The sequence below is a fragment of the Achromobacter sp. 18P8.1.1 genome (genome assembly GCF_057799415.1).
The window spans coordinates 1-44,230 of the sequence record NZ_JBYOKH010000057.1 but is presented as its reverse complement, the minus strand read 5'-3'; the positions used below and the strand labels follow the sequence as shown (position 1 = coordinate 44,230).

Below are 44,230 nucleotides of genomic sequence, written 5' to 3'. Positions count from 1 at the left end.
GCACAGTGTATCTGCAAGTCGGCGCGTTCAGCCAGCCGGCCAACGCGCAGTCGCTCGTCGCCCGCATCAATTCACAGTTGGGCGCAGCGGGCGCACCGCCCGCCCAGGTAGAGCAGTCCAACAACCTGTACCGGGTCAGGATCGGGCCCTACCCCGATCGGCAAAGCGCCATGAACGCCGTGCAGCTGGTCTCGGACCGCATCGGCATCCTGCCGAGCATCGCCACGCAATAAGCGACGGGCCCGCCCGCGTCAGCCGCTATGCCTACCAGGGTAATTCGGCCTGTCCGTCGCAGACGCGGCGCGCCCGCGCGTTGCGGCTGACGTACCGATTGCCTTCGTGCGCCAGCAGCGCCTGCTTGCGCGGCAACCCGCCGCCGAATCCCGTCAGCGAGGTATCGGCCCCGATCACGCGGTGACAGGGGATGATGATGATGATCGGATTGCGGCCGACCGCGCCACCGACCGCCTGGGCGCCCTTGGGCCGCCCCACGGTGCGCGCCAGGTCGCCATAGCTGGCGAGCTTGCCGAAATCCAGAGCACACAACGCATGCCAGACCTTGTGCTGGAACGTCGTGCCGACCGGGTCCAGCGCCACGTCGAAACCCTGGCGCTTGCCCGCGAACCACTCTTCCAGCTCGCGCCGCGCCTGTTCCAGGATGGGATCGGTTTCCGTATGCGTCCAGCCTTCGGCCGAGGGCAGCAATTCCTGATCGGTGAACCACGCGCCGCGCAGGCCCTTGGGGCTGGCCACCAGGCGCAGTTCGCCCAGCGGCGTGGCCATGTCGCGGTAAGCGATCGGTTCGAGGGGGTCGGCGGGTTTGTTCGACACGACCGTTGAATACACCATGCCTTACTCCGACGACTTCTTGCGGGCCAGCGCCCGGTTGTACAACACGTCGCGGGCCACGCCCGTGACCTTGGCGGCCACGCGGGCGGCGTCGCGCACGGACATCGATTCCAGCAGCGCGTCCAGCAGCACGTCGGTGCGCGGGTCGGCTTCCTCGTCGACGTTCTGTCCGGCCTGGGCGTGCGCGATCAGCACGAATTCGCCTTGTTCGCGATGCGAGTCGGCCGCCAGCCAGGCCGCGGCTTCGCCCAGCGTAATGGTGGCGATTTCTTCGAACCGTTTGGTGAGTTCGCGCGCCACGGTCAGTTGGCGGTCGGGGCCGCAGACTTCCAGCAGGTCGGCCAGCGTGGCGGCCAACCGGTGCGGCGATTCGAACATGACGACAGGCGCAGGCAAGGCGCACCACGAGCGCAGCCAGCGCTGGCGGGCCACGGCCTTGGGCGGCGGGAAGCCGGCGAAGGCATAGGCCGGGTTTTCGTCGGTGGTGACGCCGCTGCCCATCAAGGCTGCGATCACCGCACTGGGACCCGGCACCGGCACGACGGTGAAACCAGCCTCGCGCACGGCGCGCACTACGCGGGCGCCCGGATCGCTGACGGCGGGCGCGCCCGCATCGGACACCAGTGCCACGCGCTGGCCCTGGGCCAGGCGTTCACAAATGGCTTGGGCGGCGGCGGCCTCGTTGTGACGGTGGGCCGCCATCAGCGGCGTGCTGACGCCCCAGGCGTCCAGCAAGGTACGGCTGGCGCGCGTGTCTTCGGCCGCGATGACATCGGCGCGTTGCAGGGCATGCCAGGCGCGCAGCCCCAAGTCGCCCAGATTGCCGATCGGCGTGGCCACCACGTACAAGGTCGACGCGGGCCAATGCTGCCCGGCTACGCGTTCGGCAACGCGGCTCCAGGCATCGCCGGCAGGCGGGGGTGAGACATTTTGATTCATTGCAGCCTACTGACACGGAAAACCATGTCAGTGTAGCCGCCAATGCCCGCCTATTTCGGAAGCCCCCCATGACGGACGACACGCTGCGCCTGGCCTGTGAACTGGCGCTGGCGGCCCGCCGCCGGGCCGACAAGCGCCGCCGCCGCGTCCGGCAGCGCGCAGCCCCCGAGGACACGCCCCCGCGCCGATCGCCCATGCAACGCCGCGGCGACCAGCACGAAGACGCCGCACTGCGCCTGCTGCAGGCCCAAGGCCTGGTGCTGCTGGCCCGCAACCTGTGGACGCGGGCGGGCGAGATCGACCTGGCCATGCGGGACGGCGACACGCTGGTCTTCGTTGAAGTCCGGGCACGGGGACGCACGCGCTTTGGCGGTGCGGCGGCCAGCATCGGCCGCGACAAGCAGGCCCGGCTGGCCCGCGCCGCGGCGCAATGGCTGCCGGAACTGGCCCGGCGCCACTGGCAGGGAAGGCAGCCGGCGGCGCGCTTTGATGCCGTGGTGTTCGACGCCGGCCAGCCGCAATGGCTGCGCGGCGCGTTCCTGCTGCCCTGATTGCGCTTGCCGCCTGGCGCGTCCCGCCACCGGCCTGGCGCCCCCGTAACGCCCTGCCGCAACGTCGTTACGCATCGACAGAACAGCGCGACCGCCCCGTGAGATAATCGCGCCCATGGATATGACCTCTCGTATGACGTCGCACTTTCGCGACGCCATGGCTGCGTGCGAACAAAGTATGAACGTCCTGGCCGAACCGCTGGCAGTGGCGGTGGACGTGCTATTCGGCGCCCTGGCGAACAACGGCAAGATTCTGGCTTGCGGCAACGGCGGATCCGCCGCGGACGCGCAGCATTTCATCGCCGAACTGGTAGGCCGCTTCGAACGCGAACGCCTGCCGCTGGCGGGCATCGCGCTCAATACGGACACCGCGATCCTCACCGCCGTCGGCAACGACTACGGCTTCGACGAAATCTACGAGCGCCAGGTCAACGCCTTCGGCCAGGCCGGCGACGTCCTGGTGGCGATCTCCACCAGCGGCAATTCCCCCAACGTGGTCCGCGCCATGGAAGCCGCCAGTGCGCGCGAAATGCATGTTCTTGCCCTGACGGGCAAGGGCGGCGGCGTCATGGGGGAACTCATTACGCCGATGGACGTCCATCTATGTGTTCCCAGCGATCGCACGATGCGGATCCAGGAAGTCCATATTCTGCTGCTGCACGCACTGTGCGACGGCATCGACGCTCTTCTGCTTGGAGACACCGAATGATTTCTGACGTCAGAACCGCAGTCCGCCCCCTGATGCTCGCGGCCGCACTGTCCACCGCGGCGCTCTCGCTGACGGCCTGCGCACCGCTGATCGTAGGCGGCGCCGCCGCCACCACGGCGGTCGTGGTCACGGACCGCCGCACGTCAGGCATCCAGCTTGAAGACCAGAACATGGCCTTCAAGGCGCAAAGCCAGATCTCGCAGAAATTGGGCGATACCGCGCGCGTCAACGCCATGGCTTACGGCGGCCACCTGCTGCTGACGGGCGACGTCCCCACCGAGGAAGCCAAATCCCAGGCGACCGCCATCGCGCAAGGCGTCGAGAACGTCAAACAGGTCATCAACCAGCTGAATGTGGGCCCCATCGCTTCGTTCGGCACCCGTTCGAACGACACCTGGCTCACCTCCAAGGTGAAGACCGCGCTGATCAACACCAAGTACGTGCCGTCCGGCACCATCGCGCTGACGACCGACCACAGCGTCGTCTACCTGATGGGCAAGGTCACCCAGGCCGAGGGCGAGTACGCCGCCAACGCCACCGCCGATGTCGGCGGCGTCGCCAAGGTGGTTAAACTGTTCGAAACCATCAGCCGCGAGGAAGCGATCCGGCTGTCCAACAGCAGCACCCGAGACGCCTCCACCGAAACCAAAGCGCCCATTCAAAGCGGCACCGGCGCAGCACCCAGCGATAACAACGCGGCCGGCACGAGCAATGGCGTTGAAGCGATGCCCATCAAATGAAAAAAGCCATCGTAGCCCTGGCCGTGCTGGTCGCGGTCGGCATCGGCGCCTGGTTCGTCTGGCGCCCCGCCCAGACGGCGCCCGACGTCACGTTCACCACGCTGGAAGGCAAGACCTTCTCGATGCAGGACTTGCGCGGCAAGGTCGTGCTGGTCAAGTTCTGGGCAACCAGCTGTGTGACCTGCGTGAAGCAGATGCCGGAAACCATTGCCGCCTATAAAGAGTACGCCGCCAAGGGCTACGAGGCCGTGGCGGTCGCCATGGATTACGATCCGCCCAACTTCGTGCTGAACTTCGCCGAACAGCGCAAGCTGCCCTTCCCCGTGGCGCTGGACACCAAAGGCGACATCGCGCGCGCCTTCGGCGACATCCGGCTGACGCCCACGGCGTTCCTGATCGACAAGCAGGGACACATCATCAAGCGCTATCTGGGCGAATACGATGTGGCCGAATTCCACGCCACCGTGGAAAAGGCGCTGGCGGCAGGCTGATGCCCGCCGCATCGCCCGTTTAAGAAGACCGCCCTTTGGGCGGTTTTTTTTCGCCAGGCCGAGGGCAGTTACTCTGCCGCCCGGCGGCCGCTGTCCAAAGAAAAACCGCCCGGCAAGCGGGCGGTTCCTGCGGTAGACAGCGGAGAACGGGCTTAGAAAGCCGGAACCACGGCGCCCTTGTACTTTTCCTGGATGAATTTCTTCACTTCGGGGGTGTGCAGCGCATCGACCAGCTTCTTGATGCCGGGCGCATCCTTGTTGTCCGTGCGGGTCACCAGGATGTTGGCGTAGGGCGAATCGGCGCCTTCGATGAACAGCGCGTCCTTGGTCGGCACCAGCCCGGCTTCCAGCGCGTAGTTGGTGTTGATCAGCGCCAGGTCCACGTCATCCAGCGAACGCGGCAGCATCGCGGCTTCGAGCTCGCGGAACTTCAGCTTCTTGGGGTTCTCGACCACATCGGCGGCGGTCGCCAGGATGTTGGACGGGTCCTTCAGCTTGATCACGCCCTGCTTTTGCAGCAGCACCAGCGCGCGCCCGCCGTTGGACGGGTCGTTCGGGATGGCGACGGTGGCGCCGTCCTTGAGTTCGGCCAAGCTCTTGATCTTCTTGGAGTAGCCGCCAAAGGGCTCGACGTGGACCAGCGCCACCGGCACCAGCGTGGCCTTGCGGTCCTTGTTGAACGAATCCAGGTAGGGCTTGTGCTGGAAGAAGTTGGCGTCCAGCTGCTTGTCGACCAATTGCAGGTTGGGCTGCACATAGTCGCTGAACACCTTGATGTCGAGCTCGACGCCCTGCTTGGCCAGCTGCGGTTTCACCACTTCCAGGATCTCGGCATGCGGCACCTGGGTCGCGCCCACCACCACTTTTTCAGCATGGGCGGCATTGGCTGCCACCAGGAAGGCCGATGCCACGAGGGCAGCGCGGACGAAGTTCAAACGCATGTGTTGCCTCTTATAAGGATAAAAATGGGGGCCGATGTCCACCCGGATGCGGATTCGCCCCCTTTTGCGGGGCGCCACGTTCTCGAAAACGCCCCCAATTTACCTGAATGCCGGTTATTTGTCGGGCATATGGACATAGGTTTTAGGCATATGAAACGCGTGGGTACTACAATCCGTCGTATGCTTGCGCTACCGCGTTCCGAACGCGATTTTGTGCAGGCATTTTTTCTAACCTCTCATACTTATTTTGCCGACTTAGCTGCCATGACCGACACCCCCGACCCTGCTGCCGTTTCGTCCCCCGCTGTCAAAGCCGCTGTGCTGTCTGAAGCACTGCCGTATATCCGACGATTCCACGGCAAGACCATCGTGGTCAAGTACGGCGGCAACGCCATGACGGAAGAGCGCTTGCAGCGCAGCTTCGCGCACGATGTCGTGCTGCTGAAGCTGGTGGGTCTGAACCCGGTGGTCGTCCACGGCGGCGGTCCGCAGATTGACGACGCGTTGCGCCGCATCGGCAAGCAAGGCACCTTCATCCAGGGCATGCGCGTGACCGATGCCGAGACCATGGAAGTGGTCGAATGGGTGCTGGGCGGCCAGGTGCAGCAAGACATCGTCATGATGATCAACGAAGTCGGCGGCAAGGCCGTGGGCCTGACCGGCAAGGACGGCGGCCTGATCCAGGCCCAGAAGAAGCTGATGGCCAACAAGGACAACCCCAACGAACCGATCGACATCGGCTTCGTGGGCGACATCACGCTGGTCGAGCCGGCCGTCGTGAAGGCATTGCAGGACGACCAGTTCATCCCCGTGATCTCGCCGATCGGCTATGGCGAAGACGGCACGGCCTACAACATCAACGCCGACGTCGTCGCCGGCAAGATGGCCGAAGTGCTGGGCGCTGAAAAGCTGCTGATGCTGACCAACACCCCGGGCGTGCTGGACAAGGCCGGCAAGCTGCTGCGCAGCCTGTCCGCCCAGACCATCGACGAACTCTTCGCGGACGGCACGATCTCGGGCGGCATGCTGCCCAAAATCTCGTCGGCGCTGGACGCCGCCAAGAACGGCGTGAACTCCGTGCACATCGTCGACGGCCGCGTGCCGCACTGCCTGCTGCTGGAAATCCTGACCGACCAGGGCGTCGGCACGATGATCAGCTCGCACTGATGTCCTCCCCGCAGCGCTACGCGCTTCCCGCCAGGGGGCGCCGCTGCGGACCGGCGGAGCCGGCTCCGCGCGGTCCGGATCGGGTCGGCTTTGCCATGTCTCTCCGGTGGCGTCTTTGATGCTGGCGCGCCGACAATTGCTACGGCCGGCGGTGCGCGTGCGCCGCTCGCGCCGAACGGCCACGGGCGTTTCCGAACGCCTGTGGCTGTTCGATCTGGACAATACGCTCCACGACACCTCGCACGCCATCTTCCCCAAGATCGACCACGGCATGACGATGGCCGTGGCCGAGGCCTTGAATGTGGACATCGACACGGCCAACGACGTGCGACGGCTGTACTGGAAGCGCTACGGCGCCACGATGATCGGCATGGTTCGGCATCACGGCGTGAACCCGCATGACTTCCTGCACCGTAGCCACGACTTCGACGTCAACCCGCTGGTGCGCGCCGAAAAGGCGCTGGCCTACAAGCTGCGGCAACTGCCCGGCCGCAAGGTGCTGCTGACCAACGCGCCGCTGCATTACGCCCGCGCGGTGCTGTCCCGCCTGGGCATCCTGCACCAGTTCGACAGCCTGTGGGCCATCGAGCACATGCGCCTGCACGGCGAATTCCGCCCCAAGCCGTCGCCCGCCCTGCTGCGCTACGTGCTGGCCCGCGAAGGCGTGCCGGCCCACCGCGCGGTCCTGGTGGAAGACACGCTGGCCAACCTGCGCGGCGCGCGCCAGGCGGGTGTACGTACCGTGCACGTCTATCACCCCGGCACGCCCTTTTCCCGCGGCCGCTCGCATCGTCCGGCCTACGTCGACTTGCGGGTAAACTCCGTCAGTGATTTGTTGTTACGCCGACGTCCCCTGCGGGGATAGCGGCGCGCTCCTCCCTCCCCTTCACCGTCAAGCCTGCGCGAGAGCAGTCCCTTCCATGGCGAGCAAACCCGGCGAGCGCAAGACCCAGATTCTGCAGACACTGGCCGAGATGCTGGAGCAGCCGCATGCGGCCCGCATTACCACAGCCGCCCTGGCCGCGCGCCTGGAAGTGTCGGAAGCCGCGCTCTACCGGCACTTCGCCAGCAAGGCGCAGATGTTCGAAGGGCTGATCGAATTCATCGAAACCAGCATCTTCACGCTGGTGAACCAGATTGCCGTCGCCGAACCCTATGGGGTGCCGCAAGCGCACAAGACCGTCTCCATGCTGCTGACCTTCTCGGAACGCAACAAGGGCATGACGCGGGTGCTGACCGGCGACGCGCTGGTCACGGAAGACAATCGGCTGCAAGAGCGCATCAACCACATCAATGACCGCATCGAAACGTCGCTGAAGCAGTCGCTGCGCATCGCCATCACGGACGGCGGCCTGCCGCCGGACGCCAATGTGGCCGCGCATGCCAGCCTGCTGACGCACTTGGTGCTGGGACGGTGGCTGCGGTATGCGCAGAGCGGCTGGCGCGTGGCGCCCACGCTGCACCTGGACGAGCAGCTGCGCCTGGCGCTGGGTTGAATAGCGCATTTGCGCCATAACACGAACGAATTAACGTAAGAATGTCGTGGCCATCGCCGCGGCCTCGGCACAATTGGCGTGCATTTATGCAACATTCCTAGACTTGCGACCAGCGAGGGCGGACGAGCATAATGCCCCACGTGGGTTTTCCACAAGCGCAAATCTTCTTCGGTTTGACCCACATCAATACGGGTTTTCCTCAATGCCGTCACGATCATCCTGTAGCACCGACACATCGAATTGAATCACCCGTGCTCGCGGGGAGTGTGTCGGTAGTTTGACCTTAACCGGAGATGGATATGACCGCGCCAGCCGCTGTCCCTGCCTCGCAAGCCCCAAAGAAAGCAAAAATCCCAATCGGACTCGTCGCCGGCATCCTGGTGATGATCGGGGTGTTGATGATGCCCCTGCCCGCCGACCTGCCGGTCGCGGGACACCGCATGCTGGCGATCCTGGCGTTTGCCGTGGTGGTCTGGATTACCGAAGCCGTGTCTTACGAAGCCAGCGCGATCATGATCACGACGCTGATGGCTTTCCTGTTGGGCACGGCTCCGACAATCAAAGACCCGAACGTGCTGTACGGCACGTCGGCCGCCATCAGCATGGCGCTGACCGGCTTTGCGAATTCGGCGCTGGCGCTGGTCACCGGCGCCTTGTTCATTGCCGCCGCCATGACCTTCACCGGGCTGGACCGGCGCATCGCGCTGGTCACCCTGTCCAAGGTCGGCACCAGCACGCGCCGCATCCTGATCGGATGTATCGCCGTGACGATCGTGCTGAGCCTGGTCGTGCCCAGCGCCACCGCCCGCAGCGCCGCCGTGGTGCCCATCATGATGGGTGTCATCGCCGCTTTCGGCGTGGACAAGCGCTCGAACATCGCCGCCGGCATCATGATCATCGTGGCGCAAGCAACCAGCATCTGGAACGTCGGCATCCAGACGGCCGCCGCCCAGAACCTGCTGACGGTCGGCTTCATGGAAAAGATGCTGGGCGAACGCGTGGCGTGGTCGGACTGGCTGATCGCCGGCGCCCCCTGGTCGCTGATCATGTCGGCCGTGCTGATCATCGTGGTGCTGAAGATGCTGCCGCCGGAAAGCGATAGCATCGCCGGAGGCAAGGAAGCGGTCGAAAAGTCGCTGCTTGAGCTGGGCCCCATGACGGGTGCGCAAAAGCGCCTGATGGCGGTGTCGGTCATGCTGCTGCTGTTCTGGTCGACTGAAGGCAAGCTGCACAAGTTCGACACCACGTCGACCACCTACTTCGGCCTGGTCCTGCTGATGCTGCCGCGCTTTGGCGTGATGACGTGGAAAGACGTGCAATCGCGCATCCCATGGGGCACGGTGATCGTGTTCGGCGTGGGTATCAGCCTGGGCACCGCCCTGCTGACGACGCAAGCGGGCCAATGGCTGGGCAACCAGGTCGTGGCGCACACCGGGCTGGATCACCTCGGACCGCTGGCCATCTTCGCCATCCTTGCCGCGTTCCTGATCGTCATCCACCTGGGTTTCGCCAGCGCCACCGCGCTGACTTCGGCCATGCTGCCCATCCTGATCTCGGTGCTGGCCACGCTGCCGGGCGACTTCAGCCGCCTGGGCATGACGATGCTGCTGGGCTTCGTCGTCAGCTACGGCTTCATCCTGCCCATCAACGCGCCGCAGAACATGGTGTGCCTGGGCACGGAAACCTTCAACGCCAAGCAGTTCGCCAAAGTCGGCATCATCGTCACCATCGTGGGCTACCTGCTGATGCTGGTGATGGGCGCGACGTACTGGCGCTGGCTCGGCTGGCTCTAAGGAGTACGCATCATGAAACTCTCCATTGCCCAAGCCAATGAATACGGCCGCCGCGTGCTGATGGCGCAAGGCGTGCCCGAAGACATCGCCCGCGACGTGGCCGAACACCTGGTCGAGTCCGACCGGGTGGGCTACACCAGCCATGGCCTGTCTATCCTGACGAACTACCGGCGCGTGCTGTCCGAAGAGCTGGCCAAGCCGGACGGCCGGCCCGAACTGGTCAACGACCGCGGCGCCATGCTGGCCTACGACGGCCACCACGGCCTGGGCCAGTACGTCGGCAAAGTCGTCATCGAAAAGGCCATCGAGCGCACGCAGGAACACGGCCAATGCATCGTGACCCTGCGCCACAGCCATCACCTGGGCCGCATGGGCCACTTCGGCGAAATGGTGGCGGCCAAGGGCCTGATCCTGCTGGCCTTCACCAACGTGATCAACCGCTCGCCCACCGTGGCGCCGTTCGGCGGCGCGCAGGCGTGCCTGACCACGAACCCGCTGTGCTTCGCCGGCCCGCTGCCGGGCGGCCGTCCGCCCTTCATCGTGGACATGGCCACCAGTTCCATCGCCGTGAACAAGGCGCGCGTGCTGGCGGCCAAGGGGGAACAAGCGCCCCCGGGATCTCTCATCGACGCCGACGGCAACCCGACGACGGACCCGGGCGCCCTTTTCACCGACCCGCCCGGCGCCCTGCTTCCTTTCGGCGGCCACAAGGGCTACGCGCTGGGGCTGGTGGCCGAACTGCTGGCAGGCGTCCTGTCCGGCGGCGGCACGATCCAGCCCGAACACCCGCGCATCGGCGTGGCGACGAACAACATGTTCGCGCTGCTGCTGGATCCCCAGGTGGACTTCAACACCGACTGGCGAACGATGGAAGTCGGCGCGTTCATCGACTACCTGCACGCATGCAAGCCGCAACCCGGCGTGGAATCCGTGCAGTATCCGGGCGAATACGAAGCCCGGAACCGGGCGGTGAATGCCGATTCGGTGGAATTCGATAGCCGGATCTGGGATGGCTTGAAGAAGCTGGCAGCCGACCTGGGTGTGCCGGAGGCGTTACCGGGTTGACGCTATGTACGTAGTGACGGGTGCTGGTTCTTAGAACGCCCGTCACGACGGAGGCCTGCCGTACGCGGGTCAACGATTGCGGTCCGGAGCCTTCGCTCCGGACTTCCCCTTTGTCATCTTCGTTGTTGCCTGCGGCAACTGCCTTCAGATTCCCTCGGGCTTATCGACGCCCCGCGCACGGCAGGCCTCCGCCGCGACGGGCTCGCGCAGTTGCAACCTGACGTCCACTGGGGGGAGCCGTGTGCTTAGGGTTCTTGCACGCGGTATTGGGGTGAGAGATATCTTGCGGGGCCCGCCCCCGGCCGGCCGCCCGGGCGGCCTTTGGGGGCTTACGCGGTGTCTTGCGTCGGAAGCAAGCCGCTACGCGTGTAGGCCGGGGAGTTGTTCGCCGTTCGTAGGATGGGTGGAGTGCGTGCAGACACCGTCAAGAACACGAGCGTTCAGCGCACGTAACCCATCATCAAGCATGCCCAGATGGGTTACGCGCGATCGAGGCAATCGTTCTTCCAAAAGCCCAGCCGCGCTTCACCCATCCTACAAGCTTCGTCAGTTGAACCCTGCTGCCGGATGGGCGGCTTGCCGCCCATCTCTACCCCACCCCACGTGATTGCGGACCCATCAGCACGCCCCCCACGCAAGCGCGCAAGCGATCACCTCCCCGACGACGCACAGCACGTAAGCCGATTACGGCCGCCCGCGCGGCCGCAATCGGCGGGCCACGCAAACCTCGAAACTGAACACAGGTCCAGCACCGCACCAAACCAAGACGGCGCGAGCCCGTCGGTGTGGGCGACATGGACGCGAGCAACCTCGATGCGCCCGAGGGAATCTGAAGGCAGTTGCCGTAGGCAACAACGAAGATGACGAAGGGGACGTCCGGCGCCCGGGCGCCGGACCGCAATCGTGGGCGCGAGTGGCCATGACGCTCACACCGACGGGCAACCTACGAAGCACGATCCTCAGCAAGACGAATCACGACCCGCAGTACCAAAAGCCCCTCAAGAAATCACCAGCCCGCCCGAAACAGCAATCAAGCCTTAACCGACCGATGTCGGCTAATACTCATCATGATCCCGAATGCGATCCCCATCGTAAACAACGCCGTCCCCCCGTAACTCATGAACGGCAACGGCACGCCGACGACGGGCAGGATCCCTGTCACCATCCCCACGTTCACGAACACATAGATGAACAGCATCATCGTCAGCGCCCCCGCCAGCAAGCGGCCGAACTGCGACGATGCGCGCGATGCGATCGTCAGGCCGCGCGCCATCATCAGGCCGTACAGCACCAGGATTGCGATACCGCCGTACAGGCCGAATTCCTCGGCGTACACCGCGAAGATGAAGTCGGTCGTGCGTTCGGGGATGAAGTCCAGGTGCGTCTGCGTGCCCTTCATGTAGCCCTTGCCGTAGACGCCGCCCGAGCCCACCGCGATCATCGACTGGATCGTATGGAAGCCCTTGCCCAAGGGATCGGAGCTGGGGTTCAACAGCGTGCAAACCCGGTGCTTCTGGTAGTCGTGCAGCACCACCCAGTCCACATCTGGCTCGCATAGCTGGTCTTCGTAATACACCAGCGTGCCGATCGCGATGATGCCGGCCAGCATCACCGGCACCAGCAACTTGAACGACAGGCCCGCGAAATAGATCACGAAGAAACCCGCGCCGAACACCAGCAGCGCCGTGCCCAGGTCGGGCTGCAGCACGATCAGGCCGAACGGCGCCGCCAGCATCGCGGCAGCCGCCAGGAAGTCTCGGATGCGCACCGCGCCTTCGTGGCGCTGGAAGTACCAGGCCAGCATCATCGGCACGGCGATCTTCATCATCTCGGACGGCTGGATACGCGTCACACCCAGGTTCAGCCAGCGGGTCGCCCCCTTGCTGGTTTCACCGAAGAACTCCACGCCCAGCAGCAGCACCACGCCCACCACATAGAACGGCAGGGCCAGCTTCATCAGCCACTTGGGCGGGATCAGCGACATCGTCCACATCGCGAAGAACGCGATGATGAAATTGCGTGACTGCTCCGCGAAGCGCCAGTCCGTGCCGCCCACCGCCGAATGCATGACGGTCAGGCCCAGCGCGGCGAACATCATCAGGATCGCCAGCAGCGGCCAATCGAACGCCGTGAACACGCGTAGCAGGATAAGGCCCAGGCGCTTCATTGTTGGCGCACCACGTCGGAAGTAATGGATTCAACAGAGGCCAGCGGATCGGCCCGTTCCGGCCGCACGATCTTGTCCTGCCGGTCTTTGGCCAACCAGTAGTCGAACACCTTGCGCGCCACGGGCGCGGCCACGCTGGCGCCCCAGCCTGCGTTCTCGACGATCAGCGACACGGCGATGCGGGGATGCTCCAGCGGCGCAAATCCCATGAACAGCGCGTGGTCGCGCAGGCGTTCGTCGATGGCGCTGGCGCGGTAGTGGCCGCCGCGCAGGCTGAACACCTGCGCCGTGCCGGTCTTACCCGCGGCCTGGTACGGGGCGTTGGCGAAGGCGCGCCGCGCCGTGCCGGCCCGCACCACATCCCCCATCGCGTTCTTGATGACATCCACGTTGGCCTGCTTCAACGGAATCCGGTAATCGGGTGCGGACTCGGTGGGCTTGGCCACGCCCGTGCGCGGGTCGCGCACCGCGTGCACCAGATGCGGCCGACGATACAGGCCATTGTTGGCCAGCGTCGACGTGCCCTGCGCCAGCTGCAGCAAGGTAAACGCGTTGTAGCCCTGGCCCACGGCGACCGAAATGGTTTCGCCGGCATACCAGCGCTGGCGGTCCTTGTCCTTGTAGGCAGAACGCTTCCAGTCGGTGGACGGCAGCACGCCGCGCTTTTCGCCTTCCAGGTCGATGCCGGTGATCTGGCCAAAACCGAACTGCTTGGTGAAATCGTGCAGCGCGTTCACGCCGATCTCGGGGCCCAGCGAATAGAAATACGTGTCCGACGACACCACGATCGCCTTGTGCATGTCGGTCATGCCGTAGGCCGCGCCGCCCGCGTTGCGGAATTTCTGTCCGCCGAATTCGTAATAGCCGGGGTCGGAGATGCGGTCAGTCGCGCGGCGCTTGCCCAGTTCCAGCGCGGCCAGGCCCACGAAGGGCTTATACGTCGAACCGATCGGGTAGGTGCCGTACAGCGGGCGGTTGATCAGCGGGTGGTCCGGCGACTCGTTCAGCATCCGCCAGTTGTCCACGTCGATGCCGTCCACGAACAGGTTGGGGTCGAAGGACGGTTGCGACACGAAGGCCAGGACTTCACCCGTGTCGGGGTCAATCGCGACGAGCGCGCCGCGCTGGCCCTCGAAGGCCTCTTCGGCCACCTTCTGCAAGCCCAGGTCGATGGACAGCATGATGTCCGATCCCGGCACCGGGTCGATCCGCCGCAGCGTGCGCATGGGACGCCCGCCGGCAGTGACTTCGACCTCTTCCAGGCCGGTACGGCCGTGCAGTTGCTCTTCCCAGGTCTTCTCGATGCCCTTCTTGCCGATGACATCGGTGCCGCGGTAGTTGCCCAACTGCCCGGCGCGTTCCAGTTCCTCGTTGTCGCCTTCGGCGATGCGGCCGATGTAGCCCACCACGTGCGCGGCCGACAGGCCCTGCGGGTACTCGCGCACCCAGCGCGCACGCAGCTCGACGCCTGGGAACTGGAACGAGTGCGCGGCGAACCACGCGGCCTCGGTCTCATTCAGGTTGTTGCGCAGTTGCAAGCTGGCGTAGCGGCTGGACTCCGCCGCGCGCCGCTTGAAGCGCCGCTGGTCGGTAGGGCTGATGTAGACGACTTCGGTCAGCCGCTCGAAGAGCTCGTTCATATTGCCGGCGTGGGCGGGCACCACTTCCAGCGTGTAGGTACGGTAGTTGCGCGCCAGGATTTCGCCGTTGCGGTCCAGGATCTCACCGCGACGCGGCGGGATCGGCACGACCGCGATGCGGTTGCGGTCGGCGCGTTCGGACAGGCCTTCGTAGCGGTCGACCTGCAAATACCAGAACCGGCCCACCAGCACGCCGAAGCACGCCAGGGCGAACACGCCGCCGACCCAGGCGCGCAGGCGGAAGCGCTGCTTCTGCTGCTGGCCGGTTTTCTTGAATTCAAACATGAGGCGACGCCGCCATCAGGCGGAGGAGGATTCGGCGTCGTCGGCACCGCGCTGCGGCAAGTGCAGGACCCAGCCCGCCAACGGCCACAGGGCAGCCGTGATGGCCACGCTGATGCACCAATCCCAGCCCGGCCATTTGCCGGCCAGCCACGCGTGGATGATCTGGGTCAGGAAGCGGGCGATGAAGAAGACAGGCAGCATATGCATCGCCTGGCTCCAAAGGTCGAACCGTTGCAGGCGGCGATGCAGCACCACGGCGCCGTAGGCGACCAGCGTGTACGACAAGGCGTGCTCGCCCAGCGGACCCGCGTCGTGCACGTCCATCAGCAAGCCGAAGAAGAACGCGGTGAAGAGCCCCACTCGGCGCGGCTCGTGCACGCACCAGAAGGCGATGATCAGCAGCAGCACGTCGGGTGCGCCCTGCCACAAGCGCCACGGCAGCAGCGAAACCAGCCACACCAGCAGCACCGTAGCCCAGACGAAAACGCCGTGGGCCGGACCGGACAGGCGGTCGGGATGCACGTTGCTGGGGGTACCCAGGCGGCGCCTGGGTTGCGATTGATTAGTCCGATCCACCGGAATCGACCTCCTGACGGTTGGACTCGGCGCGGGCCACATCCACCTGCAAGACCAGGAAGTGGCGATAGCGTTCGGGGTGGGCCAGCGGTTCACACACGGCGCGCGCGAAACCGGAGGCGGTGTCGCGTTCGACCGAGGTCACTTTGGCCACGGGCAGGCCGGCAGGGAACAAACCGCCGACGCCGCTGGTAACGATAGTATCGCCTTCCTTGATGTCGGCATTGGCGGCAAGGTAACGGACTTCCATCTTGCCCGGCGAATTGCCGCCGAACGCGATCAGACGCAGCCCGTTGCGCAGCAACTGGACGGGGATGGAGACCTGCTCGTCCGTCACCAGGGCGGCTTCGGCCGTCATCGGCGTCACGCGCACGATCTGGCCGACCACGCCGCCTTCGTCGATGACGGGCATGCCCGGCGCCAGGCCGGCCTTGCTGCCTTTGTTGAACACCAGCCGCTGGGTGAACGCGTTGGTGGGTTCGTACATGACTTCGACCACCACGGCCGATTGCGCCACGGTGTCGGTCACTCCCAGCAGGCGGCGCAGTTGCGCATTTTCGGCGGCCAGTTGCGCCGCATGGCTGGCCACCTGGGCCAGTTCGATGCGCTGGCGCTGCAAGGCTTCGTTTTCGCTGCGGATGAGGTTGGCCGCGTTGACCCACTCATTGACTTGCTGGACGAGGTCGCGCGGCGCCATGACGGCACGCTGGAAGGGGTAAAGCGCCACGGACATCGCGCGGCGCGCCGGTTCCAGCATGCGCCATTGCGAATCCATGATGATCAGGGCCAAAGCAAGGACGACCAGAACGACCAGCCGCACCTCCGCAGGTGGGCCGCGCCTGAATAGGGGGGGGGTCCCTTGTCGTTGCATGAATCTCAGCCCGGGCACCCGCGTCCGTCGCTCCCGCAGCGGCCGGAGCCGTGAAAAGGCGGGGCTCCGGGCTGGCGGGCGGTATTAGTCGTTGATGAAGATGGCGCCCAGTTTCTCAAGGTGTTCCAGCGCTTCGCCGCAACCGCGCACGACGCAGGTCAGGGGATCGTCGGCCACCACGACGGGCAGGCCGGTCTCTTCCTGGAGCAGGCGATCCAGATCGCGCAGCAGCGCGCCACCGCCGGTCAGGGCGATACCCTTGTCGGTGATGTCGGCGCCCAGTTCGGGCGGGGTCTGCTCAAGGGCGATCTTCACCGCGGACACGATCTGGTTCAGCGGGTCGGTCAGCGATTCCAGGATCTCGTTGGACGAGACCGTGAAGCTGCGCGGCACGCCTTCGGCCAGATTGCGACCCTTGACTTCGATTTCGCGGACTTCGGAACCCGGGAATGCGGACCCGATTTCCTTCTTGATCAGTTCGGCGGTGGGCTCGCCGATCAGCATGCCGTAGTTGCGGCGGATATAGTTGACGATGGCTTCGTCGAACTTGTCGCCGCCGACGCGCACGGAACCCTTGTAGACCATGCCGCCCAGCGAGATGACCGCCACCTCGGTGGTGCCGCCGCCGATGTCGACGACCATGGAGCCGCTGGCGTCGGAGACGGCAAGGCCGGCGCCGATGGCCGCGGCCATGGGTTCTTCGATCAGGAAGACGTGGGACGCGCCCGCGCCCAACGCCGATTCGCGGATGGCGCGACGTTCAACCTGGGTGGAGCCGCAGGGCACGCAGACGATAATGCGCGGACTGGGCGCCAGCATGTTGCGGGGGTGCACCATGCGGATGAATTGCTTGAGCATCTGTTCGGTGACCGTGAAGTCGGCGATAACGCCATCCTTCATGGGCCGAATGGCCTCGATATTGCCGGGAACTCGGCCAAGCATCTGCTTGGCTTCGTGGCCGACGGCCTGGATGATCTTTTTGCCGTGAGGCCCGCCTTCATGACGGATTGCGACCACGGAGGGCTCATCGAGCACGATGCCCTTGCCGCGGACGTAAATCAGCGTATTGGCGGTACCGAGGTCGATCGCCATATCGCTGGAAAAATAACTGCGCAGGAATCCGAACATGGGAGCTCAGCTAAATTCTGGGGGGAATTGGGTTCATGCCGTGGGGCGTTTGGCCCGAAAAACGTCGGGTCCGCCTGTCATCACGGCGATTAAACCGTGAATCATAACTTATAATTTCACCGGAAATAGCGCATAAATGCAGGCTATTCAAGCTTTGTAACGGGTTTGGCGCATGCATACTGCCCAGTCCCGCCCTTCGGCCTTCGCTTATCGATTTTGCAATCCCTATGGCGCTTAATGACACAGATGTGGCCCGCATTGCCCGGCTGGCCAGAATCGAACTGACCCCCGACCAGCGCACCGTCGCGCAGGCCGAGTTGAACGGCATCCTCCACCTGATCGAACGGCTCCAGGCCGTCGACACCCAAGGCGTCGAACCCCTGGCCCACCCCCTGTCCGCCCATGAGGACATCGTGCTGCGCCTGCGTGAAGACGCCGTGACCGAGGCCAGCTCGGAAGCCCGCCGCCAGGCGCTGCTGGCCAACGCCCCCGACGCCCAGGAAGGCTTGTTCCTGGTCCCTAAAGTCCTGGACTGAGCCATGACGAAACCCGCCTTGCACACCCAATTCGAGGGGATCGCCGCTTTGCGCGCGGCCCTCGCCCAACGCCAGGTCAGCGCCGTGGAACTGGCGCAAAGCGCCCTGGCGGCCGCCGATGCGGCCAGCGGACTGAATTGCTTTTTACATATTGACGCTGAATTGACGCTGGCGCAGGCCCGCGCCGCCGACGCCGCTCTGGCCGATGGTACGGCAGGCCCGCTGGCCGGCGTGCCCATCGCCCACAAGGACGCGTTCGTGACCCGCGGCTGGCGCACTACCGCCGGCAGCAAGATGCTGGAAGGTTATGTCAGCCCGTTCGACGCCACCGTCGTCGAACGCCTGGGCGCGGCCGGCGCCGTGTCCATCGGCAAGCTGAACTGCGACGAATTCGCCATGGGTTCCGGCAACGAGAACTCGGCCTACGGCGCCGTGAAGAACCCCTGGGACCACGCCGCCGTACCGGGTGGCTCCTCGGGCGGTTCGGCCGCCGCCGTCGCCGCCCGACTGGTGTCCGCCGCCACCGGCACCGACACCGGCGGTTCGGTGCGCCAGCCCGCTGCCCTGTGCGGCGTGAGCGGCATCAAGCCGACCTACGGCACTGTCTCGCGCTATGGCATGGTGGCCTTCGGCTCCAGCCTGGACCAGGCAGGCCCGCTGGCCGCCAGCAGCCGCGACCTGCTTGAACTGCTGGATGTCGTCAGCGGCTTCGATCCGCGCGACGCCACCAGCCTGGAAAAGTGCGACGCCGCCGTCAACGAACCGGGCCGCGTCCGCCGCGACTTCGATTCGGCCCAGGCCGCATTTGACGCCGCCGGCAGCCAGCCCCTGAAGGGCCTGCGCATCGGCGTGCCGCAAGAGTATTTCGGCGCCGGCCTGGCCGCCGACGTGGCCGCGGCGGTGGAAGCCGCCCTGGCCCAGTTCGAAGCGCTGGGCGCCGTGCGCGTGCCGGTGTCGCTGCCGCGCACCGAGCTGGCCATTCCCGCTTACTACGTCATCGCCCCCGCGGAAGCGTCCAGCAACCTGGCCCGCTACGACGGCGTGCGCTACGGCCACCGCACCGAGCAGTACGGCGATCTCACCGAGATGATCAGCCGCTCGCGCGCCGAAGGCTTCGGCAGCGAGGTCAAGCGCCGCATCCTGATCGGCACCTACGTGCTGTCGCACGGCTATTACGACGCCTACTACCTTCAAGCGCAGCGCCTGCGCCGCCTGATCGCGCAGGATTTCCAGCGCGCCTACGCCGGCCAATGCGACGTGATCATGGGTCCGGTCACCCCGACGGTCGCCAAGAACATCGGCGACAACCGCGACGACCCGACGGCCGACTGGCTGGCCGACGTCTACACGCTGGGCGTCAGCCTGGCCGGCCTGCCCGCAATGTCGATCCCGTGCGGCTTCGGCTCGGGCCGCCCGGTCGGCCTGCAGATCATCGGCAACTACTTCGACGAAGGCCGCCTGTTGGCCATCGCCGACCGCTACCAACAAGTCACCAACTGGCATACGCGGTCCCCGCTCTGATGAGGCCCCCACGCTCACTCCGTTCGCTGCCCCCCACGGGGGCTGCCAGCGCCTTGGGGCGGCCCGGCGCAAGTCGCGTGCCCCCACGCTCACTCCGTTCGCTGCCCCCCACGGGGGCTGCCAGCGCCTTGGGGCGGCCCGGCGCCGCTGGCGCGCTCCGCCGCGGCACTATTGATTGGAACTACAGATAATGAACTGGGAAATCGTAATCGGCCTGGAAACGCACACCCAGCTTTCCACCGGCTCCAAGATTTTTTCGGGCAGCAGCACTGAATTCGGCGCCGCGCCCAACACGCATGCCAACGAAGTGGACCTGGCGTTGCCGGGCAGCCTGCCGGTCATGAACCGCGGCGCGGCCGAGCGCGCCATCCGATTCGGCCTGGCCGTGGGCGCCACGATCGCGCCGCGTTCTGTCTTTGCGCGCAAGAACTACTTCTACCCCGACCTGCCCAAGGGCTACCAGATCAGCCAGTACGAGCTGCCGGTGGTCGTGGGTGGTTCGCTGTCGTTCTTCGTGGGTGAAGAAGAAAAAACCGTCAACCTGACGCGTGCCCACCTGGAAGAAGACGCCGGGAAATCGCTGCACGACGACTTCACGCTGGCCAACGGCTCGCCTGCCAGCGGCATCGACCTGAACCGCGCCGGCACCCCGCTGCTGGAAATCGTGACCGAGCCCGAAATGCGCTCGGCCGCCGAAGCCGTGTCCTATGCCCGCGCCCTGCACAGCCTGGTAGTCTGGCTGGGCATCTGCGACGGCAACATGCAGGAAGGGTCGTTCCGCTGCGACGCCAACGTGTCGGTGCGCCCGGTCGGCCAGAAGGAATTCGGCACCCGCACCGAGATCAAGAACGTCAACTCGTTCCGCTTCCTGGAACGCGCCATCGTCTATGAAGCGCGCCGCCAGATCGAGCTGATCGAAGACGGCGGCACGGTCGTGCAGGAAACGCGCCTGTACGACGCCGACCGCGACGAAACGCGCAGCATGCGCAGCAAGGAAGATGCGCACGACTACCGCTACTTCCCCGACCCCGACCTGCCCACGCTCGTGATCTCCAGCGCCTGGGTCGACGAAGTGCGCGCCGCCATGCCCGAGCTGCCGGCCGCCCAGCGCGCCCGCTTCGAATCGGAATTCGGCCTGCCTGCCTACGACGCCGCCCAACTGACCGTCAGCCGCGATCTGGCCGCCTACTTCGAAGCCGTGGCGCGCGCGCTGCCGGCGGGTCAAGCCAAGCTGGCCGCCAACTGGGTCATGGGCGAAGTCGCTGCCGCCTTGAACAAGGACGAAAAGAGCATCGCCGATTCGCCCGTGCAGGCGCCGGCGCTGGCCGCGCTGATCGGCCGCATCATCGACGGCACGATCTCCAACAAGATTGCCCGCGAAGTCTTCGGCGCCATGTGGGCAGGCGAGAACGGCGGCGACGCCGACGCCATCATCGACGCGCGTGGCTTGAAGCAGATCAGCGACACAGGCGCCATCGGCGCCATGATCGACGAGGTGCTGGCCGCCAACCCGGCCATCGTGGAAGAGTACCGGGCCGGCAAGCAAAAGGCGTTCAACTCGCTGGTGGGCCAGATCATGAAGGCCGCCCGCGGCAAGGCCAATCCGCAGCAAGTGAACGACCTGCTCAAGCAGAAGCTCGACAGCTGATAGTTCCTTCGGGAATCAGACGGATAAAAGGCCGCGGCACATTGCCGCGGCCTTTTCTTTTGCGAAGAATGGGGAGGGTCAACGGTTGAGCGGGCTGGCACGCACCCGCCAGCCCTTTGCCTCACCCCTGTTTACTTCACCCCGTACTTCGTCCGGTACGCCTGCACGGCGTCGCGGTTTTCAGCGAACGATGCGTCATCTTGCAACAAAGCCATGATGTCCGACAGCGACGCGATCGCCACGACCGGGATGCCGTAGGTCTTGGCCACGTCCTGCACCGCCGAATGCGCCGACAGCGCATCGTCCGGGCCGGCGCGTTCCATGCGGTCCATGGCGATCAGCACGGCGGCCGGTTCGGCGCCCGCGCTGCGGATGATCTCCACCGATTCGCGCACCGACGTGCCTGCCGTGATGACGTCGTCAATGATGACGACCTTGCCCTTTAGCGGTGCGCCGACCAGGGTGCCGCCTTCGCCGTGGTCCTTGGCTTCCTTGCGGTTGTAGGCAAACGGCACGTCGCCGCGGCCTTGCATGGCCGGGTGGCCGGCTAGCGCCACGGCCGTTGCGGTCGCCAACGGAATCCCCTTGTATGCCGGGCCGAACAGCATGTCGAATTCCACGCCCGAATCCAGCAGCGCCTGCGCGTAGAACTGCGCCAGCTTGCCGACCGAACCGCCGCTGTTGAACAGGCCGGCATTGAAGAAATAGGGGCTGATCCGGCCCGATTTAACCTTGAAACTGCCAAAGCGCAGCACGCCTTCGTTCAGGGCAAAGCGGACAAAATCGAGGGAGGTGGCGGAAGAGGTGGCGGCGGGCATACGAGGGGGATCCGGTAGATGGCAAACCCCGGCATTTTATCCGGTGTCAGGGCTATTGCCCGACCCCGCCGCCGAGTCGGTTAAATTCCTGACATTGTTCCGGCCCCCACGGCCGCTCTACAGGAGTCTCGCTTTGCTGCGCATCACGTCCATCAATCTCAACGGCATCCGTTCCGCCTTCCGCAAGGGCCTGCAACCCTGGATGGACAAGCATGCCGCAGACGTCCTTTGCCTTCAGGAAATCAAGATCGCCGACGCGGACCTGACCGATGACCTGCGCCACCCGCCCGGCTATACCGGCCACTTCCACCACGCGGTCAAGAAGGGCTACAGCGGCGTGGGCATCTACCTGCGCGATGCCGCCGAACGTGTGAATGTCGGACTGGACTGCGAGGAATTCGACCCCGAAGGCCGCATCATCCGCGCCGACTGGAAGAACCTGTCGGTGATCAGCGCCTACCTGCCCTCGGGGTCCAGCGGCGACGAACGGCAACAAGCCAAGTACCGTTTCCTGGACCGCTTCGGTCCCTGGATCGATGCCTTGATGCACGAGCACAAGACCACCGGCCGCGAGTTCATCATCTGCGGCGACTGGAACATCGCGCACAAGGAAATCGACCTGAAGAACTGGAAGGGCAACCTGAAGAATTCCGGTTTCCTGCCCGAGGAACGCGCCTGGCTGACCGACGTGTTCGACAAGCGCGGCTTCGTGGACGTGTTCCGCACCATCGACGACCGGCCCGACCAGTACACCTGGTGGAGCAACCGCGGCCAGGCCTGGGCCAAGAACGTCGGGTGGCGTATCGATTACCAGATCGCTACCCCCGGCATCGCCGCCCGCGCCCGTAACGTGGCCATCTACAAGGACGAGCGCTTCTCGGACCACGCGCCGCTGACGATCGACTACGACGCCACGCTCTGAACCGGCCCGGCGTCGCTGCCCTCCGCATCCGGCAACGACGCCGCAGCCTCCTGGCGCAGCCATGCCAGAAACGCCACCGCCCGGGGATCGTCCCCGTACGGGCGGGGCGACAGCAGGAAGTACGCCGAACCGTCGCGGTGGAATCCGCAAGGCGCCTCCAACCGGTGGTCGCGCAACGCGTCCCGTACCATCAGCGCCGAGCCGATGGCCAGCCCCAAGCCAGCCGCGGCTGCCTGCAGGCTGAGATAGAAATGTTCATAGACGGGTCCGGCCTTGCGCGGGGCCTTGTGGCCCGAAGCCTGGGCCCATTGCCGCCAAGCGCCCGGCCGGGTTGCGCTCCCTAAGGCCGCCGCACCGTTCCAGGCTTTCTCGCCGGGACTGCCCGCCACGCCCGGCCGGCAGACCGGGCCCGTCCATTCATCGCATACGCGCTCGGCATGCAAGGCCGCGTCCCATTCGAAATCGTTGCGCCGCAGCGCCACGTCCACGCCCTGCGCCGCGAAGTCCACGGGGCCGCCCGCCGCATACAGATGCACCTGGATGCCGGGATGCGCCCGCTGGAAATCGGGCAGGCGCGGAATCAGCCACATCATGGCGATCGTCGGTTCGCATGACAGCACCAGCGGCGCGTCGGCAGCAGGTTGACGCAGTTGCGCCAAGCCAGCCGCCAACTGCTCGAACAGGCTGCGCGTCAGAACCAGCAACTGGCGCCCGGCATCGGTCAGAAAAACAGCCCGATTCCGGCGTTCGAACAAGACCAGCCCCAGTGCCTGCTCCAGTTGCTTGATCTGCCGGCTGACCGCGCCGTGTGTGACGTGCAACTCTTCTGCCGCCCGACCGAAGGCTTCATGACGGGCCGCCGCATCGAAGACACGCAGGGATCCCAGCGGGGGAATTTTCATCGCAATAGGTGATTTTTTCTAACGGATATCAGGCATTAAAAATCGTTTTTCATCGCTGCGCCAGCGCCACACAATGGGCGCCCATTCCAAAGCCTCTATTGCGCGCCTTTCCCGCCGCCGCTGCCATGACCGAACTGATCGCCGTTGCCCTTATCACCGTCCTTGCCGTCATCAGTCCGGGGCCGGACTTTGCAATGGTGACCCGACACAGCTACCTGTTCGGCCGGCGCACGGGCCTTGTCTGTGCGCTCGGCATCGCCCTGGGCGTGCAGGTCCACGTGTTCTATACGATGTTCGGCGTGAGCTTGCTGGCCCATTACGCGCAGCCCGTGTTGCAAGGCATCAAACTGGCGGGCGCCTGCTATCTGGTCTATATGGGTTGGAAGACCTTCTTCAACCGCACGCCGGTCAGCCGGGACCTGTCGGCGCGCCCCCCCATTTCGGCCTGGCAGGCGCTGTACAGCGGCTTCCTGACCAATGCGCTGAATCCCAAGACCACCCTGTTCGTCATCAGCACCTACACGCAGGTGGTGGCGCCGGGCACGCCGTTGCCCCAGCAGTTCGGCTACGGGCTGTTCATGTCCTTCGCACATTGGGTGTGGTTCAGCGTGGTGGCGTGGTCGGTGTCGTCGGTCATCCTGCGCCGGCTGCTGCTGGACCACCAACGCACCGCTGACCGGGTGGTTGGCGCCATCTTGATGGCATTGGGCGCCGCGCTGGCGGTCGTCCAGGTTTGATTTCGCGCCAATTCAGGTGATCTTTCTCAAATAATTAATGGGGACATATAGAAGAGAAAGAACGGGGCTCAGAACACACGGATACCGCCGCGAGCCCCTTATTTCCTGAGGGATGCGCCATTTCGCAGGCTTGACGTATCGCCCAATAAAACGGGGACATATTAAATTTCCCTGTAAATACAAGGCTAATTCCCTCGGACCACGCCTTTACCCTTGCAAACCCTGTTTCCCAGGATTTTATACGTCCCCAATATATAACCCTAAAAAGAGCTTAGATATCAAGGTGATGGCGACGTTTCTGGCTTTGCGCAGGGCAACAATTTGCCCCTACAATTCCGCACCATGCTGGTGCGATAAATGCACCAGAACAAATAATTCGCGCCCCAAAACGGCGCACACCCGCACCTGTTCGAAGCACCCCCGAGGAGATCATGTTGAAAGTGCAGAGTCTGGACGACTTCCTGCGTGGCGTCGCCGCGCGCGACCCGCAGCAGCCTGAGTTCATGCAAGCCGTCCAGGAGGTGATGCTGAGCCTGTGGCCTTTCATCGAAAAGCACCCTCACTATGCCGAGCACGCGCTGCTTGAGCGTCTGGTGGAACCGGAACGTGTGATCCAGTTCCGCGTGTGCTGGACCGATGACCAGGGCCGTGCCCAGGTCAACCGCGCTTTCCGCATCCAGCACAGCTCGGCCATCGGCCCGTACAAGGGCGGCATGCGTTTCCACCCCTCGGTGAACCTGTCCATCCTGAAGTTCCTGGCATTCGAACAGACGCTGAAGAACTCGCTGACCACGCTGCCCATGGGCGGCGGCAAGGGCGGTTCGGACTTCGACCCCAAGGGCAAGTCCGATGCTGAAGTCATGCGCTTCTGCCAGGCGCTGATGATCGAGCTGTATCGCCACCTGGGTCCGGACACCGACGTGCCGGCCGGCGACATCGGCGTAGGTGCGCGCGAAGTCGGCTTCATGGCCGGCATGATGAAAAAGCTGTCGAATTCCACCGCCAGCGTCTTCACGGGCAAGGGCTTGACCTTCGGCGGCAGCCTGATCCGCCCCGAAGCCACCGGCTACGGCACCGTGTATTTCGCTGAAGAGATGCTCAAGCGCGTCGGCAAGTCGTTCGACGGCCTGCGCGTTTCGGTCTCGGGGTCGGGCAACGTGGCGCAATACGCCATCGAGAAGGCCATGTCGCTGGGCGCCAAGGTCGTCACCGTGTCGGACTCCAACGGCACCGTGGTGGACGAAGCCGGCTTCACGCACGAGAAGCTGGTCGCCCTGATGCACATCAAGAACGACCTGCGCGGCCGCCTGGACACGTATGCCAAGCAATTCGGTTTGACGTACGAAGCCGGCAAGCGCCCGTGGCACGTGCCTGTCGACGTGGCCCTGCCGTGCGCGACGCAAAACGAGCTGGAACTGGCCGATGCGCAAACGCTGATCAAGAACGGCGTGCTGTGCGTGGCGGAAGGCGCCAACATGCCGGCCACGCTGGAAGCCGCCAAGGCCTTCATCGCCGCCCGCGTGCTGTACGCCCCGGGCAAGGCCACCAACGCCGGCGGCGTGGCCGTGTCGGGCCTGGAAATGGCCCAGAACTCCGCCCGCCTGGCCTGGACGCGCGAAGAGGTCGACGCCCGCCTGCACGCCATCATGCGCGACATCCACGAGAACTGCGTGCGCCACGGCCATAGCGAGCGTGAATACGTCAACTACCTGGACGGTGCCAACATCGCTGGTTTCGTGAAGGTGGCCGACGCGATGCGTCAGCAAGGGCTGTATTAACCTCCCCCCCCCGCAGCGCTGCGCGCTTCCCCCCCAGGGGGGGCGCCGCTGCGGACCGGCGAAGCCGGCTCCGCGCGGCCCCGATGGAGGGTGGACCTGCCTGATCCGGACGGGCTCGCCCGACTGAGCCGATCAGGCTGGCTTTCCTGGTACTTCGGGTGAAACACACCCGCGCCAGCAGGCGCGGGCAGCGCGGGCGCTTAGTGTTTCATCGCGCCGTGGTCCATGCCGCCGTGGCTCATGCCGGGGTTGTGCGAGGCCGGCTTGACCTTGAACTGCACCGCGACTTCGCCCGCCTTTTCGAACTTCAAGGTGGCCGGCACGGTTGCGCCGTCAGCGAACGGCGCCTTCAGCTTGATGAACATGACGTGATAGCCGCCCGGGCTGAGCTTGACCTCGGTATCGGCGGGCAGCGCAATGCCGCCCTCGACCTGGCGCATCTTCGACACGCCGTTTTCCGTCTGCACGGTGTGCAGCTCGACCCGCTCGGCGGCCTCTGACGACACCGACAGCAGGCGGTCTTCCGTCTTGGCATCGTTGTCGATATCCATATACCCCGCACCATTGGACTGGCCCGGCGCCGACGCGCGGACCCAGAGGTCGTCGATTTCGATCTGGCCGACCTTGTAGTCCTTCGCCCACGCCGAACCGGCCGTACACAGGCCCAGGGCGGCAATGAGTGCGAACTTGCGGATGTTCATGGGGTGTCCTCCTAGTGGGTTAACGCCGCCGGACCAAGCTGCGGGCGGCCGACAGAACCGAATCGGTCAAGGCTTCCATCGCCTCGGAGTTTACCCGCCAATGCTGCCAATACAGCGGCACATCCTCCCAGGCGCGGCCCCGAAGCAGCATCAGCTGACCGGCATCAAGGTGTTCTTGAACCAGCGGCAGCGGATTCATCGTCCAGCCCAGCCCGCCCAGCGTGGCCTGCACGAACGCGCGCGTGGAAGGCACCCACCAGACAGGCGGCTGCCACGGCGCCGGGTCCGAGATCTTGTGCGCGAACCGCGCCTGCAGGGCGTCCTTGCGGTTGAACACCAGCACCGGCGCTTCCGCCAACGTCTGCGCGTTGACCCCATGGGCGAAATAGCGCTTATGGAAATCCGGCGTGCAGGTGGCCACGTAACGCATGCTGCCCAGCGCGTGGATGCGGCAACCCTGCACGGGATCGGCCAGCGTGGTCACGGCGCCCAGCACCGAACCGTTGCGCAACAGTGCCGCCGTGTGGTCCTGGTCTTCGGACAGCATGTCCAGCGTGGCCCGCGTCCGAGCCGAAAACTGGAGGGCCGCGTCGACGAACCAGGTCTCCAGGCTGTCGTGATTGACCGCGATGGGGATGCTGGCGTGGGGAACCTCGTCGTCCGACACGCCCAACCGGTTCAGCGCATCGTGTTCCAGCAGCGCCGTCTGTTCCGCCAGTTGCACCAGCACCTGGCCGTCCGCCGTAGCGGCCGCCGGCACGGTGCGCTGGACCAGCAAGCGGCCCATGCGGTCCTCCAGCGCCTTGATTCGTTGCGACACCGCCGACGGCGTCACGCTCAGGGACAGCGCGGCGCGCTCGAAGCTGCCTTCGCGCACAACGGCGGCCAGCGCCCGCAAGTTGCCGTGATCGAGTTTCATGGATTAGTTTTACTTAATATAGTGAAGGAACATTAGCTGTATTTCATCTGGCGCGCAAGGGAAAATACGCTATCACCAGAGTGCGCAATGCCTCTGGAACCATCATCAAAGCGCCGCCACAGGCGTTGCAGTTACAGGTATTTGCATCATGTTCGCCACCTTGTCATCCCCCCTCTTCCTGACCGCCTGGGCCAGCGGAACCGCCACCGGGCTGGGCCTGTTCGCCGTCGTGGGCGCGCAAAGCGCCTTCATCCTGCGCCAAGGCCTGATGCGGGCGCATCTGCTCAGCGTCGTGGCCATCTGCGCGCTGATCGACGCCGTGTTCATCTTCGCCAGCGTTTCCGGGCTGCAGGCGCTGACGGCCTGGTTCCCCTGGCTGACGACCGCCGTGCTGTGGTTCGGCGTGGCCTTCCTGACGTGGTACGCCGTGCAATCGGCCCGCCGCGCCTGGACGGCCACGGGCGGCCTGGCCGCCGCACGCGACGTAGTACCGTCGCGTCGCGCCGCCATGCTGGGCGCGCTGGGCTTTTCGCTGCTGAACCCCCATTTCTGGCTCGACATGGTGGTGGTGGGCTCATTGGCGCACGGCTTCGAGGACGCCCGCATGGCGTTCGCCGCCGGCGCCTTCACCGCCAGCCTGCTGTGGTTGGCCGTGCTGGGCATCGGCTCGCGCCTGTTCGCCCGCTTCTTCGCCAACGCCTCGGCCTGGCGCATCCTGGACGGCGTCATCGCCGTGGTCATGGCCGGGCTGGCGGTCAGCCTGGCCATCAAGGGCGTCTAAGCCCCGCTTTCCGCATCAGGGCGGCGCGCTCGGACGGTGCGCCGCCATCACTTTTATAATCTCTCCGTTGCCACTTTTTCGTCGGGCGCACGGCCGGCCCGCCAGACGATCATGCGCGGACCCTCTCCTTCCAAAGATGTGCGGCTGCCGCCGCTGGCTGCCATCCAGGCATTCGAAGCGGCCGCCCGCCTGGGCTCTTTCGAACGCGCGAGCGAAGAACTCTTCGTCACCGCCAGCGCCATCGGCAAGCGCATCGCCGCGCTGGAAGCCCTGCTGGACGTCTCGCTCTTCATCCGCAGCAGCCGGGGCGCCACGCTCAGCGCCGCCGGGCGCGACTACCTGAACCAGGTGCGCACCGCGCTGGACCTGCTGTCGGACGCCTCGCTGCACAAGCGCGGCGAACCCAAGCCGGAACCGCTACGCGTCGTCTCGACACCCACCTTTGCCCGCCAGGTGCTAATCCCTTACCTGCCCGGCTTCACCGCCGCGCATCCGGACGTCGAGCTGGAGATCATGTTGTCTATCCCCTATCTGGACATCATGCCGCCCAACGCCGACGTCTGGGTACGGTTCGGTAGCGGCAAGTATCCCGGCCTGCACGCGCGCCAACTCACGGCCGACCCCGTGTTCGCCGTGTGCTCGCCGTCGTATCTGGCCAAGCACGGCCCGTTCAATCGCCCCGCGGACCTTGCCCACGCCGACCTGCTGCGCTGCCCGATGGAGCCCTGGCGCCCCTGGCTGGACGCGGCCGGCCTGGACTGGCCTGAACCCTCGCGCGGAGTTTGGCTCGTGGATCTGGGGATGATGCTGGCCGCCGCCCGCGCCGGCCAGGGGCTGGCACTGACCCGCCGCACCCTGGCCGCGGAATGGCTGGATGAAGGCAAGCTGGTGCGCGTGCTGGACATCGACATCCCCGGCGAATCCCAGTACCACCTGTGCACCGAAATCTCGCGCCCGCCAGGCCGCGCCGTCCAAGCGTTTTCCCTATGGCTGGAAGACGTCTGCAAACAGGCATCCCAATGGCCATGCGGCCTGCCGGCCAGCCAGGAATAAATTTCCAGTTAAGGGCGGAATGAAATTCCGCGCGCCTGCTGCCCACGCTGGCTAGCATGCGGCCAACGCGGCTGTCCGCCCGTCGCCCGCCTTGGCGCCCCGCAAGACTCGGCTTGCCCCGCCTGCCCATGCTGCATTGCAACGCATGGCCCGCGCCCCTTGCGCCCGTACTAGGTATTTACGCGGAAAACCCCCGCCGGGTCAGATTCGCGTAAGCGATTAAGCAGACAGTCACAACACGCAACACAGGAGAGCGCCGCAACATCAGATTTCCCGCCGTCTGGCGCCGGCAACCGGTTTTCCACGCAGTTCATCTAATTACAACGGAGACATCCATGGATTTTCGTTTGAAGCTGCTAGCAGGAACCCTTGCATTTGCCGCATCGGCCGCGTCCTACGCCGCCGACCCCATCAAGATCGGCGTGGCCGGCCCCTACACCGGCGGCTCCTCATCCATGGGCGTGAGCATGCGCGACGGCGTGCGGCTGGCCATTGAGGAAATCAACAAGAGCGGCGGCGTGCTGGGCCGCCAATTAGTGGCCGTCGAGCGCGACGACGAAGCCAAGAACGAACGCGGCGTGCAGATCGCCCAGGAACTGATCAACAAGGAACAGGTCGCGGCCACGGTTGGCTACATCAATACGGGCGTGGCACTGGCCTCGCAGCGCTTCTACCAGGACGCCAAGATCCCCGTGTTCAACAACGTGGCCACGGGCAGCGTGATCACGCACCAGTTCAAGGCGCCGGAATTCCCCGATAACTACGTGTTCCGCAACGCGGCGCATGACAGCATCCAGGCCCCGATGATCGTGGAAGAAGCGGTCACCCGCCGCGGCTACAAGAAGGTCGCGATCCTGGCCGACTCCACCAACTACGGCCAGTTGGGCCGCGAAGACCTGGAAAAGGCCTTGGACGCCAAGGGCATCAAGGCCGTGGCCGTCGAAAAGTTCAACATCAAGGACGTCGACATGACGGCCCAGCTTTTGAAGGCCAAGGCCGCCGGCGCCGAAGCCGTGCTGACCTACGGCATCGGCCCCGAACTGGCGCAGATCGCCAACGGCATGACCAAGCTGGGCTGGAAGGTGCCGATTATCGGCAGCTGGACGCTCTCGATGGCCAACTACATCGACAACTCGGGCACCAACGGCGAAGGCGCGCGCATGCCGCAGACCTTCATCCAGGACCCTGACACCCCCAAGCGCAAGGCGTTCATCGACGCCTACCTGGCCAAGTTCAAGCCCAAGAACAACCGCATCGATTCGCCGGTGTCGGCGGCCCAGGGCTACGACTCGATCTTCCTGCTGGCAGCCGCCATCAAGCAGGCCAACTCCACCGACGGCCCGAAGGTCCGCGAAGCGCTTGAAAACCTGCAAACGCCGGTCGAAGGCGTGGTGATGACCTACAACAAGCCGTTCACGCACGACAACCACGACGCGATCACCGCGAAGGAAGTGGTCATCGGCGAGGTCAAGGGCGGCCGCGTCGTCAAGGCCAACTAAGCCTGGAAAAAAGCAGGAAGGCGGCGGCTTCCCGGCCGCCGCCGCCCGCGCCCCGGGCATCGGGTGCGGGGCATGCAGCCGCCTGAAAACAGCGTTCTGCCCAAGGGGGTTGGGACGGAACACAGCGCCTCAAGACACACACCATGATTCTTCTACAGCTTATCTATAGCGGTATCGCGCTAGGCATGATCTATGCCGTCATCGCGTTCGGATACCAGCTTACTTTCGCCACGTCGGGCACCCTGAACTTCGGCCAGGGCGAAGCCCTGATGCTGGGCGCGCTGGTCGGGCTGACGCTGGTCGGCCTGGGCGTGAACTACTGGGTCATGATCCCCATCGTCTGCATATTCGGCTTCGCGCAAGGCGCGCTCGTCGAACGGGTCGGCGTGCGGCCGGCCATCAAGACGCGGTCGGAGTTCGGCTGGATCATGGCCACCATCGCCTTGGGGATCATCTTCAAGAACGTGGCCGAAAACATTTGGGGCCGCGACGACCTGCGCTTCCCCTCCCCGCTGCCCGAGGCGCCGATCCAGGTGTTCGGCGCCAACGTGCTGCCCATGGAGCTGCTGGTCGTATTCGGGGCGCTGGGCATGATGATCCTGGTGGAAATCTTCAATCGCAAGTCCATCTACGGCAAGGCCTTCGTGGCCACCTCCAATGACCGCGACGCAGCCGGCCTGATGGGCATCAACACCGGCATGGTGATCACCTTCTCGTATGCGTTGTCGTCGCTGACCGCGGCGTTCGCTGGCGTGCTGGTGGCGCCGCTGACGCTGACCGGCGCCACCATGGGCGCGGTGCTGGGCCTGAAGGCGTTCGCCGTGGCGATCATCGGCGGCCTGTCCAGCGGGATGGGCGTCGTGGTGGGCGGGCTGATCCTGGGGATCGCCGAGACGACCACCGGTTTCTATCTTTCGACGGGGTACAAAGACGTGCCGGGATTGGTGTTGCTGCTGCTTGTTCTGACCTTCAAGCCCGCCGGCCTGTTCGGCAAGACCGCGATCAAGAAGGTGTAAGCGATGAAACCCTTGCACCTATTGCTATCCGTCGTGGCCGTGGCCTGCCTGGCCGCCGTGCCGCTGGGCGTGACCAACACGTATTACCTGCACCTGATCGAAACCATCATGATCTATTCGATCCTGCTGTTCGGGCTCGATATCGTGGTGGGTTACACCGGCCAGGTGTCGCTGGGCCATGCCGGGCTGTTCGGCATCGGCTCGTATGTCGCCGGCGTATTGTTCTTCCATCTGCAGATGCCCATCTGGGTGATACTGCCCGCCGCGATCCTGATCGCGGCGGCGTTCGGCGCAGTGCTGGCGCTGCCGGCGCTGCGGGTCACGGGGCCGTACCTGGCCATGGTGACGCTGGCGTTCGGCACCATCATCCAGATCCTGATCAACGAGATGACCTTCATGACCGAAGGCCCCTTGGGCATCAAGATTCCCAAGCCGTCCATCGGCGGGCACATCCTGACCAAGAGCGAGTACTTCTGGCTGGTAGGCGCGCTGCTGGTGATCTCGCTGATCGTCGTGCACCGCATCATGAAGTCGCACCTGGGCCGTTCCTTCGAGGCCCTGCGCGACAGCCCGATCGCATCGGACTGCATGGGCGTGTCGGTCTACCGGCACAAGGTATTCGCCTTCGTGATCAGCGCCGGTTTCGCCGGCCTGGCGGGCGCGCTGTACTCCTACTCTGAACAGTACATCTCGCCCAACACGTACAACTTCGAACTGACCATCCTGTTCCTGCTGGCCATCATCATGGGCGGCCGCAAGAGCCGCACGGGCGCCCTGCTGGGCGCGTCCATCATCGTGCTGCTGCCCAAGATGCTGGACGACATCGGCACCTTCCGGCTGATCGCACTGGCCGTGGCCATCCTGGTAACGGTGGGCAGCATCGTCGCGGTGTCCAAGGGCCGCGCCGAACCGCGGCGCGTGGTGGTGCCCGTCGTCGGCACCATCGTGCTGGCGGTCTTCTCGTATTGGCTGGACGCCGTGACCGACTGGCGCCTGACCATCTTCGGCGCCATGATCCTGTTCGTCGTGTATTACCTGCCCGACGGCATTGTCGGCTTCGTCCGCAACCTGTTCTTCTCGACCCGCCGCGCGGCGCTGACGGTCAAGTCGGACCTGGTGAAGGAACAAGACGCGGTCCCCGAAGCAGCGGCCGTGGCCGGCAAGGGCGAAACGCTGCTGACGGCCAAGAGCGTGCTGATGCAGTTCGGCGGCCTGAAGGCGTTGAACGAGGTGGACCTGACCATCAAGCGCGGCACCATCCACGGCCTGATCGGCCCTAACGGGTCCGGCAAGAGCACCATGATGAACGTGCTGACCGGCATCTATGTGCCGACCGCCGGCGCGGTGGAATTCTCGGGCAAGTCGCTGGTTGGCCTGGCGCCCGCGGACATCGCCGCCGCCGGCATCGCGCGCACCTTCCAGAACGTGCAGCTGTTCGGCGAAATGACCGCGCTGGAGAACGTGCTGGTGGGCCTGCACCACACCTTCACCACCGGGCTGGCCGGCATCGCCCTGCGCACGCCGAAGTGGAAGGGCGAAGAGCAAGGCGCCCGGGCCCGCGCGATGGCGCTGCTGGAATTCGTGGGTCTGGAGTCGCTGGCCAGCGAGGAAGCCCGCAACCTGCCGTATGGCAAGCAGCGCCTGCTGGAAATCGCCCGCGCGCTGGCGCTGGACCCGCAGTTGCTGCTGCTGGACGAGCCCGCGGCCGGCCTGACGGCGCCCGACATCGTCGAGCTGCTGGCCATCATCCGCAAGGTGCGCGACCACGGCATCACGCTGATCCTCATCGAACACCATATGGATGTAGTGATGGGAGTGTGCGACACGGTGTCGGTACTGGACTTCGGCCAGAAGATTGCCGAAGGCCTGCCGAACGAAGTGCAAAGCAACGCCAAGGTTATCGAGGCGTATCTGGGCGGCGCGCCCGCCTGACGCCAAGAGGACAACAAGATGCTATCGATCAAGAATCTGGAAGCGGGTTACGGCAAGGTGAAGGTGCTGCACGGCATCAGCATGGAGGTGCCGAAGGCGAAGGTCGTGACGCTGATCGGCTCGAACGGCGCCGGCAAGACCACGACGATGCGTGCGCTATCCGGCATGATCCGCCCGACCGCGGGCGAGGTCACGCTAAGCGGCAAGCGCATTGACGGCCTGGAATCCCACCGCATCGCGCGATTGGGCCTGGCCCATTCGCCGGAGGGTCGTCGGGTGTTCCCGACGCTGTCGGTGACCGACAACCTGCTGTTGGGGGCCTTCCCGCGCCTGACGGGCAGCCGCCCCAAGGGCGACGTGCAGGCCGACCTGGGGCGCGCCATGGACCTGTTCCCGCGGCTGAAGGAACGCCGCGAGCAATTGGCCGGCACGCTGTCGGGGGGTGAGCAGCAGATGCTGGCAATGGCGCGCGCGGTGATGCTGAATCCTGAACTGGTGCTGCTGGACGAACCGTCGATGGGGCTGGCGCCGATCCTGGTTGAGGAAGTGTTCCGGATCATTGCGCGGTTAAAGGACGAGGGCGTGACGATGCTGCTGGTGGAACAGTTCGCGGCCGCGGCGTTGAATGTGGCGGATTATGGGTATGTGCTGGAGAACGGGCGGATCTCCGTGCATGGGAGCGCGGAGAAGTTACGGGATGATCCGGCGGTGGTGGCGGCTTATTTGGGGGGTGGGCATTAAAGGGGTTTGATTTGCTGGGGCGAGGTTCTTAAGACGCCTGACGCGCCGGTGGCCTGCGGGACGCGGGTCAACGATTGCGGTCCGGAGCCTTCGCTCCGGACTTCCCCTTCGTCATCTTCGTTGTTGCCTACGGCAACCGCCTTCAGATTCCCTCGGGCTTATCGACTCCCCGCATCCCGCAGGCCACCGACACGACAGGCTCTGGAAGCTGACGTTTCACCGCAACTGGGGCGAATGGTTTTCTATGGCTTCGCATCAATGGTGGGGTGTGGTGGAGGGTCTTGCGGGGCCCGCCCCATGCCGGCCGCGCGGGCGGCCTCGTGGGGCTTACGCGAAGTCTTGCGTCGGGGTGATGCCGCTTCGCGTGTGGTGCGTGCGTCTTGCTGTTTTTCGTAGGATGGGTGGAGTGCGTTCGAGTCCAGCTACGAAGACCGCAGCGTGCCGCACGTAACCCATCATCGACGCATGCCTGACATCGCTTTCATCGGCGCTCGCCACGCATCATGCGCAATCGAAGGATGACGGCACGATGGGTTGCGCGCGATGTCTAGCATCGTTCCTGTAACGGATTTGCCGCGCTCCACCCATCCTACTGGTGCGTGCGTCTTGCTGTTTTTCGTAGGATGGGTGGAGTGCGTTCGAGTCTAGCTACGAAGACCGCAGCATGCCGCACGTAACCCATCATCGACGCAGGACGGACATCGCTTTCATCGGCGCATATCATTCACATCAATCAACGACGGCACGATGGGTTGCGCGCGATATCTAGCATCGTTCCTGTGACGGAATTGCCGCGCTCCACCCATCCTACGGCGACTGCGAGAGGCGGGTGGCGCGCAAGCGAGCATCGCCACGATGCCCAGAAGCGCGTATGCCGATTGCGCGCCGCCCGGGCGGCCGCAGTCGGCGGGCGTCCTACGAAGCTCGCCCACGCGCCCCAAAAAAACCCAACGATCAGACAATCGTCAACGTCACGTCAATATTGCCACGCGTCGCATTCGAGTAAGGGCAAACGATATGCGCCGCGGCCACCAGCTTCTCCGCCAACTCGCGCTCCATCCCGGGCAGCGAGATCTTCAATTCGACTTCGATGCCGAAGCCCGTCGGGATCGGGCCGATGCCGACGATGCCGTTCACCGACACGTCCGACGGAATGGCGATCTTGTCGCGGCCGCCGACGAACTTCATGGCGCCCAGGAAGCAGGCGGAATAGCCCACGGCAAACAATTGTTCCGGATTGGTGCCGGCTGCGCCCGCACCGCCCAGTTCGCGCGGCGTGGTCAGCTTGACGTCGAGGTTGCCGTCATCGCTGACGCCACGGCCTTCGCGGCCGCCGGTTGCGGTGGCATTGGCGCGGTAGAGGACTTTTTCGATAGACATGGTGCGTTTCCTTTGTAGGATGAAAGTTGAACTGCCTCGCCGGGCGGGCCCTCCCGCTCTGGCGTTTACCGATGACATGCAAACCTGCTGACTATATTAATAGCACACAACTATATCGTGCACTATTTATTTAAGCGGATGGCGGCGCGCGTCACCCCTCACTTCAAATACTGTCGGCCAGCTTTTCCCGCAGTGCGTGCAGCGTCTTCATCATGCCCTGCGCCTCGTCCAGGGTGCATTGTGCTGCACCGGCGATGGCGTGGGGCACGGTTTGGGCCTGCTCGCGCAGGTCGCGGCCTTGCTTGGTCAGCGACACGATCACCTGGCGCTCGTCGTCCACGGCGCGCTTGCGGCTGACCAGGCCTGCGGCCTCCAGGCGCTTGAGCAACGGCGTGAGCGTCGCGGAATCCAGGAACAGGCGGTCGCCGATATCCGTCACCGTTATCTCGTCGCCCTCCCACAGCACCAGCATCACCAGGTACTGTGGATAGGTCAGGTCCAGACCGCGCAGCAGCTTGCGGTACACCTTGTTCATCGCCAGCGAGGTCGAGTACAGGGCGAAACACAGCTGGCTGTCCAGCAGCAGCGGGTTGAAAGCGCCTTTGGGTTTGGGTCTGGATTTCATTGCGCAATATTAAATAGCGCGCTATTTAACGTCAAGCGCTTTTTTCAAAAAGAAATCTGCGCGCGCTCAGAGCGCCTGTTCGCCCTCGACCGCGCTGCGGTCGGAGCCGTACAGTTTCAGGCCGTCAAGATCCAGCACGCGCACGGCGCCGTACTCCACGTTCAAGAGGCCCGCCTCTTCCAGCTTGCGCAGCGCCTGGTTCGCGCGCTGGCGCGACACCCGGGCCAGATAGCCGACTTCTTCTTGCGTAATGGTCAGGCGCATCCCCATGCCGGGATACAGCAAAGGGTTGAAGAGCTCGGCCAGGCAGCGGGCCACGCGCGCATCCGGATCCAGCAGGCGGTCGTACTCCGCCTTGCCGATGAACTGCGCCACGCGCTCGTTCAGTTGATGGAGCAGATAACGGTTGAACGGGATGCTGGTGTCCAGCAACCAATCGAAAGTGGGGGCCGGCAAGCGCGCCACCACCGAATCGCGCAGCGCGACGATGTCGTACTTGCGGACCTCGCGCTTGAGCAACGAGCCTTCGCCGATCCAGCCGCCGGCGGGCACGCCGGTCAGCGACGCGACCTTGCCTTCCGCATTGCCGACCGACACCTTGACCAATCCGGCCAATACGCCAATCCATGCCTGGGCGAGTTCACCTTTGCGCTCTATGATCGATCCGGCAACAGCTTGCTGCACGGTCAGGTCCCGCTCGACGCGCGTTTGCTGTTCGGCGTTGAGCAAACGGAACCAGGCCGCGGCGAGTTGCAGGGAGTCGGCTAGCTGCATCGGGAATACCCTAAAAGTTCCTTGAATGTCGCGATGGTGACAGTTGGTAGCAACCCAACCTTATACCTTAACTCCTGCCGTAAATCTAAAACCAACTGGTCAAGCCCTTCATCGCCACTGCCGCTCCCGCGGACCCCTGGCGCGATGTGCCCAAACCGGAGGAGACAACGTGGCACATTCATCGCCCGCATCTGCACAGGTGCCGGCGGCGCTGGACACCTTTCCAGCGCTGCTGTTCGCGCATGCCAAAGTTCGTGGGTCGCGGCCCGCGATACGTGAGAAAGATCTGGGGATCTGGCAAACCCTTACGTGGTCCGACGTGGCCGAACATGTCCGGCACGTGGCGAACGGCCTTGCCTCGTTGGGCATCCGTCCCGGCATGCACGTCGCTGTCATCGGTGAAAACCGTCCGCGCCTGTATATGGCGATGATGGCCGCGCAGTCGTTGGGCGCAATCCCCGTTCCGCTCTACCAGGATGCCGTCGCGCAAGAAATGGTCTACGTGCTGCAAGACGCCGAGATCAGCGTGGCCGTCGTGGAAGACCAGGAGCAGGTCGATAAGATGCTGGAAGTGCGCGAGCAGTGCCCGGCGTTGAAGCACGTGGTGTTTGACGATCCGCGCGGCCTGCGCCATTACGCGGACCCCATGCTGCTGTCTTATGAGAAGCTGGAGACGCTGGGCCAGGAATACGCCGCCCAGCACGCCGACTACCTGGACCGCGCCATCGCCGCCGTGCAGCCGCACGATCCGGCCGCCATGTTCTATACCTCGGGCACCACGGGCAAGCCCAAAGGCGTGGTGCTGACCCACCATGCGTTGATCGACCGCGCACGCGCCGTGTCCGACATGGAGAAGCTGACCGACCAGGAAGACGTGCTGGCCTATCTGCCGCCCGCGTGGATCGGCCAGAACATGTTCTCGTACACGCAGCTGCTGGTCACGGGATTTACCGTGAACCATCCCGAATCGCCCGACACGGTGTCGATCGACATGCGCGACATCGGCCCCACTTACTACTTCGCGCCGCCGCGCGTGCTGGAAGGCCTGCTGACGCATGTGATGATCCGCATGGAAGACGCGGGCTTCATCAAGCGCAAGCTGTTCGGCGCCTGCATGAACCTGGCGCGCCGCGTGGGCACCAAGATCCTGGACGGCGAATCCGTCAACGCCTGGGACCGCCTGCGCTATGCGCTGGGCAACGTGCTGATCTACGGCCCCTTGCGCAACGCGCTGGGCATGAGCCGCGTGCGCGTGGCCTACACCGCGGGCGAGGCCATCGGCCCCGACCTGTTCGTCTTCTACCGCTCCATCGGCATCAACTTGAAGCAGCTGTACGGCTCGACCGAAACGTCCGTGTTCGTCTGCGTGCAGCCCGACGGCCACGTGCGCGACGATACCGTCGGCCCGCCGGTGGCCGGCGTGGAGATCCGGGTGGCGGACAACGGCGAGATCCTCGTCAAGAGTCCGGGCCTCTTCAAGGAGTACTACCGCAATCCGGACGCGACGGCCGAAGCGCGCAGCGCCGACGGGTGGTTCCATACCGGCGACGCCGGCTACCTGGACACCGATGGCCAGTTGAAGATCATCGACCGCGCGAAAGACGTGGGCAAGCTGGCCAACGGCAGCCTGTTCGCGCCCAAGTACATCGAGAACAAGCTCAAGTTCTTCCAGCACATCAAGGAAGCCGTGGCCTTCGGCGCGGATCGCGAAGATGTCTGCGCTTTCATCAACATCGATCTGGAAGCCGTGGGCAACTGGGCCGAGCGCCGCGGGCTGCCCTACGCCGGCTATACCGACCTGGCCGCCAAGGACGAGGTCTATCAGCTGATCGCGGAATGCGTGGAACAGGTCAATGCCGACCTGGCCACCGACCCGAAGCTCTCGGCCTCGCAGGTCAGCCGCTTCCTGATCCTGCACAAGGAACTGGACCCGGACGACGACGAACTGACCCGCACGCGCAAGGTGCGCCGCGCCTTCATCGCGCAAAAGTACGGCGTGCTGATCGACGCCCTGTTCGGCGGCAAGCAATCGCAGTTCATCGAGACCGAAGTGAAGTTCGAAGACGGACGCTCCGGCAAGATCTCGGCCGACCTGAAGATCCGCCCCGTCAAGACGTTCCCCGCCATCACTGCCAAGGCCGCGTAGAGATCATGAGCAACAACGACCGCGACCAGCGTATCGGCGACGTCATGCTGGACATGCAGAACATCTCCTTGTCCTTTGGCGGCGTCAAAGCGCTGACGGACATTTCCTTCAATGTGCGCGAGCACGAGATCCGCGCCATCATCGGCCCCAACGGCGCGGGCAAAAGTTCGATGCTGAACGTCATCAACGGCGTCTACACGCCGCAGCAAGGCGGCATCGCGTTCCGGGGCGAACGCTTCTCGAAGATGAATCCGCGCCGCGCCGCCGAAATGGGCATCGCGCGCACATTCCAGAACCTGGCCTTGTTCAAAGGCATGAGCGTGCTGGACAACATCATGACCGGCCGCAACCTGCGCATGAAGTGCGGGCTGCTGTCGCAAGCCTTCCGGTTGGGGCCGGCCGAGCGCGAAGAGACGCAGCACCGCGAATTCGTCGAGAACATCGTCGACTTCCTGGAGATCCAGGCCTATCGCAAGACGCCCGTCGGCCGCCTGCCCTACGGCCTGCAAAAGCGCGTGGACCTGGGCCGCGCGTTGGCGATGGAGCCGCGCCTCTTGCTGCTGGACGAGCCGATGGCCGGCATGAACATCGAGGAAAAGCAGGACATGAGCCGCTTCATCCTGGATGTGAACGACGAATTCGGCACGACCATCGTGCTGATCGAGCACGACATGGGCGTGGTCATGGATATCTCGGACCGCGTGGTGGTGCTGGACTACGGCAAGAAGATCGGCGACGGGCGTCCGGACGAAGTCCGCGCGAATGAAGACGTCATCCGCGCCTACCTCGGCGTCTCGCACTAAGGCGAACAGACATGGGATTTTTTCTAGAGACCTTATTCGGCGGCCTGATGAGCGGCATGATGTATGCGCTGATCGGCCTGGGCTTCGTCCTGATCTTCAAGGCGTCGGGCGTCTTCAACTTCGCGCAGGGCGCGATGGTGCTGGTCGCCGCGCTGTCCATGGCGCGTTTTTCGGAATGGATACCGCGCTGGCTCGGCTTTGACAACATGATCCTGGCCAACGTGCTGGCGTTCATCGTCAGCGCCATGGTGATGTTCCTCCTGGCCGTCGCCATCGAACGCTTCGTGCTGCGCCACCTGGTCAACCAGGAAGCCACGACCCTGTTGATGGCCACGCTGGGCATCAGCTATTTCCTGGACGGCCTGGGCCAGATCACGTTCGGCAGCTCGGTGTATTCCATCAACGTGGGCATGCCCAAGGATCCGATGATGATCCTGGACACCGTCTTCGAAGGCGGGCTGCTCATCAACCTGGAAGACCTGACGGCCGCCGTGATCGCCGCCCTGCTGGTGGCCGTGCTGGCGCTGTTCTTCCAATACACCTCGACCGGCCGCGCGCTGCGCGCGGTGGCCGACGACCACCAGGCCGCGCAATCCATCGGCATCCCGCTGAACCGCATCTGGGTGATCGTGTGGTGCGTGGCGGGCTTGGTCGCGCTGGTCGCCGGCATCATCTGGGGCTCGAAGTTCGGCGTGCAGTTCACGCTGTCCACCGCGGCGCTGCGCGCATTGCCGGTGGTGATCCTGGGCGGCCTGACGTCGGTGCCGGGCGCCATCCTGGGCGGCCTCATCATCGGCGTGGGGGAAAAGCTGTCCGAGGTCTACCTGGGGTCGCTCGTGGGCGGCGGTATCGAAATCTGGTTCGCCTATGTGCTGGCGCTGGTGTTCCTGCTGTTCCGTCCGCAAGGGCTGTTCGGCGAGAAGATCATCGACCGCGTGTAACCACCAGGCCCTCTAGGATAAAAACATGTTCTATCGCGAAAACGGCCAATTCAAGACCAGCTACCGGGCCGACCAGCAGATCTTCCCGATCCGCCAGGACCGCATCTTCATCTGGCTGCTGCTGGCCGTGGCGTTCATCGCCGTGCCGGCGCTGTCGTCCGACTACCTGCTGCGCGCCATCCTGATCCCGTTCCTGATCCTGTCGCTGGCCGCCGTGGGCTTGAACATCCTGGTCGGGTACTGCGGCCAGATCTCGCTGGGCACCGGCGCCTTCATGGCCGTGGGCGCCTATGCGGCCTGGAACTTCGGCGTGCGCTTTCCCGGAATGCCGCTGGTCATCCAGATCCTGCTGGGCGGTTGCTTCGCCACGATCGTGGGCGTGATCTTCGGCATCCCCAGCCTGCGCATCCGGGGCCTGTACCTGGCTGTCGCCACGCTGGCCGCGCAGTTCTTCGTGGACTGGGCGTTCCTGCGCATCCCGTTCTTCACCAACTACTCGTCGTCGGGCAACGTGTCGGTGCCGCCGCTGACGGCCTTCGGCCTGCCCGTGCAGAGCGCGCTGGAGAAGTACCTGTTCGTGCTGATCCTGGTGGTGATCTTCAGCCTGCTGGCCAAGAACCTGGTGCGCGGCGCCATCGGCCGCCAGTGGATGGCGATCCGCGACATGGACGTGGCGGCCTCCGTCATCGGCATCCGGCCCATGTACGCCAAGCTCACCGCGTTCGCCGTCAGTTCGTTCATCGTCGGCGTAGCCGGCGCCTTGTGGGGCTACATCCACCTGGGTTCGTGGGAGCCGTTGGCGTTCGACCTGACGCGTTCGTTCCAGCTGCTGTTCATGGTGATCATCGGCGGGCTGGGTTCGATCATCGGCAGCTTCTTCGGCGCGGCCTTCATCGTGCTGGTGCCCGTGGCGCTGTCGAACATCCCCCACGCGCTCGGCATCCCGCTGTCGGTCGACACCGCCGCGCACATCGAACACATGGTGTTCGGCGCGCTGATCGTGTTCTTCCTGATCGCCGAACCGCACGGGCTGGCGCGCTTGTGGAGCATTGGCAAAGAGAAGCTGCGCATCTGGCCGTTCCCGCATTGACCGTATTTTGATTTCGCATTGATTTCTGCGGACCGCGGCGGCAAAAGTGCCGCGGCCCACATCCTGAATACCCGGCTCAAGACCGGGCCAATCCCGGTGTCCCAGGGTTTACTGCCCCAAACACCACGCAGGAGGTAAATGGAGATGAAGCGTCTTAACCTGAAGTTGGCGGCAGCCCTGGTGGCCGCAGTCGGCGCCGTCGGCGCCGTGGCCACGCCGGCAATGGCGGCCGAAGAGCAGTTCGTTCCGTTGCTGGTGTATCGCACCGGGTCGTTCGCGCCGCTGGGCATTCCCTGGGCAGATGGCAAGCTGGACTACCTGAAGCTGGTCAACGAGCGCGATGGCGGCGTCAACGGCGTCAAGATCACGTACGAAGAATGCGAGACCGCCTACGCCACCGACCGCGGCGTGGAATGCTATGAGCGCCTGAAGGGCAAGGGCACGGGGGCTTCGGGCTTCGACACCCAATCCACCGGCATCACGTTTGCGGTCAGCGACAAGGCCATGGTCGACAAGGTGCCCGTCGAAACGATGGGCTACGGGCTGTCGCAGTCGGTGGACGGCAGCGTCTTCGAGTGGAACTTCCCGCTCCTGGGCACATACTGGACCGCGGCCGACGTGATGATCCAGGACATCGCCAAGAAAGAAGGCGGCATGGACAAGCTCAAGGGCAAGAAGATCGCCCTGGTCTACCACGACTCGCCCTACGGCAAGGAACCGATCCCGCTGCTGCAGAAACGCGCCGCCAAGGAAGGCTTCGAGCTGGTGCTGTATCCGGTGACGGCGCCGGGTGTGGAACAGAAGTCCACGTGGCTGCAGATCCGCCAGGCGCGTCCGGCCTATGTGCTGCTGTGGAGCGCGGGCATCATGACGCCGACCGCCATCCGCGAAGCGCAGGCCAGCGGCTACCCCCGCGACAAGATGTACGCGATCTGGTGGGCCGGCTCTGAAGGCGACGTGAAGGACCTGGGCGACGTCGCCAAGGGCTACAACGCCATCACCGTGCACAACAGCGGCGCCGAGCACGACAAGGTCTATGACGACCTGAAGAAGTTCGTCTACGACAAGGGCCAGGGCTCGGACAAGACGGCCAAGAACACGTTGGGCACCATCGCCCACACGCGCGGCATGATGATTTCGATGCTGCAAGTGGAAGCGATCCGCACGGCGCAAGAGAAGTTCGGCAAAGGCAAGGCATTGACGCCCGACCAGGTGCGTTGGGGCTTCGAGAACCTGAACCTGACGCAAGAGAAGCTGGACAAGCTGGGCTTTGGCCAGATCATGCGCCCGGTGAAGACCTCGTGCAGCAACCACAAGGGCGACGACTGGGCCCGCATCGTGCAGTGGGACGGCGCCAAGTTCAAGGTCGCCTCCGACTGGTATCAGGCCGACAAGACCATTCTGGACCCGATGGTCAAGGAAGCCGCGGCCAAGTACGCCAAGGAAAAGAACATCACGCCCCGCACTTGCGAGAACTGATGTGAACCGGGGGGGGGGGGGGGGGGGGGGGGGGGGGCGCCCCCCCCCCCCCCCCCCCCCCCCCACCCCCCCAAAAAAAA

42 protein-coding genes are annotated in these 44,230 nt (G+C 64.8%); 27 read left to right on the top strand and 15 right to left on the bottom strand.

Annotation, left to right across the window (positions count from 1 at the left end; genetic code table 11):
- Positions 1-233 (top strand): SPOR domain-containing protein (locus AC27VE_RS26460; protein ID WP_488705427.1); only part of this gene is annotated, 233 nt, incomplete at its 5' end.
- Positions 234-264: 31 nt separating this feature from the next.
- Here the strand turns inward: AC27VE_RS26460 and AC27VE_RS26455 are convergent.
- Both AC27VE_RS26455 and rsmI read right to left on the bottom strand, forming a co-directional pair.
- The gene (locus AC27VE_RS26455; RefSeq protein ID WP_006224733.1) at positions 265-849 is read right to left on the bottom strand and encodes a methylated-DNA--[protein]-cysteine S-methyltransferase; all 585 of its coding nucleotides are present in this window, start codon (positions 847-849) and stop codon (positions 265-267) included.
- Between the two features lie 3 nt (positions 850-852).
- On the bottom strand, positions 853-1,788 hold the full coding sequence (rsmI, locus tag AC27VE_RS26450) for a 16S rRNA (cytidine(1402)-2'-O)-methyltransferase (protein WP_488705426.1): 936 nt from the start codon (positions 1,786-1,788) through the stop codon (positions 853-855).
- Between the two features lie 68 nt (positions 1,789-1,856).
- Between rsmI and AC27VE_RS26445 the strand changes: the two genes are divergently transcribed.
- The 4 genes from AC27VE_RS26445 to AC27VE_RS26430 all read left to right on the top strand — a co-directional run bounded on the left by AC27VE_RS26445 (position 1,857) and on the right by AC27VE_RS26430 (position 4,279).
- Entirely contained in the window at positions 1,857-2,339 is a 483-nt protein-coding gene (locus AC27VE_RS26445; RefSeq protein ID WP_488705425.1) for a YraN family protein, read from the top strand.
- Positions 2,340-2,454: 115 nt separating this feature from the next.
- Complete coding sequence (locus AC27VE_RS26440; RefSeq protein WP_006224736.1) at positions 2,455-3,048, top strand: phosphoheptose isomerase; 594 nt, start codon at positions 2,455-2,457, stop codon at positions 3,046-3,048.
- On the top strand, positions 3,045-3,788 hold the full coding sequence (locus tag AC27VE_RS26435) for a BON domain-containing protein (protein WP_488705424.1): 744 nt from the start codon (positions 3,045-3,047) through the stop codon (positions 3,786-3,788). The genes AC27VE_RS26440 and AC27VE_RS26435 overlap by 4 nt, the downstream gene beginning before the upstream one ends.
- Positions 3,785-4,279: a peroxiredoxin family protein gene (locus AC27VE_RS26430; protein WP_006224738.1), complete on the top strand. Its 495-nt coding sequence runs from the start codon at positions 3,785-3,787 to the stop codon at positions 4,277-4,279. The genes AC27VE_RS26435 and AC27VE_RS26430 overlap by 4 nt, the downstream gene beginning before the upstream one ends.
- Before the next feature lie 152 nt (positions 4,280-4,431).
- On the opposite strand, the gene AC27VE_RS26425 is transcribed toward AC27VE_RS26430, so the two are convergent.
- Positions 4,432-5,220, bottom strand: coding sequence for a MetQ/NlpA family ABC transporter substrate-binding protein (locus tag AC27VE_RS26425; RefSeq protein ID WP_006224739.1), 789 nt, complete (start codon positions 5,218-5,220; stop codon positions 4,432-4,434).
- Positions 5,221-5,484: 264 nt separating this feature from the next.
- Here AC27VE_RS26425 and argB point away from each other — a divergent pair, with 264 nt between their 5' ends.
- From argB to AC27VE_RS26400, 5 genes are all read left to right on the top strand, one after another.
- A complete protein-coding gene (gene argB / locus AC27VE_RS26420; RefSeq protein WP_006224740.1) occupies positions 5,485-6,387 on the top strand; it encodes an acetylglutamate kinase in 903 nt (300 codons plus the stop codon).
- A 118-nt stretch (positions 6,388-6,505) separates the two neighbouring features.
- Positions 6,506-7,252 carry a pyrimidine 5'-nucleotidase gene (locus AC27VE_RS26415; RefSeq protein ID WP_488705423.1) on the top strand — a complete coding sequence of 249 codons (747 nt, stop codon included), beginning with the start codon at positions 6,506-6,508 and terminating at the stop codon, positions 7,250-7,252.
- 55 nt (positions 7,253-7,307) lie between these two features.
- Positions 7,308-7,883 (top strand): nucleoid occlusion factor SlmA, encoded by a 576-nt coding sequence (gene slmA / locus AC27VE_RS26410; RefSeq protein ID WP_088588688.1) that lies wholly within the window; start codon positions 7,308-7,310, stop codon positions 7,881-7,883.
- 299 nt (positions 7,884-8,182) lie between these two features.
- Positions 8,183-9,676 carry a DASS family sodium-coupled anion symporter gene (locus AC27VE_RS26405; protein WP_035213074.1) on the top strand — a complete coding sequence of 498 codons (1,494 nt, stop codon included), beginning with the start codon at positions 8,183-8,185 and terminating at the stop codon, positions 9,674-9,676.
- Between the two features lie 12 nt (positions 9,677-9,688).
- Positions 9,689-10,741, top strand: coding sequence for an Ldh family oxidoreductase (locus AC27VE_RS26400; RefSeq protein ID WP_488705422.1), 1,053 nt, complete (start codon positions 9,689-9,691; stop codon positions 10,739-10,741).
- A gap of 1,030 nt (positions 10,742-11,771) precedes the next feature.
- Here AC27VE_RS26400 and rodA read toward each other — a convergent pair.
- The 5 genes from rodA to AC27VE_RS26375 all read right to left on the bottom strand — a co-directional run bounded on the left by rodA (position 11,772) and on the right by AC27VE_RS26375 (position 17,408).
- Complete coding sequence (rodA, locus tag AC27VE_RS26395; RefSeq protein WP_006224745.1) at positions 11,772-12,908, bottom strand: rod shape-determining protein RodA; 1,137 nt, start codon at positions 12,906-12,908, stop codon at positions 11,772-11,774.
- Positions 12,905-14,833: a penicillin-binding protein 2 gene (gene mrdA / locus AC27VE_RS26390; RefSeq protein ID WP_427962267.1), complete on the bottom strand. Its 1,929-nt coding sequence runs from the start codon at positions 14,831-14,833 to the stop codon at positions 12,905-12,907. Before mrdA ends, rodA begins: the two co-directional genes overlap by 4 nt.
- Positions 14,834-14,848: 15 nt before the next feature.
- Positions 14,849-15,409, bottom strand: a complete 561-nt coding sequence (gene mreD / locus AC27VE_RS26385; RefSeq protein WP_035213076.1) for a rod shape-determining protein MreD — start codon at positions 15,407-15,409, stop codon at positions 14,849-14,851.
- Positions 15,396-16,280, bottom strand: coding sequence for a rod shape-determining protein MreC (gene mreC, locus AC27VE_RS26380; protein ID WP_035213078.1), 885 nt, complete (start codon positions 16,278-16,280; stop codon positions 15,396-15,398). The genes mreD and mreC overlap by 14 nt, the downstream gene beginning before the upstream one ends.
- An 84-nt stretch (positions 16,281-16,364) precedes the next feature.
- Positions 16,365-17,408 (bottom strand): rod shape-determining protein, encoded by a 1,044-nt coding sequence (locus AC27VE_RS26375; protein WP_006216320.1) that lies wholly within the window; start codon positions 17,406-17,408, stop codon positions 16,365-16,367.
- A 227-nt stretch (positions 17,409-17,635) separates the two neighbouring features.
- On the opposite strand from AC27VE_RS26375, the gene gatC reads away from it, so the two are divergent.
- From gatC to gatB, 3 genes are all read left to right on the top strand, one after another.
- Positions 17,636-17,944: an Asp-tRNA(Asn)/Glu-tRNA(Gln) amidotransferase subunit GatC gene (gene gatC, locus AC27VE_RS26370; RefSeq protein ID WP_006224749.1), complete on the top strand. Its 309-nt coding sequence runs from the start codon at positions 17,636-17,638 to the stop codon at positions 17,942-17,944.
- 3 nt (positions 17,945-17,947) lie between these two features.
- The gene (gene gatA, locus AC27VE_RS26365) at positions 17,948-19,465 is read left to right on the top strand and encodes an Asp-tRNA(Asn)/Glu-tRNA(Gln) amidotransferase subunit GatA (RefSeq protein WP_488705421.1); all 1,518 of its coding nucleotides are present in this window, start codon (positions 17,948-17,950) and stop codon (positions 19,463-19,465) included.
- Positions 19,466-19,655: 190 nt separating this feature from the next.
- Complete coding sequence (gatB, locus tag AC27VE_RS26360) at positions 19,656-21,113, top strand: Asp-tRNA(Asn)/Glu-tRNA(Gln) amidotransferase subunit GatB (protein WP_006224751.1); 1,458 nt, start codon at positions 19,656-19,658, stop codon at positions 21,111-21,113.
- Positions 21,114-21,244: 131 nt separating this feature from the next.
- On the opposite strand, the gene pyrE is transcribed toward gatB, so the two are convergent.
- Entirely contained in the window at positions 21,245-21,931 is a 687-nt protein-coding gene (gene pyrE, locus AC27VE_RS26355) for an orotate phosphoribosyltransferase (protein WP_006224752.1), read from the bottom strand.
- Between the two features lie 133 nt (positions 21,932-22,064).
- Between pyrE and AC27VE_RS26350 the strand changes: the two genes are divergently transcribed.
- Positions 22,065-22,853: an exodeoxyribonuclease III gene (locus tag AC27VE_RS26350; protein ID WP_006224753.1), complete on the top strand. Its 789-nt coding sequence runs from the start codon at positions 22,065-22,067 to the stop codon at positions 22,851-22,853.
- Here AC27VE_RS26350 and AC27VE_RS26345 read toward each other — a convergent pair.
- Entirely contained in the window at positions 22,835-23,755 is a 921-nt protein-coding gene (locus AC27VE_RS26345) for a LysR substrate-binding domain-containing protein (RefSeq protein WP_488705420.1), read from the bottom strand. The genes AC27VE_RS26350 and AC27VE_RS26345 overlap by 19 nt on opposite strands.
- Before the next feature lie 125 nt (positions 23,756-23,880).
- On the opposite strand from AC27VE_RS26345, the gene AC27VE_RS26340 reads away from it, so the two are divergent.
- Together AC27VE_RS26340 and gdhA are read left to right on the top strand one after the other, a co-directional pair.
- Positions 23,881-24,492 (top strand): LysE family translocator, encoded by a 612-nt coding sequence (locus tag AC27VE_RS26340; protein ID WP_488705419.1) that lies wholly within the window; start codon positions 23,881-23,883, stop codon positions 24,490-24,492.
- 431 nt (positions 24,493-24,923) lie between these two features.
- Positions 24,924-26,270 carry an NADP-specific glutamate dehydrogenase gene (gene gdhA, locus AC27VE_RS26335; RefSeq protein WP_006224756.1) on the top strand — a complete coding sequence of 449 codons (1,347 nt, stop codon included), beginning with the start codon at positions 24,924-24,926 and terminating at the stop codon, positions 26,268-26,270.
- Positions 26,271-26,470: 200 nt separating this feature from the next.
- On the opposite strand, the gene AC27VE_RS26330 is transcribed toward gdhA, so the two are convergent.
- A complete protein-coding gene (locus AC27VE_RS26330) occupies positions 26,471-26,971 on the bottom strand; it encodes a copper chaperone PCu(A)C (RefSeq protein WP_088588683.1) in 501 nt (166 codons plus the stop codon).
- A 19-nt stretch (positions 26,972-26,990) separates the two neighbouring features.
- Positions 26,991-27,890 carry a LysR family transcriptional regulator ArgP gene (locus AC27VE_RS26325; protein WP_088588682.1) on the bottom strand — a complete coding sequence of 300 codons (900 nt, stop codon included), beginning with the start codon at positions 27,888-27,890 and terminating at the stop codon, positions 26,991-26,993.
- Positions 27,891-28,038: 148 nt separating this feature from the next.
- Between AC27VE_RS26325 and AC27VE_RS26320 the strand changes: the two genes are divergently transcribed.
- The 6 genes from AC27VE_RS26320 to AC27VE_RS26295 all read left to right on the top strand — a co-directional run bounded on the left by AC27VE_RS26320 (position 28,039) and on the right by AC27VE_RS26295 (position 34,912).
- Entirely contained in the window at positions 28,039-28,671 is a 633-nt protein-coding gene (locus AC27VE_RS26320; RefSeq protein WP_488705418.1) for a LysE/ArgO family amino acid transporter, read from the top strand.
- Positions 28,672-28,782: 111 nt separating this feature from the next.
- Complete coding sequence (locus AC27VE_RS26315; RefSeq protein ID WP_427962276.1) at positions 28,783-29,724, top strand: LysR substrate-binding domain-containing protein; 942 nt, start codon at positions 28,783-28,785, stop codon at positions 29,722-29,724.
- A 335-nt stretch (positions 29,725-30,059) separates the two neighbouring features.
- Positions 30,060-31,223, top strand: a complete 1,164-nt coding sequence (locus AC27VE_RS26310; RefSeq protein WP_488705417.1) for an ABC transporter substrate-binding protein — start codon at positions 30,060-30,062, stop codon at positions 31,221-31,223.
- Between the two features lie 143 nt (positions 31,224-31,366).
- Complete coding sequence (locus tag AC27VE_RS26305) at positions 31,367-32,239, top strand: branched-chain amino acid ABC transporter permease (protein ID WP_088588679.1); 873 nt, start codon at positions 31,367-31,369, stop codon at positions 32,237-32,239.
- Positions 32,240-32,242: 3 nt separating this feature from the next.
- Entirely contained in the window at positions 32,243-34,171 is a 1,929-nt protein-coding gene (locus AC27VE_RS26300; RefSeq protein WP_427962281.1) for a branched-chain amino acid ABC transporter ATP-binding protein/permease, read from the top strand.
- Between the two features lie 18 nt (positions 34,172-34,189).
- On the top strand, positions 34,190-34,912 hold the full coding sequence (locus tag AC27VE_RS26295) for an ABC transporter ATP-binding protein (protein WP_006224764.1): 723 nt from the start codon (positions 34,190-34,192) through the stop codon (positions 34,910-34,912).
- 954 nt (positions 34,913-35,866) lie between these two features.
- Here the strand turns inward: AC27VE_RS26295 and AC27VE_RS26290 are convergent.
- From AC27VE_RS26290 to AC27VE_RS26280, 3 genes are all read right to left on the bottom strand, one after another.
- Positions 35,867-36,292 (bottom strand): organic hydroperoxide resistance protein, encoded by a 426-nt coding sequence (locus tag AC27VE_RS26290; RefSeq protein WP_006224765.1) that lies wholly within the window; start codon positions 36,290-36,292, stop codon positions 35,867-35,869.
- A 163-nt stretch (positions 36,293-36,455) separates the two neighbouring features.
- A complete protein-coding gene (locus AC27VE_RS26285; protein WP_088588677.1) occupies positions 36,456-36,917 on the bottom strand; it encodes a MarR family winged helix-turn-helix transcriptional regulator in 462 nt (153 codons plus the stop codon).
- 66 nt (positions 36,918-36,983) lie between these two features.
- The gene (locus AC27VE_RS26280; protein ID WP_006224767.1) at positions 36,984-37,691 is read right to left on the bottom strand and encodes a Crp/Fnr family transcriptional regulator; all 708 of its coding nucleotides are present in this window, start codon (positions 37,689-37,691) and stop codon (positions 36,984-36,986) included.
- A 169-nt stretch (positions 37,692-37,860) separates the two neighbouring features.
- Here AC27VE_RS26280 and AC27VE_RS26275 point away from each other — a divergent pair, with 169 nt between their 5' ends.
- From AC27VE_RS26275 to AC27VE_RS26255, 5 genes are all read left to right on the top strand, one after another.
- The gene (locus AC27VE_RS26275) at positions 37,861-39,837 is read left to right on the top strand and encodes an AMP-dependent synthetase/ligase (RefSeq protein ID WP_427962283.1); all 1,977 of its coding nucleotides are present in this window, start codon (positions 37,861-37,863) and stop codon (positions 39,835-39,837) included.
- A gap of 5 nt (positions 39,838-39,842) precedes the next feature.
- Complete coding sequence (locus tag AC27VE_RS26270) at positions 39,843-40,640, top strand: ABC transporter ATP-binding protein (protein ID WP_006224769.1); 798 nt, start codon at positions 39,843-39,845, stop codon at positions 40,638-40,640.
- An 11-nt stretch (positions 40,641-40,651) separates the two neighbouring features.
- A complete protein-coding gene (locus AC27VE_RS26265) occupies positions 40,652-41,581 on the top strand; it encodes a branched-chain amino acid ABC transporter permease (protein WP_006224770.1) in 930 nt (309 codons plus the stop codon).
- A gap of 25 nt (positions 41,582-41,606) precedes the next feature.
- On the top strand, positions 41,607-42,671 hold the full coding sequence (locus AC27VE_RS26260) for a branched-chain amino acid ABC transporter permease (protein WP_006224771.1): 1,065 nt from the start codon (positions 41,607-41,609) through the stop codon (positions 42,669-42,671).
- A gap of 138 nt (positions 42,672-42,809) precedes the next feature.
- Positions 42,810-44,150: an ABC transporter substrate-binding protein gene (locus AC27VE_RS26255; RefSeq protein WP_427962285.1), complete on the top strand. Its 1,341-nt coding sequence runs from the start codon at positions 42,810-42,812 to the stop codon at positions 44,148-44,150.
- Positions 44,151-44,230: the final 80 nt, after the last annotated feature.

What these genes read in the sequence shown, in the direction of transcription:
- AC27VE_RS26455 (WP_006224733.1), bottom strand. Translation starts at nt 849, where the DNA reads ATGGTGTATTCAACGGTCGTGTCGAACAAACCCGCCGACCCCCTCGAA.
- pyrE (WP_006224752.1), bottom strand. Translation starts at nt 21,931, where the DNA reads ATGCCCGCCGCCACCTCTTCCGCCACCTCCCTCGATTTTGTCCGCTTT.
- AC27VE_RS26310 (WP_488705417.1), top strand. Translation starts at nt 30,060, where the DNA reads ATGGATTTTCGTTTGAAGCTGCTAGCAGGAACCCTTGCATTTGCCGCA.
- AC27VE_RS26255 (WP_427962285.1), top strand. Translation starts at nt 42,810, where the DNA reads ATGGAGATGAAGCGTCTTAACCTGAAGTTGGCGGCAGCCCTGGTGGCC.
- gatA (WP_488705421.1), top strand. Translation starts at nt 17,948, where the DNA reads ATGACGAAACCCGCCTTGCACACCCAATTCGAGGGGATCGCCGCTTTG.
- AC27VE_RS26285 (WP_088588677.1), bottom strand. Translation starts at nt 36,917, where the DNA reads ATGAAATCCAGACCCAAACCCAAAGGCGCTTTCAACCCGCTGCTGCTG.
- AC27VE_RS26440 (WP_006224736.1), top strand. Translation starts at nt 2,455, where the DNA reads ATGGATATGACCTCTCGTATGACGTCGCACTTTCGCGACGCCATGGCT.
- gatC (WP_006224749.1), top strand. Translation starts at nt 17,636, where the DNA reads ATGGCGCTTAATGACACAGATGTGGCCCGCATTGCCCGGCTGGCCAGA.
- AC27VE_RS26290 (WP_006224765.1), bottom strand. Translation starts at nt 36,292, where the DNA reads ATGTCTATCGAAAAAGTCCTCTACCGCGCCAATGCCACCGCAACCGGC.
- AC27VE_RS26415 (WP_488705423.1), top strand. Translation starts at nt 6,506, where the DNA reads ATGCTGGCGCGCCGACAATTGCTACGGCCGGCGGTGCGCGTGCGCCGC.
- gdhA (WP_006224756.1), top strand. Translation starts at nt 24,924, where the DNA reads ATGTTGAAAGTGCAGAGTCTGGACGACTTCCTGCGTGGCGTCGCCGCG.
- AC27VE_RS26265 (WP_006224770.1), top strand. Translation starts at nt 40,652, where the DNA reads ATGGGATTTTTTCTAGAGACCTTATTCGGCGGCCTGATGAGCGGCATG.
- AC27VE_RS26260 (WP_006224771.1), top strand. Translation starts at nt 41,607, where the DNA reads ATGTTCTATCGCGAAAACGGCCAATTCAAGACCAGCTACCGGGCCGAC.
- AC27VE_RS26400 (WP_488705422.1), top strand. Translation starts at nt 9,689, where the DNA reads ATGAAACTCTCCATTGCCCAAGCCAATGAATACGGCCGCCGCGTGCTG.
- mreC (WP_035213078.1), bottom strand. Translation starts at nt 16,280, where the DNA reads ATGCAACGACAAGGGACCCCCCCCCTATTCAGGCGCGGCCCACCTGCG.
- AC27VE_RS26340 (WP_488705419.1), top strand. Translation starts at nt 23,881, where the DNA reads ATGACCGAACTGATCGCCGTTGCCCTTATCACCGTCCTTGCCGTCATC.
- AC27VE_RS26425 (WP_006224739.1), bottom strand. Translation starts at nt 5,220, where the DNA reads ATGCGTTTGAACTTCGTCCGCGCTGCCCTCGTGGCATCGGCCTTCCTG.
- gatB (WP_006224751.1), top strand. Translation starts at nt 19,656, where the DNA reads ATGAACTGGGAAATCGTAATCGGCCTGGAAACGCACACCCAGCTTTCC.
- AC27VE_RS26300 (WP_427962281.1), top strand. Translation starts at nt 32,243, where the DNA reads ATGAAACCCTTGCACCTATTGCTATCCGTCGTGGCCGTGGCCTGCCTG.
- AC27VE_RS26315 (WP_427962276.1), top strand. Translation starts at nt 28,783, where the DNA reads ATGCGCGGACCCTCTCCTTCCAAAGATGTGCGGCTGCCGCCGCTGGCT.
- AC27VE_RS26445 (WP_488705425.1), top strand. Translation starts at nt 1,857, where the DNA reads ATGACGGACGACACGCTGCGCCTGGCCTGTGAACTGGCGCTGGCGGCC.
- AC27VE_RS26320 (WP_488705418.1), top strand. Translation starts at nt 28,039, where the DNA reads ATGTTCGCCACCTTGTCATCCCCCCTCTTCCTGACCGCCTGGGCCAGC.
- AC27VE_RS26405 (WP_035213074.1), top strand. Translation starts at nt 8,183, where the DNA reads ATGACCGCGCCAGCCGCTGTCCCTGCCTCGCAAGCCCCAAAGAAAGCA.
- AC27VE_RS26280 (WP_006224767.1), bottom strand. Translation starts at nt 37,691, where the DNA reads ATGCAGCTAGCCGACTCCCTGCAACTCGCCGCGGCCTGGTTCCGTTTG.
- AC27VE_RS26270 (WP_006224769.1), top strand. Translation starts at nt 39,843, where the DNA reads ATGAGCAACAACGACCGCGACCAGCGTATCGGCGACGTCATGCTGGAC.
- mrdA (WP_427962267.1), bottom strand. Translation starts at nt 14,833, where the DNA reads ATGTTTGAATTCAAGAAAACCGGCCAGCAGCAGAAGCAGCGCTTCCGC.
- AC27VE_RS26325 (WP_088588682.1), bottom strand. Translation starts at nt 27,890, where the DNA reads ATGAAACTCGATCACGGCAACTTGCGGGCGCTGGCCGCCGTTGTGCGC.
- slmA (WP_088588688.1), top strand. Translation starts at nt 7,308, where the DNA reads ATGGCGAGCAAACCCGGCGAGCGCAAGACCCAGATTCTGCAGACACTG.
- argB (WP_006224740.1), top strand. Translation starts at nt 5,485, where the DNA reads ATGACCGACACCCCCGACCCTGCTGCCGTTTCGTCCCCCGCTGTCAAA.
- AC27VE_RS26430 (WP_006224738.1), top strand. Translation starts at nt 3,785, where the DNA reads ATGAAAAAAGCCATCGTAGCCCTGGCCGTGCTGGTCGCGGTCGGCATC.
- AC27VE_RS26305 (WP_088588679.1), top strand. Translation starts at nt 31,367, where the DNA reads ATGATTCTTCTACAGCTTATCTATAGCGGTATCGCGCTAGGCATGATC.
- AC27VE_RS26435 (WP_488705424.1), top strand. Translation starts at nt 3,045, where the DNA reads ATGATTTCTGACGTCAGAACCGCAGTCCGCCCCCTGATGCTCGCGGCC.
- rsmI (WP_488705426.1), bottom strand. Translation starts at nt 1,788, where the DNA reads ATGAATCAAAATGTCTCACCCCCGCCTGCCGGCGATGCCTGGAGCCGC.
- AC27VE_RS26330 (WP_088588683.1), bottom strand. Translation starts at nt 26,971, where the DNA reads ATGAACATCCGCAAGTTCGCACTCATTGCCGCCCTGGGCCTGTGTACG.
- AC27VE_RS26295 (WP_006224764.1), top strand. Translation starts at nt 34,190, where the DNA reads ATGCTATCGATCAAGAATCTGGAAGCGGGTTACGGCAAGGTGAAGGTG.
- AC27VE_RS26345 (WP_488705420.1), bottom strand. Translation starts at nt 23,755, where the DNA reads ATGAAAATTCCCCCGCTGGGATCCCTGCGTGTCTTCGATGCGGCGGCC.
- AC27VE_RS26375 (WP_006216320.1), bottom strand. Translation starts at nt 17,408, where the DNA reads ATGTTCGGATTCCTGCGCAGTTATTTTTCCAGCGATATGGCGATCGAC.
- rodA (WP_006224745.1), bottom strand. Translation starts at nt 12,908, where the DNA reads ATGAAGCGCCTGGGCCTTATCCTGCTACGCGTGTTCACGGCGTTCGAT.